At 67.7% G+C, this 57,671-nt stretch carries 46 protein-coding genes and 1 riboswitch (1 of these 47 cut by a window edge); of the genes, 17 read left to right on the forward strand and 29 right to left on the reverse strand.

From position 1 onward, the window contains the following. Positions 1-1,037: 1,037 nt before the first annotated feature. From ACFVWG_RS08670 to ACFVWG_RS08690, 5 genes are all read right to left on the reverse strand, one after another. Positions 1,038-2,408, reverse strand: a complete 1,371-nt coding sequence (locus tag ACFVWG_RS08670; protein ID WP_391542557.1) for an NAD(P)(+) transhydrogenase (Re/Si-specific) subunit beta — start codon at positions 2,406-2,408, stop codon at positions 1,038-1,040. Then, complete coding sequence (locus tag ACFVWG_RS08675; RefSeq protein ID WP_391542558.1) at positions 2,405-2,710, reverse strand: NAD(P) transhydrogenase subunit alpha; 306 nt, start codon at positions 2,708-2,710, stop codon at positions 2,405-2,407. Before ACFVWG_RS08675 ends, ACFVWG_RS08670 begins: the two co-directional genes overlap by 4 nt. Further along, complete coding sequence (locus ACFVWG_RS08680; protein ID WP_391542559.1) at positions 2,707-3,831, reverse strand: NAD(P) transhydrogenase subunit alpha; 1,125 nt, start codon at positions 3,829-3,831, stop codon at positions 2,707-2,709. Before ACFVWG_RS08680 ends, ACFVWG_RS08675 begins: the two co-directional genes overlap by 4 nt. A gap of 80 nt (positions 3,832-3,911) precedes the next feature. Continuing rightward, complete coding sequence (locus ACFVWG_RS08685) at positions 3,912-5,246, reverse strand: dipeptidase (protein ID WP_391542560.1); 1,335 nt, start codon at positions 5,244-5,246, stop codon at positions 3,912-3,914. Between the two features lie 5 nt (positions 5,247-5,251). Continuing rightward, positions 5,252-7,114 carry a hypothetical protein gene (locus tag ACFVWG_RS08690; RefSeq protein WP_391542561.1) on the reverse strand — a complete coding sequence of 621 codons (1,863 nt, stop codon included), beginning with the start codon at positions 7,112-7,114 and terminating at the stop codon, positions 5,252-5,254. 96 nt (positions 7,115-7,210) lie between these two features. On the opposite strand from ACFVWG_RS08690, the gene ACFVWG_RS08695 reads away from it, so the two are divergent. Next, complete coding sequence (locus ACFVWG_RS08695) at positions 7,211-8,158, forward strand: hypothetical protein (protein ID WP_391542562.1); 948 nt, start codon at positions 7,211-7,213, stop codon at positions 8,156-8,158. Here the strand turns inward: ACFVWG_RS08695 and ACFVWG_RS08700 are convergent. Continuing rightward, positions 8,155-9,582, reverse strand: a complete 1,428-nt coding sequence (locus ACFVWG_RS08700) for a serine/threonine-protein kinase (RefSeq protein ID WP_391542563.1) — start codon at positions 9,580-9,582, stop codon at positions 8,155-8,157. The genes ACFVWG_RS08695 and ACFVWG_RS08700 overlap by 4 nt on opposite strands. An 87-nt stretch (positions 9,583-9,669) precedes the next feature. Here ACFVWG_RS08700 and ACFVWG_RS08705 point away from each other — a divergent pair, with 87 nt between their 5' ends. The 9 genes from ACFVWG_RS08705 to ACFVWG_RS08745 all read left to right on the forward strand — a co-directional run bounded on the left by ACFVWG_RS08705 (position 9,670) and on the right by ACFVWG_RS08745 (position 18,687). Next, the gene (locus ACFVWG_RS08705) at positions 9,670-10,767 is read left to right on the forward strand and encodes a hypothetical protein (protein WP_391542564.1); all 1,098 of its coding nucleotides are present in this window, start codon (positions 9,670-9,672) and stop codon (positions 10,765-10,767) included. Positions 10,768-10,778: 11 nt separating this feature from the next. After that, on the forward strand, positions 10,779-11,933 hold the full coding sequence (locus ACFVWG_RS08710; protein WP_391542565.1) for a hypothetical protein: 1,155 nt from the start codon (positions 10,779-10,781) through the stop codon (positions 11,931-11,933). Between the two features lie 16 nt (positions 11,934-11,949). After that, on the forward strand, positions 11,950-12,687 hold the full coding sequence (locus ACFVWG_RS08715; protein WP_391542566.1) for a metallophosphoesterase family protein: 738 nt from the start codon (positions 11,950-11,952) through the stop codon (positions 12,685-12,687). A gap of 17 nt (positions 12,688-12,704) precedes the next feature. Beyond that, positions 12,705-13,835: a histidine kinase gene (locus ACFVWG_RS08720; protein ID WP_391542567.1), complete on the forward strand. Its 1,131-nt coding sequence runs from the start codon at positions 12,705-12,707 to the stop codon at positions 13,833-13,835. 9 nt (positions 13,836-13,844) lie between these two features. Then, positions 13,845-14,591, forward strand: a complete 747-nt coding sequence (locus ACFVWG_RS08725; RefSeq protein ID WP_391542568.1) for a LytR/AlgR family response regulator transcription factor — start codon at positions 13,845-13,847, stop codon at positions 14,589-14,591. Then, the gene (locus tag ACFVWG_RS08730; protein WP_391542569.1) at positions 14,588-14,974 is read left to right on the forward strand and encodes a hypothetical protein; all 387 of its coding nucleotides are present in this window, start codon (positions 14,588-14,590) and stop codon (positions 14,972-14,974) included. The genes ACFVWG_RS08725 and ACFVWG_RS08730 overlap by 4 nt, the downstream gene beginning before the upstream one ends. A gap of 12 nt (positions 14,975-14,986) precedes the next feature. Further along, positions 14,987-16,525, forward strand: a complete 1,539-nt coding sequence (locus ACFVWG_RS08735; protein WP_391542570.1) for a cation acetate symporter — start codon at positions 14,987-14,989, stop codon at positions 16,523-16,525. A 180-nt stretch (positions 16,526-16,705) separates the two neighbouring features. Next, positions 16,706-17,044, forward strand: coding sequence for a DUF485 domain-containing protein (locus ACFVWG_RS08740; RefSeq protein ID WP_391542571.1), 339 nt, complete (start codon positions 16,706-16,708; stop codon positions 17,042-17,044). 20 nt (positions 17,045-17,064) lie between these two features. Beyond that, entirely contained in the window at positions 17,065-18,687 is a 1,623-nt protein-coding gene (locus ACFVWG_RS08745) for a cation acetate symporter (protein ID WP_391542688.1), read from the forward strand. A gap of 147 nt (positions 18,688-18,834) precedes the next feature. On the opposite strand, the gene ACFVWG_RS08750 is transcribed toward ACFVWG_RS08745, so the two are convergent. From ACFVWG_RS08750 to ACFVWG_RS08760, 3 genes are read right to left on the reverse strand one after another with little or no spacing between them, the layout of a single operon-like run. Then, positions 18,835-20,319 (reverse strand): CHAD domain-containing protein, encoded by a 1,485-nt coding sequence (locus ACFVWG_RS08750; protein WP_391542572.1) that lies wholly within the window; start codon positions 20,317-20,319, stop codon positions 18,835-18,837. Between the two features lie 20 nt (positions 20,320-20,339). Continuing rightward, the gene (locus ACFVWG_RS08755; RefSeq protein WP_391542573.1) at positions 20,340-20,483 is read right to left on the reverse strand and encodes a hypothetical protein; all 144 of its coding nucleotides are present in this window, start codon (positions 20,481-20,483) and stop codon (positions 20,340-20,342) included. Then, positions 20,480-21,277, reverse strand: coding sequence for a methyltransferase (locus ACFVWG_RS08760; RefSeq protein ID WP_391542574.1), 798 nt, complete (start codon positions 21,275-21,277; stop codon positions 20,480-20,482). The genes ACFVWG_RS08755 and ACFVWG_RS08760 overlap by 4 nt, the downstream gene beginning before the upstream one ends. 28 nt (positions 21,278-21,305) lie before the next feature. Here ACFVWG_RS08760 and ACFVWG_RS08765 point away from each other — a divergent pair, with 28 nt between their 5' ends. Continuing rightward, complete coding sequence (locus ACFVWG_RS08765; RefSeq protein WP_391542575.1) at positions 21,306-22,760, forward strand: PLP-dependent aminotransferase family protein; 1,455 nt, start codon at positions 21,306-21,308, stop codon at positions 22,758-22,760. On the opposite strand, the gene ACFVWG_RS08770 is transcribed toward ACFVWG_RS08765, so the two are convergent. From ACFVWG_RS08770 to ACFVWG_RS08800, 7 genes are all read right to left on the reverse strand, one after another. Further along, positions 22,757-23,065, reverse strand: coding sequence for a hypothetical protein (locus ACFVWG_RS08770; protein ID WP_391542576.1), 309 nt, complete (start codon positions 23,063-23,065; stop codon positions 22,757-22,759). The genes ACFVWG_RS08765 and ACFVWG_RS08770 overlap by 4 nt on opposite strands. A gap of 1,301 nt (positions 23,066-24,366) precedes the next feature. Further along, the gene (locus tag ACFVWG_RS08775) at positions 24,367-25,218 is read right to left on the reverse strand and encodes an ABC transporter ATP-binding protein (protein WP_391542577.1); all 852 of its coding nucleotides are present in this window, start codon (positions 25,216-25,218) and stop codon (positions 24,367-24,369) included. A gap of 1 nt (position 25,219) precedes the next feature. After that, positions 25,220-26,242, reverse strand: coding sequence for a FecCD family ABC transporter permease (locus ACFVWG_RS08780; protein ID WP_391542578.1), 1,023 nt, complete (start codon positions 26,240-26,242; stop codon positions 25,220-25,222). Beyond that, the gene (locus tag ACFVWG_RS08785) at positions 26,239-27,231 is read right to left on the reverse strand and encodes a FecCD family ABC transporter permease (RefSeq protein ID WP_391542579.1); all 993 of its coding nucleotides are present in this window, start codon (positions 27,229-27,231) and stop codon (positions 26,239-26,241) included. The genes ACFVWG_RS08780 and ACFVWG_RS08785 overlap by 4 nt, the downstream gene beginning before the upstream one ends. Further along, complete coding sequence (locus ACFVWG_RS08790) at positions 27,228-28,250, reverse strand: ABC transporter substrate-binding protein (RefSeq protein ID WP_391542580.1); 1,023 nt, start codon at positions 28,248-28,250, stop codon at positions 27,228-27,230. Before ACFVWG_RS08790 ends, ACFVWG_RS08785 begins: the two co-directional genes overlap by 4 nt. 24 nt (positions 28,251-28,274) lie before the next feature. Then, a riboswitch (cobalamin riboswitch) is annotated at positions 28,275-28,470 on the reverse strand. Further along, positions 28,461-29,435 carry a hypothetical protein gene (locus tag ACFVWG_RS08795; RefSeq protein WP_391542581.1) on the reverse strand — a complete coding sequence of 325 codons (975 nt, stop codon included), beginning with the start codon at positions 29,433-29,435 and terminating at the stop codon, positions 28,461-28,463. Its footprint overlaps the riboswitch before it by 10 nt. A 13-nt stretch (positions 29,436-29,448) precedes the next feature. Then, entirely contained in the window at positions 29,449-30,750 is a 1,302-nt protein-coding gene (locus ACFVWG_RS08800) for an MFS transporter (protein WP_391542582.1), read from the reverse strand. Positions 30,751-30,871: 121 nt separating this feature from the next. On the opposite strand from ACFVWG_RS08800, the gene ACFVWG_RS08805 reads away from it, so the two are divergent. Next, positions 30,872-31,675: a hypothetical protein gene (locus ACFVWG_RS08805; RefSeq protein WP_391542583.1), complete on the forward strand. Its 804-nt coding sequence runs from the start codon at positions 30,872-30,874 to the stop codon at positions 31,673-31,675. Positions 31,676-31,805: 130 nt separating this feature from the next. Here the strand turns inward: ACFVWG_RS08805 and ACFVWG_RS08810 are convergent, their stop codons facing one another. Continuing rightward, positions 31,806-32,147, reverse strand: coding sequence for a sterol carrier family protein (locus ACFVWG_RS08810; RefSeq protein ID WP_391542584.1), 342 nt, complete (start codon positions 32,145-32,147; stop codon positions 31,806-31,808). Between the two features lie 83 nt (positions 32,148-32,230). On the opposite strand from ACFVWG_RS08810, the gene ACFVWG_RS08815 reads away from it, so the two are divergent. Continuing rightward, on the forward strand, positions 32,231-32,851 hold the full coding sequence (locus tag ACFVWG_RS08815) for a hypothetical protein (protein ID WP_391542585.1): 621 nt from the start codon (positions 32,231-32,233) through the stop codon (positions 32,849-32,851). Here the strand turns inward: ACFVWG_RS08815 and ACFVWG_RS08820 are convergent. The 7 genes from ACFVWG_RS08820 to ACFVWG_RS08850 form a co-directional block, all read right to left on the reverse strand. Further along, the gene (locus tag ACFVWG_RS08820; protein ID WP_391542586.1) at positions 32,848-34,326 is read right to left on the reverse strand and encodes an alpha/beta hydrolase; all 1,479 of its coding nucleotides are present in this window, start codon (positions 34,324-34,326) and stop codon (positions 32,848-32,850) included. The genes ACFVWG_RS08815 and ACFVWG_RS08820 overlap by 4 nt on opposite strands. A 223-nt stretch (positions 34,327-34,549) precedes the next feature. Further along, on the reverse strand, positions 34,550-35,533 hold the full coding sequence (locus ACFVWG_RS08825; protein WP_391542689.1) for a stage 0 sporulation family protein: 984 nt from the start codon (positions 35,531-35,533) through the stop codon (positions 34,550-34,552). 38 nt (positions 35,534-35,571) lie between these two features. Continuing rightward, positions 35,572-36,678 carry a DUF4190 domain-containing protein gene (locus tag ACFVWG_RS08830; RefSeq protein ID WP_391542587.1) on the reverse strand — a complete coding sequence of 369 codons (1,107 nt, stop codon included), beginning with the start codon at positions 36,676-36,678 and terminating at the stop codon, positions 35,572-35,574. A 33-nt stretch (positions 36,679-36,711) separates the two neighbouring features. Further along, positions 36,712-37,380 (reverse strand): DUF4190 domain-containing protein, encoded by a 669-nt coding sequence (locus tag ACFVWG_RS08835; protein WP_391542588.1) that lies wholly within the window; start codon positions 37,378-37,380, stop codon positions 36,712-36,714. A gap of 115 nt (positions 37,381-37,495) precedes the next feature. Further along, on the reverse strand, positions 37,496-38,665 hold the full coding sequence (locus tag ACFVWG_RS08840) for a DNA polymerase III subunit delta' (protein WP_391542589.1): 1,170 nt from the start codon (positions 38,663-38,665) through the stop codon (positions 37,496-37,498). Continuing rightward, entirely contained in the window at positions 38,662-40,650 is a 1,989-nt protein-coding gene (tmk, locus tag ACFVWG_RS08845) for a dTMP kinase (RefSeq protein ID WP_391542590.1), read from the reverse strand. The genes ACFVWG_RS08840 and tmk overlap by 4 nt, the downstream gene beginning before the upstream one ends. Positions 40,651-40,660: 10 nt before the next feature. After that, positions 40,661-41,773 carry a pyridoxal phosphate-dependent aminotransferase gene (locus ACFVWG_RS08850; RefSeq protein ID WP_391542591.1) on the reverse strand — a complete coding sequence of 371 codons (1,113 nt, stop codon included), beginning with the start codon at positions 41,771-41,773 and terminating at the stop codon, positions 40,661-40,663. Positions 41,774-41,837: 64 nt separating this feature from the next. On the opposite strand from ACFVWG_RS08850, the gene ACFVWG_RS08855 reads away from it, so the two are divergent. Then, the gene (locus ACFVWG_RS08855) at positions 41,838-43,256 is read left to right on the forward strand and encodes a PLP-dependent aminotransferase family protein (RefSeq protein WP_391542592.1); all 1,419 of its coding nucleotides are present in this window, start codon (positions 41,838-41,840) and stop codon (positions 43,254-43,256) included. Between the two features lie 27 nt (positions 43,257-43,283). Further along, a complete protein-coding gene (locus ACFVWG_RS08860) occupies positions 43,284-43,445 on the forward strand; it encodes a hypothetical protein (protein ID WP_391542593.1) in 162 nt (53 codons plus the stop codon). A 446-nt stretch (positions 43,446-43,891) separates the two neighbouring features. Here the strand turns inward: ACFVWG_RS08860 and ACFVWG_RS08865 are convergent, their stop codons facing one another. From ACFVWG_RS08865 to ACFVWG_RS08885, 5 genes are all read right to left on the reverse strand, one after another. Next, positions 43,892-46,666 carry a glycoside hydrolase family 2 TIM barrel-domain containing protein gene (locus ACFVWG_RS08865; protein WP_391542594.1) on the reverse strand — a complete coding sequence of 925 codons (2,775 nt, stop codon included), beginning with the start codon at positions 46,664-46,666 and terminating at the stop codon, positions 43,892-43,894. 67 nt (positions 46,667-46,733) lie between these two features. Continuing rightward, positions 46,734-47,165 carry a Fur family transcriptional regulator gene (locus ACFVWG_RS08870; RefSeq protein ID WP_391542595.1) on the reverse strand — a complete coding sequence of 144 codons (432 nt, stop codon included), beginning with the start codon at positions 47,163-47,165 and terminating at the stop codon, positions 46,734-46,736. Positions 47,166-47,294: 129 nt separating this feature from the next. Beyond that, complete coding sequence (topA, locus tag ACFVWG_RS08875) at positions 47,295-50,060, reverse strand: type I DNA topoisomerase (RefSeq protein ID WP_391542596.1); 2,766 nt, start codon at positions 50,058-50,060, stop codon at positions 47,295-47,297. Positions 50,061-50,193: 133 nt separating this feature from the next. Beyond that, on the reverse strand, positions 50,194-51,234 hold the full coding sequence (locus ACFVWG_RS08880) for a hypothetical protein (protein ID WP_391542597.1): 1,041 nt from the start codon (positions 51,232-51,234) through the stop codon (positions 50,194-50,196). Between the two features lie 78 nt (positions 51,235-51,312). Further along, the gene (locus ACFVWG_RS08885) at positions 51,313-52,692 is read right to left on the reverse strand and encodes an alpha/beta hydrolase family protein (RefSeq protein ID WP_391542691.1); all 1,380 of its coding nucleotides are present in this window, start codon (positions 52,690-52,692) and stop codon (positions 51,313-51,315) included. A gap of 148 nt (positions 52,693-52,840) precedes the next feature. Between ACFVWG_RS08885 and ACFVWG_RS08890 the strand changes: the two genes are divergently transcribed. After that, positions 52,841-56,503, forward strand: a complete 3,663-nt coding sequence (locus ACFVWG_RS08890) for an NPCBM/NEW2 domain-containing protein (RefSeq protein WP_391542598.1) — start codon at positions 52,841-52,843, stop codon at positions 56,501-56,503. 126 nt (positions 56,504-56,629) lie between these two features. Then, positions 56,630-57,671 carry the 5' portion of a methyltransferase gene (locus ACFVWG_RS08895; RefSeq protein WP_391542599.1) on the forward strand. The gene runs 386 nt beyond the window's last position, so only the first 1,042 of its 1,428 coding nucleotides appear in the window; it begins with the start codon at positions 56,630-56,632; its stop codon lies beyond the right edge, outside the window.

A 57,671-nucleotide genomic window follows, 5' to 3' on the forward strand; every position in this document is an offset into this window, starting at 1 on the left:
GTGCCGGTGCACACGCTCGAGGACCGCGCAACGCGATGGGGGCTGCTGGTCGGTGTCGGCTTGGTGGGGGCGGGAAGCTGGGATGGATCCGCCGGTTGCGTACACACCGACTGTTAGTACGCTCACCGGCCGCCCGTCCCAGAACCACTGTCACGCTGCAACACGACCATCACGGCTGCGTACTGACAGTCCGTCTGTACACCCGCGACCAAGACCCCGCCGGAACCGCCGCCGTACCGGGGTGGGCGGCGGTTGTGGGCAGGACGCATCGCTCCCCAAACCGGTTTGGGAAGGATCCAGGACGGATTCGGGGGGTGGATCCACCCCGAACCCCCCGCCCTCGAGCCAGGCACCTGCAGTTCTTCGTGCCGCGCCCGGCCCGGCCGGGAGGGCGCAATGATGCCAACCGGGTGCCGTGATCTATGCGAAGGCTGGCTTCGGTCACGGACCGCGAAACCAGCAACTCGCACCGTCTGGGCGGACGCACCCGACGGCAGGTCACCACCCTCGGCCGGCAAGGGTGACGCTGCGGGCCGTCGAGTGTGCCGACTGTGTCGCCAGCAATCGGTTTCGGGCGACACAGTTCCCACTGTCGGTGACCACTTGGCAAGTGGCCTCATGACCCGCAGGCCGGATGATCGGGCTGTACAGACTGACCGTTGGTACGCGGACGGACCGGGCGTGCTGCAGCGTGACGGAGGTGCCGAAAAGGGCGGTTGGTAGGCGTATTAACAGTCGGTGTGTACGCAACCGACAGATCCATCTCACCCGCCGGAGCGGCCGCAGCCCGGCAACGCCGGGTCACCCACATCGAGCACGAGAACCCACATTTGGGTGGCTAGCCAGGCAGATTGGGGGTTCGGTACTCATAACCAGGGTGCCGAACCCCGAATTTGGGTGGCTAGCCAGGCAGATCGCGGGTCGGCGCGGTACCGGTGCATAGGGTCGAGCGCGTAGCGCGATGGGGGCTGCTGCTCGCCGGAACGCGGAACGGCTGCCGCGGGGGGCGGCAGCCGTTCGGTCGAGGTGGGTTGGAGCTAGATGTTTTTGAGGGCGGCGAGGAGCTTGGTGAGGGAGTCCTTGGCGTCGCCGAAGAGCAAGGTGGTTCGGGGGTCGTACAACAACTCGTTCTCGATGCCGGCGAAGCCGGGGCGCATGGAGCGTTTGAGGAAGATGACGCGCTGGGCCTCGTCGGCGTTCAGGATGGGCATGCCGTAGATGGGGGCCGAGGGGGTATTGCGGGCGGCCGGGTTGACCACGTCGTTCGCGCCCACGACCAGTACGACGTCCGTGGACTTGAAGTCGCTGTTGATCTCTTCCATCTCGCGGAGCTGGTCGTAGGGGACCTGCGCCTCGGCGAGCAGCACGTTCATGTGACCGGGCATGCGGCCTGCCACCGGGTGGATGGCGTAGTCGACCTTGACCCCGCGGCCCTGCAGCTCTTCGACGAGCTCGCGCAGCGTGTGCTGGGCCTGGGCGACGGCGAGACCGTAGCCCGGGACGATGATGACCTTGTTGGCGTAGCCGAGCAGGATCGCGACATCCTCGGCTCCGCCGGAGATCACCGGCCGCTCGGACGCCGTACCGCCACCAAGAGTCGAACCACCCTTGACCGCACCGAAGAGGATGTTGAAGACCGAGCGGCCCATCGCGTCCGCCATCAGCTTGGTCAGCAACGTACCGGCCGCGCCGACCAGGGTGCCGGCGACCAGCAGCAGCGTGTTGCCGAGGACATACCCACCAGCAGCAACCGTGAGGCCGGTGAAGGCGTTCAGCAACGAGATGACGATCGGTACGTCGGCGCCACCCACAGGCAGCACCAGCATCACGCCGACCGCGAGACCGACAAGACAGAGCAGTACGCCGACCCACACGCGCGGGTCGGAGACCAGGAAGCCGGCCAGCACGAGGCTGCCGAGGATCGAGGCGATGAAGAGGACCGGCAGACCGGGGAAGGTCACTGGCCGGGTCGTCATCAGTTCCTGCAGCTTGGCGAACGTGACGATCGAGCCGGAGAAGCTGATCGCACCAACCAGGATGGTGAAGGCCGTCGCGATCGCGGCGACCGTCGCGCCGTCCGGAACCTCGCCGAGCTCCATCAGCGCGACCAGCGCGGCCGCGCCACCGCCGACACCGTTGAAGAGAGCAACGAGCTGCGGCATGTGGGTCATCTGGACGCGGCGCGAGCCGGCCACGCCGCCGATGGTGCCGATCACCAGCGCGACCAGGATCGCCGCCAGGTGCTGCGGCTTGTAGGCGACGAAGGTGATGATGACGGCCAGTACGGCGCCGGCCGCGCCGAGCAGGTTGCCGGTGCGTGCCGACTTCGGGGACGACAGCGCCTTCAGCGCGACGATGAAGCAGACCGCGGCGATCAGGTACCCGATCTGGGCCCAGGTCGGGATCACTTGCCAAGCTCCTTCTTGCGGGCGGACGGAGGCTTGAACATCTCGAGCATCCGGTCGGTGACGACGAACCCGCCGACCATGTTCACGGTCGCCAGGACGACGGCCAGCAGGCCGACGATCACCACCAGGGTGGACTCGGCCTGGCCGGTGACGATGATGGCGCCGACCAGGATGACGCCGTGGATCGCGTTGGCGCCGGACATCAGCGGGGTGTGCAGGGTCGAGGAGACCTTGCTGATCACCTCGACGCCGACGAAGGCGGCCAGGACGAAGATCGTCAGCAGCGCAATGGATTCGGTCATGCCGAGGGCCCTTCAAGGAGTTCGCGGGTCGGCTCGTGGAGGACGGTGCCGTCGTGGGTGACGCAGCAACCGCGGACGATCTCGTCGTCGAAGTCGGGGTCGAAGGCGGCGTTGCGGGTCATCAGCCGGATCAGGTTGGCGATGTTCTGCCCGTACAGGCGGCTGGCCGGCCCGGCCATCTGGCTGGCCACGTTGGCGCCGCCCCAGACGAGCGCGTTCCCGATGGTCAGCTCGGTCCCGGCGACCGAGCCTTCGACGTTGCCGCCCTGCTCGGAGGCGAGGTCGACGACCACGGAACCCGGCTTCATCTGCTCGACCATGGCGCGCGACACCAGCATGGGAGCGGTTCGACCCGGTACGGCGGCAGTCGTGATCAGCGCATCGGCAGCGGCGACGTACGGCGCCAGCAGCTCGCGTTGGAGTTGTGCCCGTTCGGCGGTCATCTCGCGGGCGTACCCGCCAGGTCCGTCGAGAGTGCCGAGCTCGAGGGTGATCGGCACCGCGCCCATGGAGGCGATCTCCTCGGCGGCCGCGGTGCGGACGTCGTACGCCTTCACGACACCACCGAGGCGCTTCGAGGTCGCGATCGCCTGCAGGCCGGCGACGCCGGCGCCGAGGACGAGGACCTGGGCCGGCGGGACCGTGCCGGCCGCGGTCATGTTCAGCGGGAAGAACCGCGGGAGCCGTTCGGCGGCGACGATCGCGGCCCGGTAGCCGGCCACCAGGGCCTGTGAGGACAGCGCGTCCATCGACTGGGCCCGCGAGATCCGCGGCACCAGCTCCATCGCGAACGCCGTCAGCTTGGCCCGCGTCGCCGACCGGACGACGTCCGGCGGATTCGTCGGCAGGAACGACAGCAACGCCGTACCGGCATGCAGCCGCTGCAGGCGTTCGCGCTCCAGCGGCTGGACCGACGCCACGATGGTGGCCGCGTGGTCGGCACCCCAGGCCACCTCGGCCCCGGCTTCGCGGTACTGGTCGTCGGAGTAGAGCGCCCGCTCACCGGCGGCCGGCTCGACGGCGACCTCGTACCCGAGCTCGATCAGTTTCGCGACTTGTTCCGGCACCAATGCGACCCGGCGCTCGGCCGGCCTGGTCTCCCGTACCACTGCGATCTTCACTCGCCGAAACCTATGCCAAACCGAGCGTTGTCGGAAACCCCGGTCCCGACCTCGTGGTCAGGTTGTGTCCTGTAAGGGCCTTACGCGTTGTCGGCGAGGTTCTGCAGCAGCAGGGCTTCGGCCAGGCAGACCTTGCGGAACTCGGCCAGATGCAGGCCCTCGTCGACCCCGTGCGCCCGGGTGTCCGGGTCCTCGACGCCGGTCACCAGGATGGCCGCCGCCGGGAAGACCCGCTGGAACTCGGCGATGAACGGGATCGATCCGCCCATGCCCATGTCGATCGGCTCGACACCCCAGGCGGTCTGGAACGCGGACCGGGCAGCCTCGTAACCAGCACCCCGTGCGTTGATGCTGCACGGCTGGCCGACCTCGCCCTCGGTGACGGTCACCTGAGCACCCCACGGCGCGTTGCGCTCCAGGTGTTCCTTCAGCGCTGCACTCGCCTTCACCGCGTCATCACCCGGCGCAACCCGCAGGCTGACCTTGGCCCGAGCTACTGGCACCAGCGTGTTGCTGGCCTCAGCCACAGCAGGTGCGTCAATACCCAGTACGGCGATCGCCGGGCGCGTCCAGAGCCGGTCGACCAGCGAGCCCGAGCCGGTGAGCCGGACCGACTCCAGCACACTCGACTCGGCGCGCAGCCGGTCCTCCGGGTACACCACGTCGGCCGCGCGGGATGCGTGCAGCCCGTCGACCGCAACGTCGCCCTTGTCGTCGTGCAGGGTGGCGAGCAGCCTGCACAGTGCCGACAGCGCATCCGGGATCGGCCCACCGAACAAGCCGGAGTGCACAGCATGGTCGAGAGTCCGTACCTCCACGTACGACTCGACCAGTCCGCGCAGCGAAACAGTCAGTGCGGGGTGACCGACGTCCCAGTTGCCGGAGTCGGCGATGACGATCGCGTCCGCGGCCAGGTCAGCGGAGTACTCGTCCAGAAGCTGCAGGAGCGTCGGCGAGCCGATCTCCTCCTCACCCTCGACGAACACCGTCACGCCGACCGGCAGGTCGTTGCCAAAGGCCCGTACGGCGGCCAGGTGTGCTGCGATCCCGGCCTTGTCGTCGGCCGCGCCACGACCGTAGAGCCGGTCACCGCGCTCAGTCGGCTCGAACGGGTCGGACGTCCACTGGTCGACCGCACCGGTCGGCTGCACGTCGTGGTGCGCGTACAGGAGCACCGTCGGCTTGCCGGCGGGTGCTGCCTTCTTCGCGATCACCGCGGGTGCACCGTCACCGGCCCGGACGATCTTGACCGCGAACCCCTCCGCCTCGAACAGCGCGGCGGTGGCCTCGGCGGACCGCTGGACATCGCCCGCACGCGCCGCTTCGTAACTGACCGAAGGGATCCGGATGAGGTCCTCGAGGTCGGCACGGACACTGGGCAGAACGCGGTCGATCGCCGCAGACAGATCAGTCATGCCGCCTACGGTACGGCGTAGCCCATCAGACCCTCACGCTGAGCACCCACGACTCCGTCACACTGCTCGTCGCCGAGGAAATGGTCGTAGTCGGTCGGCTGGTAACAGCGGTAGAGCGGAGCGGTCGCCTCCGCGGTCTTGCTCGAGGAGATCCAGCCCTCGGTCCGGAGCTTCGTCTGACCCTCACAGTTGGCGTCGCTGGAGATGAAGTGGTTGGTGCCCTTGGGAGTCCCATAGGAACAGCCATAGAGCGCAGTGGTCCCCGGCGGCTGCCCTCCTTCGATGGACCAGCCTTCGATGAACCAGCGCTTCACCGTGCCATAGCTCGCTGTCACCGCCCCACTGGTCACCCAGCGCTCAGACGTACTGTCAAAGCGCGAGAACGCGACCTTCGTCGTACTGAGTGCGTAGCCGACCCGGAACTCGTCGACTGCGTTCGGGTTCTCGCAGCCGGCATCGGCAGACAGGTAGTGGTCGTCCAGACCCGCCACGTGACAGCGGTACAGGGCGACCGACGGTGCAGCCGGTGGAGAAGTGTAGATCCAGCCCAACGTCTGCAGGAAGCTGAAGCCACCGCAGTCCGCGCCCGGTGACACGAACTGGTCGCTGGTGCCGTTGCTGCAGCTGAAGATCGGGACAGTCCCCGGCTTCTGCCCGGCTTCCAGCAGCCAGGTGCGCGTCGGGTAGTAGCCGGCCTCCGTCACTAGCGAGGTGGTCACCCGGTGCCGACTGCCGTTGTCGTTGCGGACGAGCGGGACGGTGCCCAGGTCGTTGCCCTGCGTACAGGTGACCAGCCGCCGCATCATGTGCGCGTTGTTCCAGTCCGGCTGCTTGCTCGGCCACTGCAGGTAGTAGACGTAGAACTCGTCACCGACCATCGAGGGGTCCGCACCGGTCCCGACCACTGTCGGGTAGGCGTTGAACTTGTCGGGGTCGTTGAACAGCGGTACGGCGGCCGACCACGACAGCACGCCATCAGCCGAGTCGGCCAGCATGAACTCGGTCGACGAAACGCCTTGGACGACCAGGGAGCCGCCGCGGGTGGTCCGGACGACGTTCGGGTGCCAGCCACCACGCTCTCCCGGCCGGACGTCTGTCGACGCGCCACCGATCGCAGGTGAATCCCAGTTGCCGTTGAGGTACTTGTGCCACGCCACTACCCGACCAGCGGCCGCAGCACTCAGTACGTCGGCCAACGGCGCCCGCGCGACAGAGAGCGCCGTACTGGCGAAGCCGCCGCCGGAGTTCACGTAGTAGTCGGGGAAGTAGATGTAGAGGTAGCCGTCGCGAGCAACGAAGGACGGGTTCCCCATGTCGGCCGTGGCGTGCAGGGACTGGATCTGATCCTTGGTCGCCCACGGGGTGGCCAGCGGGCCCAGGTACGTCGTCCGCTGCGTCGCCGGGTCGTACTTGCCCAGGTGCAGCGTCGAGTAGAACCCGTCTGTCGTGTTCTGCTCCACGTGCAGCATCTGCAGAACCATGCCGGACCGCGGATCGCGGTACACCGGCCCACCGCCGGCATAGTTGGACCCGGCCGGCATCCCGAGCACTGGCTCCATCTTCAGCACCCCGTCGGACACCGGGTTGTCCAGAGTCCCCCGGGTGACCGCGATGCTCTGTCCGCCACGCACCAACGCAGCCACGCCCAGGAAGTCGTACTTGCCGTTTCCAGCAGGCAGTACGCCGTACGCGGTGTCCGCCCAGCCTTCGAGCCCCAGCGCCTTGCGGGTCGCGTCGGACACGACCTCCTGCGCCGGACCGACCTTCACACCGGCACACTGCGACAGCGGCGGCGCAGCAGCCTGCGCCTGGCCCGGTACGGCGAGCAGTCCGGTCAGCAAGGTCGTTGCGAGCAAGCGTTTGAGCACGGGCCGACCCTAGACACGCGACGGGTTCACTGTGGGTGGTTGTCGTCTTAAGGTGGGGCAGCCGTAACTTTCCGCCCCCATGAGAAGAGGACACCCATGTCCCGGCTCCGCCCCCTGATGACTGCCCTACTCCTCAGCTCCGCGGCTCTGACCGCTCTCACGGTCGCACTGCCCGCGCAGGCTGCGATCACCTGCGACACGGATACGACCGGCGGTGCGACGTTCTACGACGGCCCGTCGGCTTCCAAGAAGTTCGACGCCCGCTTCAGCAACAGTGCGAGCATTCCGAACCTCAGCACGCACACCCCGCAGGGTGCGGGCACTTGGTACAACTGGGACGGCAGCGGCAAGAACCTGCTGCTCGTCGGCTCGTACAGCGAAGGCGCCGACTCACAGATCTACGGCATCGACCCGGCCACTGGCGCCACTGTCGGCGTGGTGGCGGTAGCCGAGTCCCACATGGGCGGGATCGCGGTCAGCAAGGGCTGGGCATTCGTGTCGGGTGCTGGGACCAGCATCCGCAAGTACAGCCTGACGGCACTGCGAGACGCCATGAAGGCCGCAGGGACGCCGTACCTGACTCAGGTCGGCACTGCGCGGGACGTGGCCGCGGCGTCGTTCATCGGCACCTACGGTGACTCGCTGTTCGCCGGCTCCTTCAACGAGACCGGGCGCGGCGCCATGTACGAGTACAAGATCGCCGACGACGGCACGCTCACCACGCTGTCCGGCGCCTGGGAGATCCCCACCAAGACGCAGGGGCTGACGGTCACCGCGAACCACTTCATCTACAGCACGTCGTACGGGCGGACCAACCGCAGCAACCTGTACGTCGTGAAGCGCGGTCAGAAGGATCTGGACGCGGCCGCGCTGAGCTGCTTCCGGGCGCCGAGCATGACCGAGGGCATCACGGAGTACAACGGCACGGCGTACCTGGTCTACGAGTCGGGCTCCCACCTGTACGCCGGGGACTCGACCACGCTGAACGTGATCCCGCGGATGCACAAGGCCACGATCTCGTCGCTGACCTCGCTGGTGCCTTAAGGAGCGTGGTAGTTGACCGAGTCCAGGACCGCCTGGCGGCCGGCCGGGTCGTCGTCGCGGACCTGGATTCGGAGCAGCGTGGTGCTGTTCAGCTGCCGATACTGAGCGATGACCGACGGCTGATTGCCGCACGTGTAGCGGAAGGTCGCCAGCTGCTGGTCACCGATCGTGCCGCCGTCCGGCGGAACGGCATTGCAACCGGGCGGCGGATCGGTGGTCGTCGGCAGCTTGGTTCCCTTTTGGAGCTCGAGATAGACGCCCTCAACCTTGGGGTCCGTCTGCCACTTCGCCGTGCTGTCGGAAACGAGCAGTCGTGGACCGTCGTTGTTCTCCGCCTTCTGCGACCACGCACGCGGCACCTCGACCGACAGGCCGCCGTACTCCACCTTCACCGGACGTGAGAGCACGAACTGGTAGCCACCGTACCCGCCGCCGGCTGCCAGCAGGACTGCGAGCACTCCGGCGATCACACGGCCGCGGGTGGAGCGCCTGGGCGGTGCCTGCGTCACCTGGTTCGCACTGGACAGTGCGGTCTCCTGGTCGACCCCACCAGGCACGGCACTCGTCGGAGCCACCTGGGACGCGGGAATCAGACCTGCGGGAATCTTGCCGGTCGCATGCGCCTCACGGAGTGCGTTGAGGAAGCTGTCGAGGTCCTGCCAGCGCAACTCACGGTCCGGCTCGAGAGCACGCCGTACGACGACGTCGATCGCATCCGGGATCTCTTTGCGCAGCGTGGTCATCGATGGCGGTGGCTTGTCGATCTGCATCACCGCACCGAGGCTGTTCACGCCGTGCGGCGCTTGGCCGGTGAAAGCGGCGTACGCGACCGCACCGAGCGAGTAGAGGTCAGCACGGTGGTCCAGGCGCTCACCGAGCACCTGCTCGGGAGCGACGTACGCGGGAGTGCCGCCGGGCATGGTGAGCTGGGAGACGTCCTGGACCGACTTGCCCAGGCCGAGGTCGCCGAGCATGGCGCGGTCGCCGCCGGCGATGCTGCGGAACAGCACGTTGGCCGGCTTCACGTCGCGGTGCAGCACGCCACGGCTGTGCAGGTGCTTGAGGCCCTTGCCGACCTCGGTGATGATCCGAACCGCATCGCCGATCTCCAGCGGTCCGGCCTTGATCTTGTCGGCCAGTGTCCCGAGGTCCGCATAGGTGAGGACGAGGTACGGGCGGCCGTCGTCGGTCTCCCCGACGTCGTGGGCACCGACGACGTACAGCGAGTCAACCCGGCGCAGGAACCGGCCCTCGGCCAAGAAGCGGCGGCGGACGTCCTCGTCGTCGGTCCACAGGTCGGACAGGATCTTGACCGCCACATCGGCGTCCAACTGCTCGTCCTTGGCCAGCCAAACGGTCGCGAAACCCCCGGCACCGACCCGGCGGACCAGGGCGTACCGGCCGATCCGCTGGGGCTGGTCCATGCACGCATTATGCTCGATCGTTCCTGCGACTGGGTTGCCGGTGCGAACAAAACCGCGAGTTGGTGCGTCTCAGCGAGGATGGAGCAGGTGTCGAACAGGAACCGGCCACTGGTGATCGCAGTCGCCGCAGTGGCCGTCATCGCGGTGGCAGGCGGCGGACTGCTGGCTGCCGCGCGCGGTCCGCAGAACCAGTCCGGCGCCGCCGCGGCACCCCTCACCCAGGCTCCGCCGAGCAAGACCCTGCCGCTCACCGTGAAGGTCGACGCGCCCAAGCTGACGACCGGCCAGGGACCGCAGGTCGCCTACGTGCGCGGCCGGACGGTCATGGGCGGCATCGGCAAGCCGGTCCAGGTGCCCGGGACCCGGAACATCGACGGTGTGGTCCGGCTCTGGGACGAGACGTTGACCCTGCAGGTGGATTCCACACCTAAGGGCACCCTGGTGGTGCAGGACTCCCAGGGCAAGGTGCTGCGCGAGGACGCCGGCATTGACTCGCTGGTCGGCAGCGCCGACGGCGACGCCGTCGCGTACGGCGACGGTGACCGCTTCGCGGCCGTCCGCCAGGGCGGGACGGTGTACTACGAGAAGCCGGGCGGGCCTGCGGTGAAGCTGGCGCAGCCGAAGTCCTGGGGTCTCGAGGTGCTCTCCGTCGCGGACAAGACGGTCTTCTTCAGCAGTACCGCGACTCCAGGCGGTACGGCGAGCCTCTACCGCTGGACCGTCGGTCAGCAGACGGCCACCGTGGTTCCGAAGCTCACCTCGCCGCTGGCGGTCAGCTCGGACGGCACCCTCGGCGCGAGCCTGCCGGTCTTCACCGACAGCGGCGTCTGCTCGGCCCTCACCGACCTCGCGACCGGTCTGCAGCGCTGGAAGTCCTGCCAGTACCGCCTCGACCACTTCAGCCCGGGCAACGCGTTCGTGATCGGCCTCCCACCGGACACCGGCGGCTCGGTCGGCGTCGAGGCGCTCTCCGCCGTGAACATCAAGACCGGCAAGCCGATCCGCACCTGGACCGCGTCCGTGATCAGCCGCCAGGTCGCCGAGGACGACGACCACGTCCTGTTCCAGTGGTACGCGGAAGAAGACGTCCGCAGCAACTCGGCGATCGTTCGCTGCACGGTCAGCACCGGCGAGTGTGAGCTGGCCACTCCGCTGGCCAAAGAACCCCTGCTCCTCGGCTCGTAAGGAGTCACCCGATGCCGAACAAGAACGGACGCCTGATCGCCGTGGTGGCCTCCGTCGCGGTAGCCGCCGTCGCCGTCGGCGCGGCCCTCGCCTACCGCCAAGGTCCCAAAGCCGGCGAGGCCCAGGCTGCAGCTCCCCTCACCGGCTCCCCCAGCCCAAGCCCCACCCCAACACCGTCAACCACCCCCAGCACCCCGGCGGCCTCCACGAGTCCCGCGATCACCAAGTTGAACATCAGCAAGCTCCCGCAGGGCCGCGAGCCCCAGGTGCCGTACCTGATCGGCCGCGAGGTCCGCAGCGGTTCGACCTACGTGGACAAGATCCCGGGTAAGGGATCCGTGCTCACCATCGGCCGCGTGCAGACCAGCACGCTGGCGATCGTCATGTACGAGCCTGACGGCGACGGCACCGAGCTGCTGAAGATCGACAGCGGCGGCGCAGTTCGCCGTACGCCGGATGTCTCGTCCCTGGTGACCACGTCGGACCAGAGCGCCTCCGCCTATGCCGCGGCGCGGCTCAGCAGCCTCGGGGTGCCCACCAAGGGCGGCACGGTCTACGCGGAATCGGGGGACTCGCTGCAGTCGCTCAAGCTGCCGACCAGTTGGGAAGTACGAGTCCTCGCCTACACCGGCGGCAAGGTGTACTACCGCGCGAGCGATACGGAGACCGGGGCGTGGAAGCTGTACTCCTGGGTCCCGACCGAGGCGAAGGCTCAGCTGATCAAGGCGGTCGTCTCACCGACCGCCATCTCTGCCAACGGTCGCACCGCCGCCTCCATGCCGGTCCGCAACGACGACGGCTCCTGTTCGAACGTGGTCGAGATCCCTACCGGCACCCAGCTCTTCCGCACCTGTGACTTCCAGGTGCGCGGCTTCACTCCGAACGGCTCCACCGCCTACGGAGACGAGGACAACGCCGAAGGCTTCTGCTCTGGGACCTCCGCAGCCTTCGACGCGAACTCCGGCACGGTCCTGCATGAGTGGAAGGGCTGCTTTCAGGAGATGGGCGTAGAGGACGACCAGCACGTCCTCGTCGTCGCCTACGCCACCCCCGCCGGCCAGGTCGACAAGGTCAAGACCGCCATCATCCGCTGCACCATCACCACCGGCGCGTGCGAGCGCGCCACCCCCATCGGCACCGACACCCCACTCGTCATCGGCAGTTGAGGGGCACACTGGCGGTATGACTCGCCTTGCGGTGCTTGCTGATGTTCATGGGGTTTTGCCGGCGTTGGAGGCGGTGCTGGCGGAGAAGGACGTGCGGGCGGCTCACACGGTGGTGGTCGCGGGGGATGTGGTGAGTGGGCCGCAGCCTCGGGAGGTGTTCGAGCGGCTCAAGTCCATGGGTGACCGGGTGGTGTGGGTTCGGGGTAATGCGGACCGGGAGGCCGTGGCGATGGCGCGGGGGACATTCAAAGGAGTGGCGCCGGATGCGGTGAGTCCTTGGTCCGCTGGTGAGCTCACGGGTGCGCAGGTGGAGTGGTTGGATGCGCTGCCGACGACTGTGACGTTCGGGGACGTGCTGGTGTGTCATGCGACGCCTCGGGATGACGAGGAGGTCGTGTTGGTGGACAGCCCCGTCACCAGGTGGCTTGAGGTGCTGAGCACCGTGCCTGACGACATCAGGACTGTGGTGTGCGGGCACACGCACATGCCGTTCATGCGGCAGGTGGATCGACGTACCGTGGTGAACGCGGGGAGCGTGGGGATGCCGTACGGCGCTCCTGGCCCGAACTGGGCGTTGATCACCCCTGAGGGGGTTCAGCTCCGGCGGTCGGCTCTGGACCGGATCTCGGCGGCGGACCAGATCATGAACAACTCGACGTACCCCGGACGTCAGGAGTGGGTCGATGCCTATCTGCTGACCAACTACTCCGACACGGAGGCGCTGGAGGCGTTCAGGCCGCGCGCTGCGGGCTGAGCGGTTACCGTCAGGGGGTGTTCGCGCGGCGGCGGAAGCATTTCGGCACTCCGGCTGACAAGGCGACGTATGCGACTCTGCATACCGCCTCGCTGGCCAGTCCGCACCTGCGCGAAGGCCTGACCCCCGCTGCGGCCGGCAAAGCGAGCCGCCACCTCAGAGACCTTCTCGGTACGGCGGCCATCGCGATCTGCGACTCCTCCGGCGTACTGGCCTGGGACGGTGTCGGCGGCCCGTACGAGAGCAACCACCGCCGCGACGCCCGCACGATCGCCGCACCCACCCTCCGCACCGGCCGGACCGCAGTGCTCGGCGTCCATGACGTCGCCTGTGGCGACCCGCAATGCCCGATCCGTACGGCGGCTGTCGCGCCAATCGTGATCGACGAGCGCGTGGTCGCCGTACTGGTTGCCTACAGCGAACGCACCTCGGCGGCACTGGTCAGAGCGACCGAAGAGGTCGCACGCTGGGTGTCCGGCCAGGTGGAGCTCGCGGAGCTCAACAAGGAACGCACGCGAGCCATGGAGGCTGAGCTGCGCGCACTGCGTGCTCAGATCAGCCCGCACTTCATCTACAACGCCTTGGCCGCCATAGCGTCGTTCGTCCGCACAGACCCCGAGCGAGCACGTGAGCTGCTCCTGGAGTTCGCGGACTTCTCTCGCTACGCACTGCGCCGTGGCGGCGAGTTCACCACGCTGGCCGACGAACTGCGCAACGTGGAGCGCTACCTGGTCCTCGAGCAGGCCCGGTTCGGTGAGCGGCTGACGGTCTCGCTCCAGATCGCTCCTGAGGTGCTACCGGTCGTCGTACCGTTCCTGGTCGTCCAGCCGCTGGTGGAGAACGCCGTACGGCATGGGCTGGAAGGCACCACCGGCGTCGGCCGGATCACCATCCGCGCCCGGGACCAGATCAACGAAGCGGAGATCAGCGTCGAGGACGACGGAGTCGGCAGCGACCCGGAGGTCATCCGCGCGGTCCTGGCCGGTGAGTCCGCCAGTGACTCGATCGGCCTCGGCAATGTCGATGCCCGTCTGCGCCAGGTCTACGGAGATGCCTACGGACTCGTCGTGGAGACGCAGGTGGACGCCGGGACGAAGGTGACCTTCCGGATCCCCAAATACTCCTCAGGAGTGCACGCGTCACCCTAAGGTGACCTCATGGCGGACACACCACTGCGCGCACTGGTCGCGGACGACGAGGAGCCGGCGCTCAACGAACTGGTGTACCTGCTGCGACGTGACGACCGGATCGGGGAGATCCGGACCGCGAAGAACGGGCCGGAGGCGCTGAAGATCCTGCAGGCGGCCGACCTGGACGTGGTGTTCTGCGATATCAAGATGCCCGGGCTGGACGGCATCGACCTGGCCAAGGTGCTCTCGAAGTTCGCCAGCCGTCCGCAGATCGTCTTCGTCACCGCGTACGACGAACACGCGGTGCAGGCGTTCGAGCTCGAGGCGACCGACTACGTGATGAAGCCGGTCCGCGCCGAGCGCCTGGCCGAGGCGGTCCGCCGCGTGGTCACCGCCGGTACGCCGGTCACACCGCAGCCGGCCGAGGACACAGGTGACGAGGTGATCCCCGTGGAGCTCGCTGGGGTGACGCGGTTCGTGCAGCGCTCGACAGTCCGGTACGTCGAGGCGCAGGGCGACTACGCCCGCTTGCACACCGGTCAGAACTCACACCTGGTCCGCATCCCGCTCAGCACGCTGGAGGAGCGCTGGCGCGACGCGGGCTTCACCCGGATCCACCGCAGCACTCTCGTCGCTCTCGCGCATGTGGACGAGATGCGCGTCGACAGCGGGCGTTGCGCCGTACGGGTTGGCGACGACTGGCTGCCGGTCAGCAGGCGGCACACTCGCGAGCTCCGCGACCTCCTGGTCCGCTCGACCTCCTTACGCCCGTGAGCACCAACTCACCCCCAGGCCCCCGCCGCGTCCGAGTGACGAGCCCACGCACCAGTGCGGCTCGTCGGCCCACCACTCCGACCGGCACGAGGGAGATCGACGAGCAGACGCGGCTCGGCGAGGTCTACATGAGCTCGCTGATCCAGTCCCAGCTCCGCCTCACGCTCGCAGTGATCGGCGGCACCGGTCTGATCCTCGGCAGCATCCCCTTGCTGTTCTGGCTGGTCCCACCGACCCGTACCTTCTCCATCTTCGGACTCCCGCTCCCCTGGGTGATCCTCGGCATCGTCGTCTACCCGGTCGTGTACGTCGCCGCCCGCATCTACGTCCGCAACGCCGAACGCATCGAGGCCGAGTTCACCGAGTTCGTCGGGCGGCAATAGATGTCATCGGCAATGAGTTTGACCGGCATCGGTCTGGTCATCGTGGCCACGATCGGGATCGGCCTGTTCGGCCTGCGGATCTCCCGGACCACCAGTGACTTCTACGTCGCCAGCCGCGCGATCACCCCGCGCTGGAACGCGTCTGCGATCAGCGGCGAGTATCTGAGCGCCGCATCGTTCCTCGGTGTCGCCGGTCTGGTGCTGGTCAACGGCGCCGACATGCTGTGGTTCTCCGTCGGCTACACCGTCGGCTACCTGATGCTGCTCGTGCTGGTTGCGGCTCCGCTCCGACGCTCCGGCGCCTACACACTGCCCGACTTCGCTGAGACCCGCTTCGAGTCGGCTATGGTGCGCCGCGTCTGCTCCGGACTCGTTGTCGGCATCGGGACGCTCTACCTGCTCCCACAACTGCGCGGTGCCGGGCTGACGTTCCAGACCGTCACCGGAGCACCGCCGGACGTGGGTGCACTCGTCGTCGCCGTCATCGTGGTGATCAACGTGGCCGCGGGTGGCATGCGCTCGATCACCTTCGTGCAGGCCTTCCAGTACTGGCTCAAGCTCACCGCACTGGCCGCACCGATCTTCATCATCCTGATCGCCTGGCGGTCCGGAGACCACCCGGTCGGAGTACTGCAGTCACTGCACGGTGCGGCCGCCGAGTGGGCCGAACCGCTCTCCCGGGCCGGCGGTCGCGACCACCCGCTCTATGCGACCTATTCAGTCTTACTGGCCTTGTGTTTCGGCACCATGGGGCTCCCACACGTCCTGGTCCGCTTCTACACGAACCCAGACGGCCGAGCGGCCCGCCGTACGACGGTTGTCGTGCTGGCCCTGCTTAGCCTCTTCTACCTGTTCCCACCCGTCTACGCGATCCTCGGCCGCTCCTTCGCCCCCGACCTGGTCGCAGGCGCCGCAGACACCGTCGTACTGGAGCTGCCCAGCCGTGTCTTCCCCGGTACGGCGGGAGACCTGCTCGGAGCGCTTGTCGCCGCCGGCGCCTTCGCCGCGTTCCTGTCCACCTCCTCCGGCCTGACCGTCGCGATCGCCGGAGTGATCGACCAGGATCTCCTACGCACGCGGCTGAACCGTCTGACCGGCGGCGATTACCTTGCTGTTAACAGCTTCCGCATCGCTGCGCTACTGGCGATGTCCGTCCCGTACGTCGCTTTCCGCGTCACCGGCGCTCTGAGCATCGCCGACACGGTAGGACTCGCATTCGCGGTCGCCGCGTCGACCTTCTGCCCCATGCTCGTGCTCGGCATCTGGTGGCGGCGCATGTCGACCACGGGCGCCGCAGCCGGGCTGGTCGTCGGCGGTGTCGCAGCCAGCGCCGCCGCACTCATCAACGTGATCGGCGCACCGACCGGCGGTTGGCCGCGCGCACTGGTCGTGCAGCCCGCTGCTTGGACCATGCCGCTCGCCTTCCTCACCGTGATCGTCGTGTCGAAGCTGACCCCCAACGCGATCCCAGCCGGTACCGCCCGCAGCATGGTCCGCCTGCACACCCCCGAGGCCGTGGACGTCGACCGGGCCCCGACCGCCCACCCCTAACCGCTCGTCGCCACGGACCGACCGTTCGCCGCAGCGGCGTCCCCCGCCGGTCGCCCCGGGTGCGCCGCTGAGCGCTCGATGCGCGCGTGTGCTGTCCGCAAACCAGTGACGCGGACCACAGTACGGACCAGCACACCACGCCGGTCCGCCCGGCCATTTCCCTGTCTGGAGGTCCCGCGCATGAGTGATATCCGCTCGGGCGAGCCGGAGCTGACGACGTACCGAGATGTCCAGATGTCACCGGACTTCTCCGAACTGCGCCGCCGGTTCCGCCGCTTCGTGTTCCCGATGACCGGCCTGTTCCTGGTCTGGTACTTCGTCTACGTCCTGCTCGCCGACTACGCGCACGGCTTCATGTCGACCAAGGTCTTCGGCAACATCACCGTCGCGCTGCTGTTCGGCCTCGGCCAGTTCGTCACGACGTTCGCGATCACGATGATCTACGTCCGCTGGGCCGACCGCAGCGTCGACCCGGACGCCGCCCGCCTCCGTGACCAGATCGAAGGAGGCGTCGAGTGAGCGCCCCCCTGCTGTTGCCGATGGCAACCGATATCGGCAACCCGACGGTCAACATCCTGATCTTCGCGGCCTTCGTGGTGGCCACGCTGGCGATCGTGCTCCGCGCGTCGCGCAACAACAAGACCGCGGCCGACTTCTACACCGGCGGCCGCTCGTTCACCGGCCCGCAGAACGGCATCGCGATCGCCGGTGACTACCTGTCCGCCGCGTCGTTCCTCGGCATCGCCGGTGCGATCGCGCTGAACGGGTACGACGGCTTCCTGTACTCGATCGGCTTCCTGGTGGCCTGGCTGGTCGCGCTGCTGCTCGTCGCCGAGTTGCTCCGCAACACCGGCCGCTTCACGATGGCCGACGTGCTGTCGTTCCGCCTCAAGCAACGCCCGGTCCGGATGGCCGCGGCCATCTCGACGCTGGTCGTCTGCTTCTTCTACCTGCTGGCCCAGATGGCCGGTGCCGGCGGCCTGGTCGCGCTGCTGCTCGGCGTCGACGGCAAGACCGGTCAGAACATCGTGATCGCGGTCGTCGGCATCATCATGATCACCTACGTCCTGGTCGGTGGCATGAAGGGCACCACCTGGGTGCAGATCATCAAGGCCGCCCTGCTGGTCATCGGCGCCGGTCTGATGACGATCTGGGTGCTCGCGAAGTACACCTTCAATCTGTCCAGCTTGCTCGGTGCGGCCGTGGACAAGAGCCCGGCAGCCGGCGAGAAGCTGCTGGGCCCGGGTCTTCAGTACGGCGTGACGGGGATCAGCAAGCTGGACTTCATCTCCCTGGCGCTCGCCCTGGTGCTCGGTACGGCGGGTCTGCCGCACGTGCTGATGCGCTTCTACACGGTGCCGAACTCCAAGGAGGCCCGGCGCAGTGTCACCTGGGCGATCTGGATCATCGGCATCTTCTACCTGTTCACCCTCGTGCTCGGGTACGGCGCCGCCGCGATCGTCGGTCCGGACCGGATCAAGGCCGCCCCCGGCAAGGCCAACTCGGCCGCACCACTGCTGGCCTTCGAGCTCGGTGGTGAGCTGCTGCTCGGCATCATCTCGGCGGTCGCCTTCGCCACCATCCTGGCGGTCGTGGCCGGTCTGACCATCACCGCGAGTACGTCGTTCGCCCACGACATCTACGGCCAGGTGATCAAGAAGGGCGCGATCAGCGGCGACGGCGAGGTCAAGGTCGCCCGGATCACCGCACTCGTGATCGGTGCGGTCGCGATCATCGGCGGCATCTTCGCCAACGGCCAGAACGTGGCCTTCCTGGTGGCCCTGGCGTTCGCGGTCGCGGCCAGCGCGAACCTGCCGACGATCCTCTACTCGCTGTTCTGGCGCCGGTTCAACACCCGCGGCGCACTGTGGAGTATCTACGGCGGTCTGGGTACCGCGATCATCCTGATCGCGTTCAGCCCGGTCGTCTCCGGCAAGGTGGACAAGAAGACCGGCGCGAGCCTGTCGATGATCACCGACGCCGGTATCGACTTCCACTGGTTCCCGCTGGACAACCCCGGCATCGTCTCGATCCCGCTGGCGTTCCTGCTCGGCTTCCTCGGCACGATCACCAGCAAGGAGCCGGTCGACGTCGACAAGTTCGCCGAGATGGAGGTCCGCTCCCTCACCGGTGCGGGCGCCGAGAAGGCGGTCGAGCACTAACCCCTGAACCTGTCAGGTAGGTCCTGCGAACGTCGGCGGACCTGCCTGGCAGCCCCAAAGTTCCGCCTCCAGAAGGTCCCGGTGCTCCCCCTGAGCCGGGACCTTCTGCTGTGCAGATACCTTCCCCGCCCCACCGCCCCGGTCTTCCTAGAACTTCAGCGACGGCCAGAGCTCGAAGAACGCAGCGGCAGAAGCCTTTCCGCGGGCTTCGGCGAGCGCATGCAGGCGACCGAAGGTGAACGCGTTCCCACCGTCGAGATGCGTCTGTACGGCGAGCTCCCGGAGCAGCTCACGCGACACGACCGAGTCCTGGAAGTCGCCGAGCACCTCCTGCACCTCTTCCGCCCGCGCGGCCAGCGTCTCGGCCTCGTCACCCAACACCGGTACGGCGGCCTCTCCGGCGTACCGGAGTCGTTTCGCGCCCTTGCGCACCTCGTGGAGCTCGTGATCCTGCTCCTCGGTCGACTCGGCGGCCTGAGCGCGACGAACGGCCTTGCGCATCCGGCGCCAGTCGTGGTCGAGCAGCTCGGGCAGCTGCTTGGCGGCCTTCCGGTTCACACCCGTCAGTGGCGGGTCGGCGACCAGCTCCTCGAGCGTGTCCAGCAAGCGGAAGTAGCGCTCGCTCTCCAGCGCAGCAAGCGCCCCGGCGCGGCCCTCCTTGTAGACCCCGCGCAGGTGGTCGTCGATGCGCCCGGCGACCCGACCCATCACCAGCTCGGCCGGCTGTTCGGCCACCTCGGCGGCGAAGTGTTCGCGCTGCACCTCGGCGTCCCGGGCGACCCCGAGCTCACCGGCAAGCCACTTCAGCTCGGCCCGGATCTCGTCCCCGACCTCACGGTCGATGACCGGCCGGTACGTCGCCAGCGCTGACCGCAGTCGCCGAGTGGCGACGCGGAACTTGTGAATCGCCTCCGGGACATCACGCCGTACCTCAGGATCGCGCTGACGAATCGCCTGCACCTGCGCGGCGGCGTACGCCCGGAACACGTCGGCCGTCCGCGGCTTGGCGGGCAGCTCCCAGCCGTCTCCGGCGGGGACCCTGTCGCCGAGCGCGCGAGCCAGCTTGCTCGGCCCGGCGGCCGGCTTCGCACCAGCAGATCGCAGTACGCCGTCCGCTGCCTCGAGCAGATCGCGGTCACCGCCGACGAGCTCAACCTCCCACTCGCGCCAGCTGCCCGGCTCCCCGTCCCCGGTCGTCGCCGTGACGTGGTCGTCGGCCAGCTCAGCCAGTACGTCGCCGTTCGCATCGAGCAGGCGGTGCACGACTCGGCGCGTCTGCAGCGTGACGACCGGCACCAGCGTGTTGTCACGGACATGCACCCGAACCGTGCGCACCACGGCGATCGGCACGCTGCGCACCGACCGGCCGAGGGGGTGCTGCACCTCCAGCCGCGCACCGGACGACTTCGGGAACTTCACGTGCCAGCCGTCGTCCTCGCCGCCGGTACGGCGCCGCAGCGTCACCTTGTTCGCCGCCAGATCGAGCTCGGGGGTGTCGTAGTAGACGGCCTCCAGGCCCAGCTCGACCGGCTGCGCGACACTCGCCACCCCGGGTAACTCGTGCAGGGCCGGCAGATGGGTCGACTCGTCGACGTCGTACTTGGTCTCGATCTCCAGCTGCTCGGTCGGCATGCCTCTTGTTTACCAGCAGTTCATGAACTGGATCTCAGATCGGCGACAAGTCTTTCCAGATCGCGATCTGGCTTACCGTTGCCCGAGACGGTACGGAGCTGTCGACGCCGGTTGCGCTGCAGGCCCCAGACAGTCAGTACGACGATCGCGAGGAAGCCGATCATGTCCGGCCTACCGCTCGGAAGAACGTGTAGTGGAAAGTTCCGCCGGGCTCGGCCGTCCGTTCCAGGTCACGGATTCCTTCGGCCCACTGCGTTGGTGTGAGGAGGCCGGTGGCGAGAGCTTTCTCACGCACCGACTCGACCATCGCGATGAACGTCTTCCGGGTGAACCCGTCGACCAGGTGCGGCAGGGTCTCGTCGGCGTACACGGTCCTGGGCTCGGTGCGGATGTCGTCGTACCCGGCCGCTTGGAGGAGCGGTTGGACGCGACGGCCGATGAGCGAGTCGCCGCCGGCTTCGGCCTGCAGGTCGCCGAGACACTCGATCACGGCCTGGGCAGCCGCACTCCTCGGGTGGAAGAACGCGGACTGGTGGTCGCCCTCGATGACAGTGATCGTCCCGCCGGGTCGCAGCAGTCGTCGCAGGCTGGTCAACGCGGCGACTGGATCGGCGAGATGTTCAAGGACGAAGCAGACGAAGACATGATCGAACTGCTCACCTTCGAGCTCCCGCAGATCAGCACACCGCCACTCCACTCCGCCCCTCGTCTCGGCTTCGACCCGCGCCTTCGCCTGGGCCAGAGATTCCTCGGAGATGTCGATCGCGACCAGCTCGATGCCGGGGTGCCTGGTGAGCAGCTGGACTGTTTGGGCGCCGACTCCGCAGCCGGCTTCGAGCACCCGCGCTCCCGGCGGGTACTCGAGGCCGCCGTGCAGGAGCTCGGCCAGGGTCTGCGCCTGATCCGTCAGCCGGCGAGTCTCGGCCGCGGTGTAGCCGTGCACGTAATCGGTTCTCATACCTCCAAGGTGCCGTCACAATGGACCGATGGACAGGTCCAATGATGGCGATTTCGGCAGGACCATTGGAGCTGACTTCCTCCAGCTGAACGCCGCGGAAGCACCGGCTGGCGGCCTGGCCGACTGGCTGACCGACCAGCTCCGGAGCGCGATCTCCGACGGTCGGCTCCCGATCGGCAGCCGCCTCCCCGCCAGCCGGTTGCTGGCCGCCGAACTCCAGGTCTCCCGCGGAGTCGTCACCGAGGCGTACCAGCGACTGACCGAAGACGGCCAGGTCAGCGGCCGCGGTCGCGCCGGCACGATCGTGGTCGCGGCACCAGTCGTCGCCCCAGCGCCCCGCGCCCGGGCTCACGTCGTACCGCCGCAGATGAGGGCACCCGATCTCGACATCTTCGTCGCGCTCCGGGCCGCGCCTGCCCGGATCGACCTGACCCCCGGCGTACCGGACCTGGCGTCCTTTCCCCGCGCCGCCTGGCTGCGCTCCGAACGCGCCGTCCTCAACGACCTCGAGCCCGCCGCCTTCGGCTACGGCGACCCATCCGGTACGCCGACCTTGCGGCGAGCCGTATCGACCTGGCTGGCGCGCTACCGCGGAATCGCCGCACACCCGGAGGAGGTGATCATCGTTGCCGGAGTCTCCCAGGCCCTCGGGATGCTCGCCCAGCTTCTCCAGGCCCGCGGCATCCATGAGGTGGCCGTCGAGGATCCGAGTTCGCTGGGATCACGGCAGCATCTGAACGAATGGGAACTCCGGACCCCGCCGATCCCGGTCGACAGCGGTGGACTGCAGGTCGACGTACTGCGGGAGTCCGGTGCGCGGGTGGTGATGGTGACTCCGGCACACCAGTTCCCGACAGGCGTCGTACTGGAGGGTGAGCGGCGGCGTGAGCTCCTGCAGTGGGCGGCTGACGGCGGGCTGATCTTTGAGGACGACTACGACGCCGAGCACCGCTATGACCGGCCACCGGTCCCTGCGCTGCGCTCGATGCAGGCTGAGCAGGTGATCTACACAGGCAGCGTCTCGAAGCTGCTCGCACCGGCGCTGCGGATCGGGTGGATCGTGCCGCCGGCGCAGTACCGGGATGAACTGATCAGCCTGAAGCGGCGCGCGGATCTGGGCAACGCCTCGCTCCCACAGCTCACGCTCGCGCACCTGATGGAGTCTGGCGAACTAGAACGCCAACTCCGCTACGTCCACCGCCGTCACCGCACCCGCCGCGACGCCATGGCCACCGCCATCACCAACTACTTGCCCACCGCAACAGTCCACGGCGCCGCCGCCGGTCTGCACCTCACGATCACGTTCCCACCGGACATCGACGACGTAGCCCTGGCGACCGCCGCCCTGGAGCACGGCATCAAAACCCACCCGCTCTCCTGGCACTGCCAACTCCCCCACGCCCCCGGCCTGGTCCTCGGCTACGCCGCCCGCACCCCCACGGAACTAACCGAAGCCATTCGCACCCTCGCGACTCTCGTCTAGATCGTCCAGCCGAGCGGGTAGGTGGTGATCTTCGTGAACGTCACACCGATCGCCTCCATCTCCCCCCTCGCAATAACCGCCATCTCGTTCAGCTGCCCGAGCTGTGCCGAGTGCTCCTCGGAGTCCCACACGCTCACCTGCAGGATCGCGCCGTCCGGCGATACCCCGGCGTAGAAGTGGATGAGGCCCGGCAGTTGCTTGATAGCCGGGATCAAGTACTGCGAAGTCTTCGCGTTCAGCGCGTCGACCTCGGCGTACCGACTCGGGTCAAACGTCCCCCGCGAAGCCCGAAAAACAGCTGCCACCCTTGCCTCCTACCGTCGACATGTCCCCCTCAAGCTACTGCTGGTCCTCAGGTCTACGGCCCGGCTTGTCCTCATGCGGCCGGACCGGTACGGCGGGATGGTTGCTCGCCGATCCGACTGCGGCCGGGGGCGTGGGTTTGTGGTTACTCGCCGCTGCGGCCGATTTACAGTGACGGGTGGCTGGCGCCCGGCGCGTGGCCGAGGGGGATGGATCCGTCGGCGACCGCCTTCCCGTTGCCTGAGCTTCCGGGCTTCGGTTGCGGCCAGTAACAACGAGTCCTCCAAAGTGACCCACCGTGGCGAACGCTCCCACCCAGGCCCTCGCCCCCTCCGCATCTGATGGGTTCACCCACCAGCTTGTGGGTTCTGCACCCGCATGCGAGTCCAAAACCCACCACCTGATGGGTTAACCCATCAGATGGCCGGGCCCGAGGTTGCCTGAGGTGCTCCCGCCGGCTAACCCTCGCGACCCCTCGCTAATTGGTGGATTTTCGTCACCGGGTCCCTAAAACTCACCAATTAGCGCGACTCAACCCGCACTCCGACCCGCCCGGCCCACTAATTGGTGGATTTTCGTCACCGAGTCCCCAAAACTCACCACTTAGCGCGACCAACCCCGCGCTGGGGGTCCACCTGCCCGTTATCCGTGACTTTTTCGGCGCATGGACCCGAAAAGTTCACCGATAACGCGGAACATGCCCGCTGCCGGTCGTCGCGTTCGCTGGGTGGAACGTTGTGTCCAAATGGCGACCAGGACCGTCTCCTCGGCGCCGATCTTGGACCCCAGCCACAACCCGGAAGCCCAAGCAACGGCCACTGTGGTCGCCGACCGAACCATCCCCCTCAGCCCCGCGCCGGGCCCCAGCCACCCGCCACTGTAAATCGGCCGCAGCGGCGAGCAACCCAAGGCACACGTCCCCGGCCGCAGACGGATCGGCGAGCAACCACCCCCGCCGTACCGGCTCGGCCGCAGACGGATCGGCGAGCAACCACTCCCGCCGTACCGGCCAGAGGCACCCGGCCCCCACGACCCCTAACCGCATTTGAACGGATATCCCCTGAAATGCACCCTTCTCCCCGCAGATGGCCCCTTCTCTGCTCAAATTTTGAGGGGAGAACCAGCGACTTGAACGGGTATCCGTTGAAATTGCGAGGGGGTGGGACGAGGGGAGCTCGGCTCGTTCATCAGATGGCGGAGGGCAGGACAGCTGGTGGCGGAGGGGAGGACAAGTTGGTGGGTTCACCCATCAGGTTGTGGGTTCTGCACCCGCATGCGAGTCCAAAACCCACCACCTCATGGGTTAACCCATCAGATGGCGGGGGCTGGGGTGGGGTGGCGGGGGACGGGGATTACTAAGGGGGTCTTGGTGAGGGGGTCGGGGGACGGGGATTACTAAGGGGGTGTTGGTGAGGGGGTCGGGGATTACTTGGGCGGTGAGGTTGAAGACGTTGGCGACCACGGCGGGAGTGATGACCTCGGCAGGGGTACCGGTGGCGGCTACTCGGCCGTCCTTCAAGGCGATTAGGTGGTCGGCGTAGCGGGCGGCGAGGTTGAGGTCGTGGAGGACCAGTACGACGGTTTTGCCGTGCTCTCGGTTGAGGTCTTGGACCAGGTCAAGGATCTCCAACTGATGAGCCAGGTCCAGGAAGGTCGTGGGTTCGTCGAGGAGCATGGTGTCGGCGTCTTGGGCGAGGGCCAGCGCGATCCAGACGCGTTGACGTTGACCGCCGGAGAGTTCGTCCAATGACCGATCCGCGAGGTCGGCGACGCCGGTTGCGGCCAGCGCGGATTTGACCACGCGTTCGTCCTCGGATGACCACTGGCGAAACCAGCGCTGGTGCGGATGCCGGCCGCGACCGACCAGGTCGGCGACGGTGATGCCGTCGGGGGCGACTGGTTGTTGCGGGAGCATGCCGAGTTGGGTTGCCAGGCGACCGGCGCTGACCTTGGCCAGGTCGACGTCATCCAAATACACCGCCCCACCACGGGGAGCGAGCAGTCGGGCGAGACCGCGCAGCAGGGTGGACTTCCCGCTGGCGTTGGCGCCGACGATGACCGTGATCTGCTGGCGCGGAATCACGACCGACAACGAATGCACCACGGCGCGGCCGTCGTACGCGAGGGTTAGTTCATCAGCACGGAGTTCGGTCATGTCAGCCTCCTCGGCCGATGCGGTTGGCGCGAGCCATCAGGATGAGCAGGTACGGCGCTCCGAGGAACGCGGTCACGACGCCGACCGGCAACTGGGTCGGCGCGAAGATCTCCCGGGCGATCAGGTCGGAAACCACTACCAGCAACGCACCAAGAGCGCCGGCGGCGAGCAGACCGGCGACGCGTTCAGCCACCAACCGCCGAGCGAGCTGCGGAGCAACCAACGCCACAAACGCAATTGGCCCCGCGGCCGCAGTCGCCAACGCAGCAAGGGCAACCCCCACGAAGATCAGCAACCCGCGCGAGAGCTCAACCCGACCGGCAAGCGTCCGCGCCAGATCATCCCCGAGCTCCAACAACCGCAACTGCCGCGCCCCAACCAAAGCAGCTGGCAACAGAACCACCAATGCAGCACCGATCAGTACGACGTGCACCCAGCCGCGACCGGCGAGACTCCCGGCCAACCATTGCGATGCACTCTTCGCGGTGTAGATATCAGCCAGCGTCAACAGGTACGCGGTCATCGACCCGATGATCGCGGTCACCCCGATCCCGACCAGCACCAACCGATACCCGGAGATCCCATCCCGATAAGCCAGCAGATACACAACAATTGCCGACAGCAACGACCCCAGCAGCGCACCCGCCGGTATCCACCCACTGCCGAGCACAGTGATCATCAGTACGGCGGCCAGCGCGGCCCCGGCGTTGACCCCGATCAGGTCCGGACTCACCAGCGGATTACGCGCCAGCCGTTGGAAGATCGCCCCCGACACGGCGAACGCCGTACCGACGCCGATCCCGACCAGGACTCGCGGCAGCCGCCCGTTCACGACGATGTCGTTGAGGATCAACGTGCCATGACCGCTCAACGTCTCAAGCACCAAGGACAACGGAATCCGGTAATCGCCCACCGTCAGCGACAACGCCCCCACCGCAAGCGTCAGCACCCAAGCAACAACCGACCAGACCACGCTGGAAACCTCAACACGCGTCGAGAACGGCCCGACCCGGAGCGTTCTCACAACGCCGCCGTACGACGTCGCCGGACCAGCGCGATGAACAACGGCGCACCGATCAGCGCGGTGATGATCCCAACCTGCAGCTCATCTGGCCGAACCACCAACCGCCCAATCACATCGGCGAGCAGCAGTACGGCGGGCGCCAGCACCATCGACCACGGCAGGATCCACCGATAGTCCGCACCAACCAACGTCCGCGCAACATGCGGTACGGCAAGCCCGAGGAACCCGATCGGCCCAGCGATCGCAGTCGCCGTACCGGCCAGCACGACAACCGCTAACCCAGACAACACGCGCACCAACATCACCCGCGTACCCAGCGACCGCGCCAGGTCATCACCCAGCGCCAGCTGATTGAGCGACCGCCCCAACACCAACGCCACAACGCTGCCCATGACAATGAACGGAACGGCCTGCCCGACCACCGAACCAGTTGCCAGCGTCAACGACCCGACCACCCAGAACCTGAACGAATTCAACGTCGACAGATCCATCAGGGTGATCGCCGACGTCACCGACCCGAGCAGCGCGCTGATCGCCGCTCCGGCTAACGCAAGCTTCACCGGCGTCGCCCCACCTCGCCCGATCGCACCGACCAGGTAGACGACCACCGTCGCCACCAACGCACCACCCATCGCGAACCACACGTAACCCGTCAGGCTGTGCACACCCAGCAGGCCGATAGCCCCGACCACAGCCAGCGCCGCCCCGGCGTTCACCCCGAGAATCCCCGGGTCCGCCAATGGATTGCGCGTCACGCCCTGCATCAACGCACCCGCCAGCCCAAGCGCCGCCCCGGCTAACAACCCAGCGGCAGTCCGCGGCACCCGCAGATACCGGATCACGCGATCGTTGTCGCTCCCGCTGAAGTTCGCCAGCGCCAGATAGACGTCATGCGCACCGAAATGCTGGTTCCCGATACTCAACGACAACAACACCGAACCCGCGAGGACGGCGACGCACAACAGCAGTCCGGCCGCACGCCACCTCATCGGAAGAGGTCAGGATGAATCGTCTTGGCGATGTCCTCGGTCGTGTATGCACCCCGAACCCCGGCCGAGTGGTTCGCGAACAGCCACGGTACGACGTGTTTGTCGCGGACCGCCTTGAGGTTCTGGAAGGCCGGGTTCGCGAGCATCTTGTCCACATCCGGCTTGGTCGACGCCGGAGTGAGCGAGGCATCGCAACACCCACTGATCAGGATGTAGTCCGGATTGCGCTTGATCAGCTCCTCGACGCCGATCTTCACGTTCCGCTTCGACGTCAGATCCGCGAACGCGTTCACGCCACCGGCCTGCTTGATCAGCACAGTCCCGAAGTCCGGACCGCCGGAGACGGTCAGCCCGCCGCCTTCCAGCCCGGGCCGCAGGATCGCGACGGTCGGCTTCGGCGCGTTCTTCACCTTGGCCTCAACTGCAGCGATCCGGTCGGACTGGTCGGCGATCACCGCCTCGGCGCGATCCTCGACCCCGAACAGCTTCCCGAGGCCGCGCAGATCGGCGTACACGTTGTCCATCGAGACGCTCGACGGATCGATCGCCTCGTCGCCCAGGCCGTCGGCGGTCGGGCAGAGCGGGCTGAAGATCCAGGTCTGGATCCCGAGTTCGGCCAGGCTCTTGCGACTGCCGAAGCTCTGATCACTGCCACCACCGGCGCTGAACACGTCGTTGAACCCGGACAGCACGAAGTCCGGGTTCGCCGCGAGCAACTCCTCGCGGCTGGGCAGGTTCTTGTAGTACTTCGCCTTGGCCTGAGCGGTCGCGTACTCCGGGAGCACCTCCGCGTCCAGGTACGCCGTACCGACCAGGCGATCGGAGATCCCCAGCGCATGCGCCATCTCGATGGCCGGTTGGTACGCCGCGAACACGCGCTTCGGTGGACCGCTCACGGTGACGTCGAGACCGCAGTTCTGCACGGTGATCGTCGAGCCGGGCGGGTTGACCGCAGTGGCCGTGCCGCAACCAGCGAGCAGGCCTAGCAGCAGGACAGGGACAACAGACTTACGCAGCACGGAACCGCTCCTCCAGCACCTCGTGGACGGATCACATGCCGTGGCCGGTCTCCTGGCTGACGGGATTCCGCCCACCGACCTGGTCTTCCCAGTGCAGGACCAGTGACCTCCCCCTCAGCAGGGAACGGCCGGTGAACTCCCGATCACAGTGGCGAGGGCCGCGCCGGCATCACACCGGCTTCCCGAACACCACGGCGCCGCCACAGTACCTCACCGGTACTGCGACACCATCGCAAGTGCGAACTGGGTCATGGTGTCCGGGTTGATCGCCCGCGCCGGCAGCGGGACGAAGTCGACCAGCTTGTCCTCGCCGATCCGGATCGTGGTCCGCCCGGTCGCGGTGTCGACGTACCCCTCGTCACCCAGCGGGAGCGCCTGGGCGGTCGGCGTCTTCCGGATCGCCGTCATCAACGCGACAGCCTTCGCCGTACGACGTACTGACGTCGAGAGCGCGCCGTTCGCGGCCACCCAACCGCAGACCAGGTCGCCGAGATCGGTCTGCCCGTCCCGGCGGTTCAGCACCGGCGCGCCGAGCACCTTCGCCGCGGCAGAGGAACCGCGATCACAGTCCGGCCGCGTGATCGACTCCTCCGGCGCAGGCAGTCCAGGCACCTGCCGAACCACCTCCTCCGCAAGCACGACGTACTTCGCCAGGGTCGCCTTCGGCCCGGAGACCTTGTACAGCCGACCGTCCAGCAGGAACACCACAAACGCGCTGGTCCCGAAGCCGGGGGCCTTCCCAAAGCTGCCCGCGCCGACCGTCACGGGCTTGGCCGGTTCGCCCTTGTTCGCCTTCTGCGCCGCCGCCAGCGTTGCCGCCGTCGCCGGCTGGACCGACACCCCGACGCGCAGGACCGGGCCGTTCGCTTCAGTGCTCAGGCCCAGCTGGCACACGTCGTACGTGGCCGGTACGCCGAAGTCGGCGGGCAGCGTCCTGGGCTCGATGTGCACGACCGGTACGCCGAGCGTCGCCTGCACGAGCGTCTGACTCATCCGCACACAGAGCGTCTCAGCAACCTTCGACGATGACGGAGTGCTCGACGGCGTCGCCGACGGAGTCTCGGTCGGCATCGTCGGAACCGACACCAGCGGCGGCACGCTAGGAGCCGTCTCCTGTCCGGGGCCGCTACAACCGCTGACGAGCACTGCGAGCGCGACGAGCGGCACAACCGGACGGATACGCATGGTGTGCCAAAGCCTACGCTTCGTCGGCCTCGGCCGCGGTCCGGAGATCGCGTTCGCGAATCGCGTGCTCGTCGGTACGAGCGTCGTACCGCCAGAAGTCGCGCAGGGCCGCGCCGGTGGCGGCAACCCCGGCCACGCACAGGATTCCGCCGCTGACGATCGAGGTCCGAACGCTGGTCAGGTCGGCGACCAGACCGGACCGGGCCTGCCCACCGAGCGGGCCGAGCATGTAGGAGAGCATCTCGATCCCGGCCAGCCGGCCGCGCATCTCATCCGGGATCGTCTGGTTCCAGATCACCGACCGGAACAGGCCGGAGACCATGTCCGCGGCGCCGGCGAACGCGAGGAAGACGACCGCGAACCACATGTTCGGCGCGAGCCCCGCAATCCCGATCGCGGCACCCCAGCAGGCGGCCGCCATCACGACGGCACGGCCGTGGTGATGCACCCGCCGGGTCCAGCCGCTGGTCAGCGTCGCGATCATCGCCCCGACCGCCTCCGCGCTGTAAAGGACACCGAGCAGTTTCGGTTCCTTCAGTACGTCGGTCGCGAACGCGGGGAACAGCACGATCGGCATCGCCATGAACATCCCGACCATGTCGACGACGTACGTCCCGAGCAGGTCCTTGCGGCGCGCGGCGTACACGATCCCTTCGCCGATGACCCGCAGGCTCGGTGGTTGGGAGTGCTCGCCGACCCGGTACGGCTTGAGTCCCAGGTACATGAGAGTCGCGATCGCGAGCCCGGCCAACTCGATCCCGAACGCCCAGCTGATCCCGGCCGTCCCGACCAGCACACCACCCAGCGCGGGACCGACGAGCTGACCGGCCTGCATGGTGAGTGCGTTCAGCGCCACCGCGGCCGGCAGCTCCGAGTGCTTCACCACGCGCGGGAACAGCGCGTCCCGGCTCGGCCGTTGCAGCGACGCCGCGATCGCGTTCAGTGCGCCACAGACGTAGATGATCCACACCTGCGGGTTCGACAGCAGGGCGTTGCTCAGCAGTACGGCGCAGACCGCGACCTGCGCGATGCCGGTGAAGATGAGCATCTTTCGGCGGTCGACGTGATCGGCCAGCGCACCGCCGTACAGGCCGAAGACGACCAGCGGCAGGATGTTGACCAGGCCCATCGCGCCGACCGCGAAGTTCGAGTGGGTCAGCGAATACAGCTGGTACGGCAGGGCGACGTATCCGAACATGCTGCCCAGGAAGAAGACCGAGCCGGAGACCATCAGGATCCGGAAGTCACGGGAACCACGCCACGGAGTCAGGTCGACACGCAGCCGGGCCAGCCGCGATCGGAAACTTGCTGCCACCGCTACATCCTGTCAGCAGATCCCGCCGGGTGAAGAACCCTTTTCTCCCTACCGTGGAACCGATTGGTTGCCCTGGGCGTCAATCTTCCCGGATATTCACCGAGCGTATGGAGACAACCGGATGATCTCGACCAAGTCGGTACGCACCAAGGTGTTCGCCACCCTCGTCGCGGGGGCGGTCGCTGGTGCCACCCTGCTTGCGCCCGTGGCCGCGCAGGCCACGACCACCACCGTCACCGCGGCTGCCGCGACGACCCAGGCCACCGCGGTCTCCGACCTGCTCAAGCCGGGTCAGAAGCTGAAGGCCGGCAACTACATCCGTTCGAAGAACGGCAAGTACACGTTCGTCATGCAGACCGACGGCAACGCGGTGCTCTACAGCGGCAAGACCGCGCTGTGGTCGACCGTCACCAACCGCAAGGCGTCGGTGCTGGTGATGCAGAAGAACGGCAACCTCGAGGTCGTCTCCGGCAAGACGGTCGTCTGGCAGAGCAACACCGGCACCAGCCCGGGCGCGATCCTGGCCGTCCAGAACGACAACAACCTGGTGATCTACAACACCCGCGGCAAGCCGAACTGGAGCCGCTACATGGTGGTCGGCACGCTCGGTTTCAACCGGCTGCTGAAGTACCCGGAGTACCTGACCTCGGTGAACCGGACCTACAAGGTCTACATGCAGTCCGACGGCAACCTGGTCCTCTACAAGGGCAAGACCGCGCTGTGGAGCACCAAGACGCAGAGCAAGGGCGCGTTCGCCGCCATGCAGAGTGACGGCAACCTGGTCGTCTACAGCGCCGCCAAGAAGGCGCTGTGGTCCAGCAAGACGACCCGCAAGGGCTCCGTCCTGGTCGCGCAGAACAACGGCGACGTCCAGATCGTGAACGGCCGCACGGTCGTCTGGCACACCGGTACCGCCGGTCGGTGATCCCGGTCACTATTCGATTTCCTTCGAATAGTGAACTTTCTCGGCGCTCAACGCGTCTATACCAGTAGCCGCGGCACCCGGGGCGGGGTGTCGCGGCCCCTTAATGCCCAGATTCAGCAGCAATCAGTCATCAATTGGTTACCAAGGGCAACAATTCGCTGAGATCGGTGCGTTCACCGCTCGCTCGGAGCTTCCCGGTACTACGGGCCTCCGGCCAGGTGGTGCGCCCGAGACCGAGCTCGATCCACAGTTCGGGGGGCATCTCGACCACCGCGCCCGGCGTTCCCCGGGTGTGCCGCGGTCCCTCGATGCACTGGACTGCGCCGTACGGCGGGACGCGGACCTCGACCGCGTGGCCGGGGGCCTTCGCGACCAGGAGTTTCAGCAACTCCTTGGTCAGCAGCTTCAGGTCGGGTCGCTCGGCCGTGCCCGCGTCGTACCGCTCCAGGGCCTGTTCGAAAGGCGTGCTCACGACGGGCCAGCGTACGCGCGAATTTCGGCGACGCCCCCTTCGTGGTCGATAATCAGACGGGAGATACGGAAGGCGAGGTCGGGATGCTCACGCCCAGGCACCAGGCGCTGCTGATGACACTGGCGGGGATGACCGTCGGTGTTGCAGTCTTCGGCACCGTGCTGGCCATCAACGGCAACGGTGACGACGACCATCGCGCCACCGATGTCGTGACCAGTCAAACCCCATCGACCTCGACTCCCCGCGGCGACGGTCTGCAGGCCGAAAGCCTGCAGTACACGGCGCAGACCTTCGGCACCGATCGCGCGCCGGTCACCGCCGAGGTTCCCGCGACCTGGAGGGCCGGCCAGGACGGCGAGCGGCCGCGATTCCTGGACCCGACCGGCGTCTGGCAGATCCGGTTCGACACCCGGGGCAGCAGCAAGTCCCCGGAGCGCCAGGTGAGCGACCGTGAGCGCAGCATCAAGGAGCAGGATCTCAAGGTGCTGAGCCGCGACAACGGCACGCTCGTCTATACGTACGTCGACAGGGTCCGCGGGCCGCGGATGGGCCTGTCCCGCTGGATCTCCACCGACAACGGCGACAGCTCCGCCATCGAGATCACCGTCGGCGGCCGCCCGCAGGACGAGGCCGCCCTGAGCGCCGTCCTGGAGCGCGCCACCAAGTCGCTCCAGCTACCGGATTCGAGCAGCCGACCTAATTAACACTTGATGTCGGCGGTCGGTGCCAGGCCCTGCAGCAGGTAGGTCTCCACCGCGCCGTCGACGCAGGGGTTGCCCGCCTTGTAGCCGGTGTGGCCGTCACCGTCCCGCGTGATCAGTACGCCGCTCTCCAGCTCCCCCGCGAGCCCGACTGCCCAGTCGTACGGCGTGGCCGGGTCCCGCGTCGTACCGACCACGACGATCGGCTTCGCGCCGGCCGCCTTGATCGCGTGCGGCTTGTCCTCCGGCTTGACCGGCCAGTTCGCGCAGGCGAGCGAGCCCCAGAGCAGGAACGAGCCGAACCGCGGTGAGGCCGCCTTGTACTTCGCCTCTTGGCTCTTGGCCTGCGCGACCGAGGTGATATCCGGGCGATCCACGCAGTTCACCGCGTAGATGACCTCGTTCTGGTTGTTCTCGTAGCCGGAGCTCGTGCGCTCGGTGTACTGATCGGCGAGCGCCAGCAGGCGGGCGCCCTTGCCGTCGAGACCGTCGACCACCGCGTCCTCGAGCCGCGGCCACAGCTCCTGCGAGTAGAGCGGGTAGATGACGCCCAGTACGACGATCGCCTGCGTGACCTTGCGGTCCCCGTCGCCCGGCAGCGGGGTCGCGTCGCTGTCATTGATCAGCTTGTCGACCTTGGCCAGGACCTCGTCCTTGCTGCTGCCCAGCCGGCACTGCCGCTGCGCACAGTCCTCGGCGAACGCGTCCAGCGCGGTGTCGAAGCCCTTCGCCTGCGCGATGTTGTTCTCCTCCGACGACTTCGCCGGGTCCACCGCGCCGTCGAGCACGACGCGGCCGACGTTCTTCGGGAACAGCTCGGCGTACGTCGCACCGAGGAAGGTGCCGTACGACATGCCCAGGTAGTTCAGCTGGGCGTCGCCGACGATGCCCCGCAGTACGTCGATGTCGCGGGCAGCGTCCTTGGTCCCGACGTGCGGCAGCAGCTCACCGGAACGCTGCTCACACCCGTCGGCCAGGGTCTTGGCCTCATCGTTCAGCTCGGTGATCTCGGCTTCGTTGTCCGGGCTGCCGTCGGCCGCGATGAACTTGTCCAGCTGCTCGGTGTCCAGACACTTCACCGGCGTCGACTGGCCGACACCGCGCGGGTCCCAACCGATCACGTCGAACTTGCGCAGCAACGAGGACCCGAGCACGAACCCGGCCGACGCGGCGAACTCGACACCCGACCCACCCGGTCCACCCGGGTTGATGAACAGCGTGCCGATCCGGCCGACGCGGTCGCGGGCCAGCACCTTGCGGGCGCGCAGCTCGATCGTCTTGCCGGCCGGCTTGCTGTAGTCCAGCGGCACCTTGATCGTCGCGCACTGCTGGTTGCTGCCACAGCGCTCCCAGGTCGGCTGCTGGTTGTAGAACTGCTCCAGCCCCGCCGGAATCGGCCCAGCCGGCCCCTTCGGCGTACTGCCACCGGTGCTCGACCCACTGGGCCCGCCGTCGGCATCCTGGGCCCGACTTGCCACGCCACATCCACTGAGCAGTACCGCGAGAGCGGCCACGATCGCCAGCGCGCTGTGTCGGTTCTGGTTCGAGCGATTGCGGCGTCCAGGTGCGTGCATCGCAAGGGAGAGGGGAGGCCTCGATGCGGTGTTCATCGTGGCCTTCACTCTCCCGCCGCGAGGTGCGTGCCTGGGCGTCGCAAGCGCCGAAGCAGAGCCGACACAGCGCGCTTGGTCTTGCGGGGTTTCACTGCTCGGGGTCTCCCTCTTCGTGGTTCAGGCGGCGCCGGCGTCTGGGCTTGCGTGCTCGCCGTTCCTCGGGTGTCTCCGCGACCGGCTCTGGCTCAGCTTCCGGTTCCCGGACAGCGGGTGTCGGAAGCTCGACCGGTACGGCGTCCGGAGTCGTCGTACTGGAGGCTTCGTACTGCTGGCGCGGTGAGCACACATCCGCGCGGCTGCAGGCACAGCGCCGGCCGGAAGCCGCCAGCCGGACCACGACGGTGTCGCTCGGCACGTTGTGCCCTACCACCACTCCATCACCCGCGGGGGTCTCCACGGAGGTCCCGACGGCCGGGGCCTTGGCGTTGTACTCCTGGTAGAGCGGGTGCTCGTACTTGAGGCAGCACATCAGCCGCCCACAGGCACCGGAGATCTTCAGCGGGTTCAGCGGCAGGTCCTGGTCCTTCGCCATCCGCACGCTGACCGGCTCGAAGTCCTTCAGGAACGTCGCGCAGCACAGGTCCCGACCGCACGGCCCTATCCCGCCCTGCAGCCGGGCCTCGTCCCGCGCACCGACCTGGCGGAGCTCGATCCGCGCCCGCAACCCGCGGGCCAGATCCCGTACGAGCTCGCGGAAATCCACGCGATGCGGTGCGGAGAAGTACACGATCACCAACTGGTCGACATCGGCGCGACGATCGACGAAATCGATCCCGACCACCTTCATCGGCAGGTCGTGCTGGCGGATCAGTTTCTTGGCGATCACCCGCGCGTCGGCCCGGCGCTGCCGGTTCTGCTCATCGCGATCCAGGTCCGCCGTACCGGCGATGCCGTCACACAGCGGCAGCCCGCCGATCTCCTCAGTGACGAACTGCGGCGCCCACACGCACTCCGCGACCTCGGGCCCGTCGTCGGTCGGGACCAGCACCTTGTCCCCGACCCGCGGTCGATGCGGGCCGGGATCCAGGTAATACAGCCGCCCGTAGCGCTCGAACGACACCGCCATCACCATGCCCACGCCGTCAGAGTACTTGCCGCGGCGTCAGACCATCAGCGTTTGGTGCCTTTCACCGAGCCGATCAACCGCTCGTCGTCGGGCGCGTAGGCGGCGCAGACGACCAGGCGGTCGTCGTCCTCCCACAGCTCCTGGTCCGGCGTCCACCAGCCGAAGCCCAGCTCGGAGGCGTCGGCGGACTTGCCGACGTACTTGCCGAACTCCGCGGCGCAGCGGTCCTTGCCGGTCCGGTCGATCGCCCGATCACCCGGCCAGGGACCATCGGGAAGGGTGACGTTGGAGACGATCTCGCCGTCGTGCGCGTCCGCGCAGTCGACCCGATCCACCTCGTCGTCGCTCTCGTCGCCGTTGAAACACTCACCGACCGCCAGGTCATCGACGTACGTCCCGTAGTACGAGGACGTCGGAGTCGCGGACGGGTACGGCGAACCGTAGTCGCTGTTGTTGTCGGCCCACACGCCGAGTGCGATGAACGCGATGATCAGCACCACGTAGCCGATGGTGATCAGGGCACCGGAGATGATCCCGGTGATCGCCAGCCCCTTGCCCTCCTCGTGCGGGCGTCGCTTGAGCTGCACCAGCGCCGCGATCCCGAGCCCGACCCCGAACGGCGCCGAGAACCCGGTCGCGAGTCCACCGAGGCCACAGGCCAGCGACGCGATCGCCAACGAGTTCGTCTTGGTACCGCCCTGCCCCGGATACCCGTACCCGTAGGCGGCCGGATACCCCGGCTGCCCATAAGGCGGCGCGCCCGGCCCGTACGGCGGCTGTCCGCCGCCCGGCCCGTACACCGGCTGCCCCGGTTGCTGCCCGTACGGCGGCTGCGCGGGCTGCTGCCCGTAGGTCGGCTGGACCGGCGGCTGGCCGTAGGCCGGCTGCGCCGGAGTCTGCCCGTACGGCGTTTGGCCGCTCGGCTGGCCGTATGGCGACTGCCCAGGCGTGGACCCCGGCGCCACCCATCCCGACTGAGCGGGAAGCGGCTGGGTGGGGACCGGCTGGGTGGGGATGTGCTGGGTCGGCTCCGACGCGGGGAGGGGCTGAGTGGCGTCCTCGGGCGCGTCATCCGGGCGTGCGTAGGTCGGGAAGGACCTTGGCGTGTCCTGTGGCCGGCCCTGGTCCGGACCGTTCGGTGGTTGACTCACGACTTCCCCCAGATGATTCCCCCGCGCATCGAGCTACCGCTGCGCTCCGCGCATGCTACCGCTCAACCGGGTCCCGGGCATCCCGACCAGGCACAACACGTTGCCGTCAGCAACAGCACGATCTTCCAGGACGACGTAGTACATGTCCAGGTCCGACTGCTCGTACGGCTTCCCGATGAACGCCCCGAACGCGGTCGTGCACTCCCGGGTCGCGATCGTCTGGGTCTCCTCGGTGGACCGGCCGGTCAGCTCGGCGCGCACCTTCGCGTAGGCCTCACCGCTGTGTTCGGTCCGGCAGTTCGCGATCCGCGCCATCCGCAGCGTGTCCGCCTCCAGGTCCGCGTCGAAACAGCGCCCGACCTCGACCTGCGCGATCGGCACCGTCCGGCCGATCCCGTCCCGCAGTTGCCCGTACAGCCCGAGCGCGACCGCCACCCCCGTGACGATCCCCCAACACAGGCAGACGGCCAGAGCGCCGTACGCGAATCGCTTCCCGCGCCCGCCGGTGCGCTTGATCCGCCGCAGCGCGATCCCCGCCAGCACCACGGCCACCGGAACCAGACCGGGCAGACTCGTCACCAGCGCCGCTACGGCATACCGATCCTGCCGCTGCTGCGCCGGTGTCGGGACACCGGTCAGCCACGACTCAGCCGACGGCAGCGACGGCCGCGCAGGCTGCATCGGGGTGGGCGGCTGGGTCATGGGGGTCAGGGTCCGTTCGGGCGATTCGGCCGAGCATCTGCTTAGCTCGGACACCCGGACATCGCGCCGACCGGCACCGGTGTTACACCGGCTGTCCAGTCATCGGACCGCCGTCTTAGCCCTCGAACAAGCCGATCGTCATCGCCTCGAGCGCGAGCAGCGGCGCCACGTTCGTCTCGATCGCCTCCCGGCAAGCGGTGATCGCGCCCAGTCGCCGTACCGTCGACTCCGGCGTCGTCCGCGCGCCCAGCGCCTCGATCTGCCGGGTCAGCTCGGCGTTGATCAGCTCGGTGCCGGCCTTGGTCTGGAGCACCAGCACATCGCGGTAGAGCGCCATCAGATCAACCAGTGACCGGTCGAGTACGTCGCGTTCCCAGCGCTTGGCGCGCGCCTTCTGCTGGTCCTCGAGCTCCTTCAGCGCGGCGTTGGCCTCGCGCGGCTTGGCACCCTTGGTGCCGACGCCGAGCGCCTGCTCCAGCGCGGCGCGCTCCTTCTCGTCGACCTTCTCCGCGCTCGCCTTGGCCTCTTCCTTGGCCGCCTCGACCAGCTGCTGCGCAGCCTTCAGGCACGCCCCGAGATCGCGCAGCGCGAACGGCACCTCAAGCACCTTCGACCGCCGCGCCCGAACCTCTTCGTCCCGCGCCAGCGCCCGGGCTCGCCCGATGTGCCCTTGCGCGGCCCGCGCCGCGAACCCGGCCAGGTCCGCGTCGATCCCAAGCTTGGCCATCAACATCTGCGCCACCGCGTTCACTGGCGGAGTCCGCAGTACCAGCAACCGGCACCGCGACCGAATCGTCGGTACGACGTCCTCGACCGTCGGCGCGCACAACACCCACACCGTGCGCGGCGCAGGCTCCTCGATGCTCTTCAGCAACGCGTCGGCCGCCTGCTCGGTCAGCCGGTCGGCGTCCTCGATCACCATGACCTGCCAGCGGCCCTGCGTCGGGCTCATCGCAGCCCGGCGAACCAGCTCACGGATCTCACTCACCCGGATCGACAGCAGCTCGGTACGAATCAGCGACACATCCGGATGCGCTCCGGTGAGCACCGTCTGGCAGTCCTTGCACTCACCACAGCCGTCCTGGTGACACTGCAACGCCGCCGCAAACGCGCGTCCCGCATTCGACCGCCCCGACCCAGGCGGCCCAGTGATCAGCCACGCATGCGTCATCCCGACCACCGCAGCCCCGGACTCACCCCGCACCGCCGCCGAAGCCCCGCTCACAGCCTTCTGCAGTACGGCGACCGCCGGCTCCTGACCCACCAGATCATCCCAAACCCTCATACTGTGGTCACCTTCGGGAGCAGGGGTTGGAGGCGACCGCGGATCTGCTTCGCGATCTCCTCGCGGTCCTGGGTGGCGTCGATGACCAGGTAGTGCTGGGGTTCGGCGGCGGCCAGCTCCAGGAACGCGTTCCGCACGCGCTCGTGGAAGTCGGCCGACTGAGCCTCGATCCGGTCCCGCTCGGTGAACCGGCCGAGGCCGTTCTTCGGCGGCAGGTCGAGGATCACGGTCAGGTTCGGCCGGAGGTCATCGGTGGCCCAGCGGTTCACCCGCTCGACGTCCGACACCTCGAGATCGCGCCCCGAGCCCTGGTAGGCGAGTGCGGAATCGACGTACCGGTCGGTGATCACGACCGCGCCCGACTTGAGCGCCGGCTTGATCACCGAGTCCACGTGCTCGGCCTTGTCGGCCGCGTAGATCAACGCTTCGGCGCGATGCGAGATGTCGCCGGTCGCGGGATCGAGGATGATCCTCCGCAGCTCTTGCCCGAGGTCGGTCGCGCCCGGCTCGCGGGTCAGCAGCACCTGCTGGCCCTGCTCCTGCAGCCACTCGACGAGCAACGCGGACTGCGTCGACTTCCCCGCACCCTCACCGCCCTCCAGCGCGATGAACAGCCCGGTCGTCGGGTAGATCCCCGGCGTCTTGCCGAAGCTGCGCCGCAGGTCGCGCCAGAACGGTACGCCGGGTCGGTCGTCCATCTGCCGCCACGCCAGCAAGCCGATCACGCCGGCGACGACCGCCGCGATCAGCATCGTCATCGAGGCACCGTTGTAGGTCACCGAATGCCCGGAGATCGCGTAGGTGTGCCGCCCGATCGCACCCGCCACGAACGGCGCGATCGCCAACGTGACCGCGAGCACCGTGCGCACAGCGGACTGCACGAACGCGAACGTCCGGCCGCGCACCGCGTCCGGCACCTCGAGCCCGAGCAGCGTGTACCCGGAAACCCAGGACGCGCCGGCGTTGAAGCCGAGCAGGATCGCGATCATCGTGGCGATCTCGATCTGCTGGATCAGCGCGAGCCCGGCCAGGCAGATCCCCGATCCGACCAGCCCGGCCGCGAACAACCGCCGCCGGGACAGGCCGGAGAAGATCCGCGGCGCGAACCCCATCCCGAGCGCGAGACCACCGAAGACCGCGCCGAACAGAACGCCGTACCCGGGGTCTCCGGCGTGCAGGTCCTCGACATACGTGCGGCCGAGGCCGATCACCACCGCGCCGGCCGCGAAGGCGCCGGAGATCCCGACCACGAGACCGCGGATGACCGGCGTACCGGTGACGTAGGACCAGCCCTCGACCATGGTCCGCCACAGCGTGGGGTGTTCCTCGTGGTCGTGGACCGCGCGACCGATCTCGCGGATGGAGATGATCGCGAAACCGGAGACCGCGAAGGTCGCGGCGTTCACGTAGACCGCGAGGTCGATCGCGAAGTCTCCCGCCCAGCGGCTGACCAGCGTGATCGCGGTGAAGATCGCCGCGGCCGGCAGGGCCGTCCCGTACGTCGTGATCAGGCTGAGCTGGTTGGCCGCCTCGAGGCGGTGCCGGGGTACCAGGTTCGGGACGCTGGCGTCCTTGGCCGGACCCCAGATCAGGCTGACGATCTCGATCAGCACCGTGGCCACCAGCACCCAGGTCAGGGTGCCGACGATCGGGATGCTGACGAAGAACGCCGCCCGGATGAAGTCACCGAGGATCATCGTCGCGCGCCGGTCGAGCCGGTCCGCGACCCAGCCGGCCACCGGTCCCATCACGAGCGCGGGCAGCACCCGGAGGAACAGCACGCCACCGATGGCGAAGTTCGCCGCCTGGTAGTCGTCGCCGGCGAACGATTTCGCCATCGCGGTCAGCGCCAGCAGCCCGATCCAGTCGCCGAGGCTGGACAGCCCGAACGCGATCCACAGCCGCCGGAACGCCCGGATCCGCAGCACCGCGCGCACATCGTGCGCCGGTGCAGGGTCGGTCAGCGGGTCATATACCTCCGGCACGCCGCCAAGACTAGTCGGACGGATGGACAGCTTTGTGCAGAGCGGTGGTCAGGGCGTCGAGACCCGCCTTCAGCTCGACCGGCGGCGGGAACCCGAAACCGAGCCGGAACACCCGCGGCTCGTCCGTGAACCACTCGCCGTCGGCGACCCGGACGCTCAGTTCCGCGGCCGCCGCCTGGAAACGCTCCTTGGACAGCTGCGGGCGAAGCCGAACGCAGCAGAGCGCTCCGGCGTCAGGGCGGACCCACTCGACCAGCTCGGCATTGGCCCGCACCCATTCCTCGGCTGTCGCGACCGCGTCCGCCAGCCAAGGACGTCGTACGGCGAGGATCTCGTCCTGCAGCTCGAAGACCCGGACGGCCAGCGCCTCGGTCAGCGGCGAACCGCTCACGACCGTGTTGAACTTGGCGGCGATCAGTCGCTCGATCAGCTCTGGATCAGTACTGATCGCCCAGCCAGTGCGTAGTCCGGCCGCACCATGACACTTCGACAGCGATGCCACCGTCACCACCTTGTCCCCGAGCGTCAGAGCCGACTCTGCGATCGGGTCGTCGCCGTACGACGCGGTGCGGTAGGTGTCGTCGATCATCAGGTACCCATCCGGGCAAATGGCAGCCATGGCTTGGTAGATCTCGCGGAAGACAGCCAGCGGCACGGCGACACCGGACGGGTTCTGGGGACTCGCCAGACTGACCAGCTTGGTCTCAGACGTCAGCTGGGCAATGACATCCGCCGCAGCGACCTGGTAGCCGGTATCGAAGGTCAGCGGGACCACTCTGACGTCCGCACCGACCGCATGGCAGACGTTGCGCGCTGCTGGGAAGAGTGGAGCCGTCGTAACCACCTGACCGCCGTTGTCGGCGAGCAGGAACGCCAGCAGGAAGATCGCATGCTGGCCACCGATCGTGACGACCACCTGGTCGGCCTCGACGCCATGTGCGGCAGCAATCGCGGCTCGCAGCTTGGGATCGCCGTACGAGGTGCCATAGCCGAGCTCCAGCTCCGCGAGCTCCGGCGTCAGCAGGTCGGCGAGGCGCAGCTCCGGGCCGTAGCTCTCACCGAGGTCGTACTGCGGGTGGGTGTCGGACAGGGTCTGGATGGGGTTGCGCACGAAGTTCGCCATGTCTTTCATCGTCTGGGCTGCGGGCTGGCCGTCCCAGAGCCAATCCGGCACAATTGGTTCGCCGATGAGACCAATCGAACTGTGCGACCGTCTCGGCCGGTGGTCCTCCGGCCGAGGGCCCCTGTATGTGCTGCTCGCGTCCCGGATGCGTCAGCTCATCGACGACGGCGAACTACCCGCCGGAGCACTCCTCCCGCCCGACCGCACCCTGGCCGAGGCACTGGCAGTCGGCCGCACCACAGTGGTCGCCGCCTACGACCTGCTGCGTTCGGAGGGCCGCATCACCCGCCGCCAGGGCAGTGGAACGCGGGTCGCCGGTACGCCGGTCGCATCTGACGACCTACCGGCTGACCCGATCTTCCTAGGCTCACTCGAGACCCGCGACGACGGCGTACTGCTCGCTATCTGCGCAGCACCTGGTGAACCACCACCCGAGCTGGCTGAGGCGTACGCGCGGATCATCCCCGAGCTCACCGCGATCAGTGGTGACATCGGCTACTACCCCTACGGACACCTGTCCCTCCGTACGGCGATCGCCGCGCGCTACACCCAGTACGGCGTACCGACCGTGGCTGACCAGGTGATCGTCACCAACGGCGGTCAGCAGGCACTGTCGTTGCTCGCGCATGCGCTGGTGTCACCCGGCGATCAGGTGCTGTCAGAGGCACCGACGTTCCCGGGGGCGCTGGAGGTGTTCCGGGAGCAGGGCGCAGTGCTGCGCGGACTGCCGGTGGGGTTGGACGGCTTCGAGGCGGCGGTCCGGGAGCGGCGTCCTGCGTTGGCGTACGTGATTCCGACGTACCACAACCCGACTGGCTCAGTGCTGCCCCGACTCGACCGTCAACGCCTCGCACGCGCCGCCGCTGCGGCCGACGTACCGCTGATCGAGGACGAGGTCCCGGCGGACCTAGGCTTCCCCGGCCAGGACCGGCCGACCCCGATGGCGGCGTACGGGCCGTCAGTCATCTCCATCGGCTCACTCAGCAAGAGCATCTGGGGCGGCCTCCGCATCGGCTGGATCCGCGCCGCGGCCCCCTTCATCACCCGCCTGGCCCGCCTCCGCGCCGTCCACGACCTAGGCGGCAACGTCCCCGCCCAACTAGCCGCCACCCACCTAGTGCCGTTACTCGACACCCTGAACGTAGGCGCCACCCTGGCTGCCCGCCACACCCACCTGACCGGCCTGCTGGCTCAGCACCTCCCCACCTGGCACTACCCCAAGGTGGACGGCGGCCAAGTCCTCTGGATCCGCCTCCCCACCGGCGACGGCAACTCCTTCGCCCAAACCGCCCTCCGCCACGGCATAGCCGTCCTCCCCGGCGCCGGCCTGGACCTCACCGGCAACAGCAACCACCACATCCGCCTCCACTTCCACACCCCCGAACCAACCCTCACCGAGTCAGTAACCCGCCTAACCACCGCCTGGCACGCCTACCGCCCACCAGCCACCCACACCCCCACCCGCCCAGCAATAGCCATCTGAAACCGACCACCGCCTTAGCCTGAAGGCATGAACGACGCCGACGCCCAAGCCCGCATCCGGGCAGACCTGATCCGCCGCGGCCGTCTCATCCCGGCAACCGACTCGGCACCCCTGGATCTCCCTCCAGGCGACCCATCAGCCGACGACTCGACCGAACACATCTCCGCCCTCCGCGAGGAACGCCTCTAACCCAACCCATCTCATGGGTTACCCCATGAGCTTGTGGGTTCTGGACCCGCATGAGGGTCCAGAACACACAATCCGATGGGTGGACCCACCAGCTGGGGGTTGCAGGCGGGCGCGCGGCTGGCGGCGTAGCGACGGACGGGTAGTGGTCGGCCGGCGCGAGACACCGCAAGCGCGAGCGGGGTGGGAGCGAACCCCTCCACACCTACCACCACCCGCTCGTCGGTACACACTGCGCAGCCGCCGCCGGGCGAACCCTCCAACTCGGGGGGATATCCCCTGAGCTGGAGGGTTGCCCATTGAAAATCTCAGGGGGCAACCCTCCAACTCGGTGGGCATCCCCTCAACTGGAGGGTTGCCACCTCGGTCGGAGGGTTGCGGGCGTGACTTGGGGGTTGCCCGTTGAGGTGGAGGGCTGCGGGCGCCGTGGGGAGGGCGCCCGGTGGGGGTTACTGGGTGAAGCGGAGGGTGAGGGTGGCTGGGGCGGTGTGGAGTTTGTCTCGGTCGGGGAGGGCTGGGCCGCAGGCGGCGGTGCCTACGCCGGTTTGGGCGATGTCCAGCGTGACGTACGTCGTGTCGCGGGGTTTGAGGTCGGCGTTGTGGGTGGCCGACTCGAGGTCGTGGGTGGTCCAGTCGCGGACGGTGAGACCGAAGAGGTTGCCGACGGCATCGATTCGGAGACCGTCGAGCGTTGCCCAGCGGGTGTCGATGCGGTGACCGTTCTCTTGCGGACGCACGTACGGCGTCTGCAGGCCGGCGACCGTGGACGTGTACCGACCAACCGCGGCAGCCGCTCGGGTGTCGACGTACGCCTCGTTCGGGCCGGTGCCGAACCACTCGACGCGCTCGACCTTCGGTACCTCGAAGGTGATCGCCAACCGCGGGAGCACCTTCGGGAACTGCCCCTCCGGTACGACGTTCAGCTCGAGCTGCACACCGCCGTCGACAGCGAAAAACCGCCAGGTGCTCCGCAAACCCCATTGCAGCGCAGGCGGCGCCGTACGGGTGACGACCTCCCAAGCGCCTTCGTGCTCACCAGCAGACACGACCCGGTGCTGTACCCGGTGCAGCCCCTCCTCGCGCCAAGCGTCAACCACACCAGGCTGTACGTCGTTGTCGATCGGCGCGCGCCACACCTCGAGCCGCGCATCCTTCACCAGGCCGAAGGCGATCCCACCGACACCAGCCACCACCCCAGCCGCAGCCGTGGACACGGCTCCATCGGTTGCTTGGCTGCCGGCCCCGGCAACCGGGTCGTCAAGTCGGACCTGGCCCCAGGCGACGCGGTGACCGGCATCCGCCCAGGAGGTAGACGCCCCCAGCTCGGCCGAGATCGTCACCCAGGTTTCGGACTGGGAGGCATCAAAGGAAGGGAGGTCGAGCGTCAGCGTCTCGCCGGGAGCGATCGGCGGGACTGCAATCACCTCCGACGACACCTGCTCACCTTCGACCTCGACCACCACGCGGAAGGTCAGGTGCGAGGTGTCGAGCACCTCGTAGTGGTTGGTGACCGTCACCCCACCCTTGCCGTCGGCAACGATTCGCAGCGGCTCGATCACCTTCGCGAACTCGAGCATGCCCGGCGACGGCGTCCGGTCCGGGAACAACAGTCCGTCGCAGACGAAGTTGCCGTCATGGATCGTCTCGCCGAAGTCACCGCCGTACGCGTAGACCTCGCGCCCGTCGATCGTCGTCCGCAGCCCGTGGTCGATGAACTCCCAGATGAATCCACCCTGGCACCGCGGGTACTTCTCGAACACCTCGCGGTAGTCGAGCAGCCCACCCGGCCCGTTGCCCATCGCGTGCCCGTACTCACACAGGATGAACGGCAACCCCCGATACGAAGAGGTATCCGCGCCGATCTCCGCACACCCCGCCGGATCCGTGTACATCCGCGAGTAGATGTCGACGAACTCCGCCTCGGTGTCGCGCTCGTAGTGCACCGGCCGCGACGGGTCGAGCTCCTTCGCCGCGTCGTACATCGCCTTGAGGTTCTCGCCCATCCCGCACTCGTTGCCGAGCGACCAGATCACGATCGACGGGTGGTTCTTGTCGCGGGCGATCATCCGCTGCATCCGGGTGACCAGGTCGTCGCGCCAGCGCGGGTCCATCACCGGGTTCGGCAGGTTCGGCGGCTGCGGCTCGTACCCGAACCCGTGCGTCTCGAGGTCGCACTCGTCCACCACGTACAGCCCGTACTCGTCGCACAGCGACAGGAAGTGCGGGTGCGGCGGGTAGTGGCTCGTGCGGACCGAGTTCATCCCCGCCCGCTTCATGATCAGTACGTCGTCCAGCATGTCCTGCTCGGTCAGCGTCCGACCGCGGTCCGGGTGGAACTCGTGCCGGTTGGCCCCGTTGAACAGCACCCGATTCCCGTTCACCGTGAACACACCGTCCACGATCGCGATCGTCCGGAACCCGATCCGCAGCCGAACCTCACCACCGTCGGTCCGCAGCACCCCGTCGTACAGGCGCGGGCTCTCCGCACTCCACGGCTCCACCGGAGCAGTCACTGAGGTCCCAGTCGCGACAGAAAGACCCAACTCCGGTACGACGACAGTCCCGGCCACGTCGGCGTCCACACGCAGCGTCCCGACCCCGTCGGCGTACGACGAGTGCACGAAGACGTCAGAAGCAGCGCCCGGTCGCAGCGCCAGCAGGTTGACCTCCCGGAAGATCCCGGACAGCCACCACATGTCCTGATCCTCGAGGTACGAACCCGCCGACCACTGATGCACCCGTACGGCGATCTGTGCCTCGGATCCCGGTGTCACCAGCGAGGTCAGGTCGAACTCACTCGGCAGCCGCGACCCGGACGACCAGCCGACGAACGAGCCGTTCGCCCACACCGCGAACCGCGAGTCCACGCCCTCGAACCGCAGCACGATCCGCGAACCGGCGAAGTCCGAGGGGACAGCCACAGTCCGCACGTAGTCGCCGGTCGGGTTGTCCGTCGGCACGTACGGCGGCTCGAGCGGGAACGGGTAGACGATGTTCGTGTACGCCGGAGCGCCGTACCCGTTCAGCTGCCAGTGACCGGGTACCGCGAGGGTGTCCCAGCCGGACGTGTCCGGGTCCTTCAGGTCGTCGGGCGCCTCCGCCACACTCGGCGACAGCCGGAAGCTCCAGTCGCCGCTGAGCGGGACACGCACGGTGTCGTCATCCAGCCAGGCGCGTGCCGGCAACACATTCTGACCGGGGGCAAAGTCCTCGACATAGGTCACAGGTCATGAGCCTAAGCCCACACCTGCGCACAAATCCACACTCGTCAACAAATATGGACAGCCCGCGTCAGGGCCGGCACTCCTTGCACACGCCAACGAGGGCAACCTGCTCGGGCGCCAGGTGGAAGCCGAGCTCGCGCAGTACCTTCTTCCGGGCCGACTCCAGGATGTCGCCCGGAGCGTCGTACACGGTCCCGCACTCGGAGCAGCGCAGGTGCAGGTGCCGCGGGGCGAGGTCACCAGCCAGGTGGTACGTCGTACCGGCCCGGCCGAGGTGGACGTGCGTGACGAGCCCGAACTCACCGAGCGCGTCGAGCGCCCGGTAGACCGTGGCCCGGTGGATCCCGGGCCGCAGCGACTCGGCCCGCTCACCGATCTGCTCGGCGCTCAGGTGCTCCTCCGTCCCGGCGAGCACCTCGACCACCGCGAGCCGGGCCGGGGTCACCCGCTCACCCCGATCCCGCAACCGCTGCGCGGAAACCTCGACTGCACTGGTCATGGGGCCTCCTGACCTGGACTGAGGAGCGGAGGGAGCGCAGCGACTGGAGTGACGAGGGAAGGGCTGGAGTTACAGCCCCATGACCCGCCGCGCCGGAGGCGTGGCATCGATACAGTCATGAGCGCCCCCTCAGGACTTCTTCGCTGCCGTCTTCTTGGCCGTCGTCTTCTTGGCGGCGGTCTTCTTGGCAGCAGTGGTCTTCTTCGCCGCTGTCTTCTTGGTAGCAGTCTTCTTGGCGGCCGTCTTCTTCGCCGGCGCCTTCTTGGCCGTCTTCTTCACCGGTCCACGGGCCCGCTTGTCGGCCAGCAGTTCGGCGGCGCGCAGCAGCGAGATCGTCTCGACGTCGTCGTCCTTGCGGAGCGTCGCGTTGGTCTCCCCGTCGGTGACGTACGGACCGAAGCGGCCCTCCTTCACCACAACCGGCTGACCCGACGCCGGGTCCTCGCCGAGCTCCTTCAGCGGCGGTGCGGCTGCTCGCCGGCCACGCTGCTTCGGCTCGGAGTAGATCTTCAGCGCCTCTTCGAGGGTGATCTCGAACATCTGGTCCTCGGAGGTGAGCGACCGCGAGTCCGTCCCCTTCTTCAGGTACGGCCCGTAGCGCCCGTTCTGCGCGGTGATCTCGTCACCGCTCTCCGGGTCCTTGCCGACCACCCGCGGCAGCGACAGCAGCTTCATCGCGTCGTCGAGCCCGATGCTGTCCAGCTGCATCGACTTCAGCAACGACCCGGTCCGCGGCTTCGCGCTCTTGGGCGCGTCCTCCGGCAGCACCTCGGTCACGTACGGACCGAAGCGGCCCGCCTTCGCGACCACCTTCAGGCCGGTGTCCGGTGCTTCGCCGAGCTCGATCTCGACCCCGGACGGCTGCTCCAGCAGCTCCTGGGCCTTCTCGACGGTCAGCTCGTCCGGCGGCAGGTCCTCCGGCACGTTGGCACGCCGCTCGTCCTTGTCCTCGACGTACGGCCCGTAGCGACCGACGCGCACCACGATGCCGCTGTCGTCACCACCGACCTGGAACGTCGACATCTCGCGCGCGTCGATGTCCCCGAGATCGGTCACCATCGACTGCAGACCCTCGGTCTCGTCGTCGCCGAAGTAGAACCGGCCGAGCACACCCTCGCGCTGAAGGTTGCCCGAGGCAACCTCATCGAGGATGTCCTCCATCGATGCGGTGAAGGCATAGTCGACGAGCCGCGTGAAGTGCTGCTCGAGCAGCCGCACGACGGCGAACGCCAGCCAGGCCGGCACCAGCGCCGTGCCCTTCTTGTACACGTACCCACGGGCCTGGATGGTGCCCAGGATCGACGCGTACGTCGACGGTCGGCCGATCTCGCGGTCTTCCAGCTGGGCGATCAGCGTCGCCTCGGTGAAACGCGCCGGCGGCTTCGTCTCGTGCCCGGAGGCCAGCACCTCGGTCGCCGGGAGCACGTCGCCCTCGGAGACATCGGGGATCTGCGTCTCGCGGTCGTCGGTCTCGGCGGACGGGTCGTCCGCACCCTCGACGTACGCCTTCAGGAACCCGTGGAAGGTGATCACCCGGCCGGACGAGGTGAACTCGCAGTTCTCCCCGGTCGAAGCCTTGGCATCGATCTTGATCGAGACGCTGTTCCCGGCCGCGTCCTTCATCTGGGACGCGATCGTGCGCATCCAGATCAGCTCGTACAGCCGGTACTCCGGGCCGCTCAGCCCAGTCTGCGCCGGCGTCTGGAAGTGCTCACCGGCCGGCCGGATCGCCTCGTGGGCCTCCTGCGCGTTCTTCACCTTGGAGGTGTAGGTCCGCGGCTTGTCCGGCAGGTACGACGCGCCGTACAGCTCCCGGACCTGGGCCCGGGCCGCGGTGATCGCGGTGTCCGACAGCGTGACGCTGTCGGTACGCATATAGGTGATGTTTCCGTTCTCGTAGAGACGCTGGGCGATCTGCATCGTCTGCGAGGCGGACATGTTGAGCTTGCGCCCGGCCTCCTGCTGCAGCGTCGTGGTCCGGAACGGTGCGTACGGCTTGCGGGTGTACGGCTTGGAATCGATCGAGCGGACCGTGAACGTGGAGTCCTGCAGCGCCGCGGCGAGCGCGGTGGCGGTCGACTCGTCCAGGTGGACCGTGTTGCCGCTCTTCAGCTCACCCGTGGAGGCGAAGTCCCGGCCCTGCGCGACCCGCTTGCTGTCCACCGAGACCAGCCGGGACGGGAAGATCCGCGGCGTCTTGCCCTCGCCGGCGTCGAGCTTGGCGTCCAGGTCCCAGTACGACGCGGAGCGGAACGCGATCCGCTCCCGCTCGCGGTCGACCACCATCCGGATCGCGACCGACTGCACCCGGCCGGCCGACAGCTTCGGCATGACCTTCTTCCACAGCACCGGCGAGACCTCGTAGCCGTACAGCCGGTCCAGGATGCGGCGGGCTTCCTGGGCGTCGACCAGCGACTCGTTGATGTCCCGGGCCGCGCCGACCGCGTCCTGGATCGCCTTCGGGGTGATCTCGTGGAAGACCATCCGCTTGACCGGGACCTTCGGCTTCAGCTCGTCGAGCAGGTGCCACGCGATGGCCTCGCCCTCGCGGTCCTCATCGGTGGCGAGGAAGAGTTCGTCGGCGTCCTTGAGCAGATCCTTGAGCTTGCGGATCTGGGCCTTCTTGTCGGCCGGTACGACGTACAGCGGGTCGAAGTGGTCCTCGATGTTCACGCCGAGCCGGGCCCAGGGCAGTCCCTTGTACTTCGCCGGGATCTCGTCCGCACCCTTCGGCAGGTCCCGGATGTGGCCGAAACTCGACTCCACCACGTATCCGGCGCCCAGGAAGCCCGCGATCATCCGCGCCTTCTTCGGCGACTCGACGATCACCAGACGTCGACTACCCGCCGACGACGACCCCGCCGCCGCGGCTTTCGTCCCTGTTGCCCCTGCCACCGTGCTCCTCTCGCACCCGTCTTGTTCCCCCGTGCCGAACCGGTCCGTCCGAGGACAGAGTACGGCCGACTACAACGTATTTCTTCCAGCGTTTGTCCACGCACCGTAACCGGTCCGCCGCCGGGCACCCCTCTCAGGGTTTCAGAAAGTATCCGAAAACCCCGCTTACCGCGCGTCGCACTCGAGCCACCGCAACCGCCGGCTCCACCGTCCCGAGCCCCGGCGTCAAGAGCTCCGAGGGTACGCCGTTCCGCCGGGCGAGGGCCGGGAGTGTGAACTGATAGTCACCCAGCGACCCGTGGCCACCATCGGTCAGCAGCTCTTCACGCTTCCAGGAACGCTGGGCCGCCCAGAAGGCTTCCCAGCTCGGATCGGTCGCCCGGGAATGGTCACCCGCTCCGAACAAGAGGAACGGTCGATCGAGTCCCTTGCGAGCAACTTCACTCGGTTGATCACCGTCGTACATGCCACCGTCGAGGTTGACGCCGACCCGGATCCTCCGGTCCACCAGCATCGCCGACGCGGCGGCCGCACCACCCATCGAGTACCCGAACATTCCGGCCCGAGTCACCCGCAACCGATCCAGCACGAATCGGACATCGGCGACCCGCGTGTCTGTCGCCGTCCGTACGGCGACCGGGTCCTCCCAGGGTATACACGGCATCACCACCCGCCCGCCGGGGAACTCGACCGGCGCCTCCCCGGTGTGGTCGACCGTGACGACCAGATAGCCACGGCTGGCCAGCTCCTCGGCCTGGTTCGTCCCGATGATGCGTGACGCGCCAGACCCCGGTGAATAGAGCAGTGTCGGCCCGGTGCGTGCAGCTGGTGCGTTCCGGCGCGCATGCGTCGAACTGCCGGCGAGATCGACGGTGTCGCCGCTCAACCGCAGGTAGCCGGCCATCTCGGTCGCCAACGCCGGCGCGACGGCACTACCGGCGTACGGCGCTCTGGTCCCGGGCAGCGGGAGCGTCGGGAACCAGAGGCTCACCATCAGCTCACGCGGACCGGACCGCCACGGGTCCGGGCGACTGTGGTCGACCAGATGCAACTCTCGGGTACCGATGGCGTGCGGTCCGGTCGGTGCGGGCAGTTCCACCCGGTACGGCGGAGTCTTCTGGTGGGGGATTGTTATTGCGCCTACAGCACCTATAAACAAGCGTCGACTGATCATGTGCACCAGCCAACCCGCGATGCGGCGTCAGCGGATCAGACTGCGGCCCGAACCGCGTTCACTCCACGGTCGTACGTTTCACCACCGGATGTGCACTTCCGGGAACTCCGGCGAGTCCTGGCTCAGCAGCTGGTTCGGACGCCGCCGCAGCGTGGTGTCGAAGTAGGCCGCGATGTATTCGCGCTGCGCCCGCACGCTCTTCGCCGGGTCGACCTTGCCGACCAGCGCCGTCATCACCGACGTGATGATCGGATCGTCGCCGTAGATGTCACGGAAGACCTGGTCGAAGATGAACTGGTAGTCGGTGAACGCCTTCTGCTTGGCACCGAGCAGGTTCAGGTTGAGCTTGCCGCCCTTCTGCACCGCCCAGAACGTCGCCCACGACAGGTCGAAGTAGTCCTTCTTCGGGTCGGTGAACTGGGTCTCGTCCGAGCCGAACAGCAGCAGCGGCCGGTCGACCCCCTTCAGCGCAACCTCAGCCGGCGGACCGTTGCGACGGTCGTCCTGGAGCGTGCCGTCCAGGTTGAGGCCGGTTGAGATCCGCTTGTCCGCGCGCAGCGCGTCGGCGGTCGCGTACCCACCGAGCCCGACCCCGAACATGCCGACCCGGCGCAGGTCCAGACCGATGGACAGACCGGACGGCAATTCGTTGCCTTCGGCACCTGGATTGCGCCCGGCCGCGAGCTGCGTGAGCTGGTCCAGGACGAACCGCGTGTCGGCGACGCGAGTGTCGACGTACTGGCGGGTGAAGAGCGGATCGGGGAGCTGCGTGGCCGGTACGCCGGGGAGGAACCGGCCGCCGGGGAATTCGGTCGGGGTCTCGTGGGTGTGGTCCATCGCGACCACCACGTATCCACGGCTGGCGAGGTCCTCGGCGAGCGCGGTGTTCACGAACCGGCTGTACTGGTAGCCGGGTGAGAACAGCAGGACCGGATGCTTCAATCTCTGCATCGGCGCGTTCTGGCGGCTGTTGGTCACGGTGTTCGCGAAGTCGAAGGTCCCGGTCGGCAGCGCGAGGCCGTACTCGCCGGTCCAGTTGTCGTCGACCTCCTTCGCGGTCCGCTTCGGCATGTACATCGCCAGCGGTGCGTCGTCCATCAGCGTCGACGGGTACCAGAGGGTGATCATCAGCTCGCGCTTGCCGCTGGGCATGGTCGGGTCCGGCCGCTTGTCGTCGATCAGGTGGATCGAGGTCGTGCCGAGCGACTTACGGCCGGTCGGCTCCGGGAGGCGGAACTTCACCGGATGGAAGTCGGGATCCCCCTTCGCCCGCACGCCGGTGCCGACCCGGCCCACGCCTGGGTCGAGCGGGCGCACGTCCGGGTCGAGTGGGCGCGCGTACGCGGTCGCCGGGACCGCGAGGCCCAAGCCCGCCGCGAGCCCGCCCGCGAGCAGACCACGCCGTCCGACGCTGTGACGGATGTGACTGCTGTGACCGGAGTTCACCATGCGACTCATCGTCACCGCCTGTTTTCACCTTGTGATGGAGACCTCGTCTCAACTTCGTGACGGCCGACCTCGTGACAAGACGGACACGGTGAGCTTCAATGAGCGCATCTTGTTCATAGGTGCGTGAAGTGAGGCTTAAGTGAGCATCTTTGTTCGCATGAAACGTTCAGTAGTCGCCGTTGCGCTCCTGGCGGGTGCGCTTGTGAGCACCAGCGCTCCGGCACACGCCGCCGGGACCACCCTCGGTGACGTCACCGGGTTCACTCCTGGGACTTCGGGCGACAGAGCGACGTACATGCTCAGTGCCGGCCAGGCGAAGGTGCGGGTCGTGTTCCTGAAGGACGACGTGTTCCGGCTCTGGCTGGCGCCGGACGGTACCTTCACCGACCCCGCCAGTACGCCGCCGGAGAAGCCCGGCGACCCGTCGTCGACGATCGTCACCAAGACCGACTACGGCAGCCCGAAGACGTCCTGGCGGGACCACGGCGGGTACTACTCGCTGACGACCGGCAAGGTCGAGGTCCGGGCCCAGAAGAAGCCGCTGAAGTTCAGCGTCTACCGCGACGACCGCCTGGTCTGGGCCGAGGCCGCACCGCTGTCGTGGACCGACACGTCCACCACGCAGTCGCTGGCCAGGGGTGCGAACGAGCAGTTCTTCGGCGGCGGCATGCAGAACGGCCGCTTCTCGCACCGCGACGAGACCATCAAGATCTCCAAGGACTTCAACTGGGAGGACGGCGGCAACCCGAACGCGTCGCCGTACTACATGAGCACCGCCGGGTACGGCGTCCTCCGCAACACGTTCGACCCGGGCAGCTACAGCTTCGCCAGCCCGGTCACCACCACGCACGATGAGAAGCGTTTCGACGCCTATTACTTCATCGGCGACCTCAAGACCTCGCTGGACCGCTACACCGAGCTGACCGGCCGGCCGTTCATGCCGCCGGTCTACGGACTCGAGTACGGCGACTCCGACTGCTACAACCGCGGTCACTACGCGAAGGACCCGGACCCGAGCAACGACTGGAAGGTGAACCCGGACAAGGTCACCACTCTGGACGCGGTGAAGGTCGCGCAGAAGTTCCGCGACGAGGACATGCCCGGCGGCTGGATGCTCGTCAACGACGACTACGGCTGCGGTTACTCCGACAACACCGATTTCGAGCAGGTCGACGGCACCTACTGGGGCAAGCGGGACATCCCTGCTTTGAAGCAGACCGGTGATGAGCTGCGCAAGCGGAACATCCAGATGGGTCTGTGGACGCAGTCCTCCCTCGACCGCCAGCCCGCCGAGGTGGGTGACGCCGGGGTGCGCGTGCGCAAGCTGGACGTCGCTTGGGTCGGTCCGGGCTACCGGTACGCGCTGAGCGCCTGCGACACCGCGCATGACGGTATTGAGCAGTACAGCAACGCACGTGGGTTCGCCTGGATGGTTGAGGGCTGGGCCGGTGCGCAGCGTTGTGCAGTGCAGTGGACCGGTGACCACAGTGGTTCGCTGGACGCGATCAAGTGGCAGATCCCCGCGATCACCGGCTCTGGTAACTCGGGTATCGCCTACAGCGCTGGCGATGTCGACGGCATCTTCGGTGGCTCGGCGACGTCGTACGTGCGGGACCTGCAGTGGAAAGTGTTCAACCCGGCCTTCATGACGATGTCGGGCTGGTCGACGCCGGCCAACAAGCAGCCGTGGGCGTACGGAGCGCCGTACACCGATATCAACCGCAAGTACTTGAAGCTGCGCGAGCGTCTGCTGCCGTACTTCTACACGTACGCCGCTGAGGCGCACCGGACCGGTGCACCGCTGAACCGGTCGCTGGTGCTGGAGTACCCGAACGACCCGAAGACGTGGGACGACACCACGAAGTACGAGTTCCTTGCTGGTAAGGAGTTCCTGGTCGCACCGATGTGGGGTGCGGACGAGGTCAAGAACGGCATCTACCTGCCTGCTGGGCGTTGGGTCGACTACTGGACCGGTCGCGTCTACCAGGGTCCGACCACGGTGAACGGGTACCACGCTGGGCTCGACACGCTGCCGCTGTTCGTGAAGGCGGGCGCCGTCGTACCGATGTGGAAGCCGGGGATCAACGCGGCGGCTGAGCAGGCTTTTGGGGACCGCCTCACTGTGGACATCTACCCGCAGGGCAAGTCGTCCTTCAACCTGTACGAGGACGACCGGCTGTCTCGTGCGCAGAAGTCCGCCCAGCAGACGTTGGCTGTGGACGCTCCGAAGGACGGCCGTGGCGACATCACGGTCCGGATCGGCGCGCTCAACGGCTCGTACGCCGGTAAGCCGAGCTCTCGTCCGTACGAGCTGACGGTGCACACGGGCTCTGCTCCGCACGCTGTGTTGATCGACGGCCGGCCGGTCAAGTCGACGTACAAGGACGGTGTGGTCACTGTGCAGACCGCCTCTGTCCCGACGTCGCGCACCGCCACGGTCCGCCTGCTCGGTACGTCGTCGGTCGGTGGACCGGACGTCGCCAACACCTTCGGCACTCCTTCGCTGGAGAGCCCCGCGCTGTGGAACGCCCCTGGTCAGGCGACTGAGGTGACCGCGAGCTTCCGCAACGACACCGGATCGACTGTGCGCAATGTTGATCTCGACCTGGCGCTCCCTGCCGGGTGGACCTCTGCTGGGTTGAAGACCTTCGCCTCGGTGCGTGCCGGTCAGACGGTGACCACGAAGCTGCAGGTCACGCCGGGTGCCGACGTACAGCCGGCGAGCTTCACGCTTTCCTTGGCGGCCAACTATGTTGCTGGCGGCAAGCGATATTCTCAGACCGCCGTCGCCACCGCACAGCTTCCCTATGGCTCGCTCTCGCAGGCCGCCAACACTGTTGGCATCACGGACGCCGCGACCTTTGCCAAGGGCAACTTCGATGGGTCCGGCAACAGCTTCAACGGTGAGGCGCTGGCTGCGGCCGGTTACAAGCCCGGGGCAACCGTCACGGTCCAGGATGCTCAGTTCACCTGGCCGTCCGGAGCACCCGGTACGCCGAACCTGGTGAAGAACCAGTCGGCCCCGATCCTGGTCTCCGGCACTGGTTCCCACCTTGCCCTGTTGGGCGCAGGGGCCAGCCTGAATGCTCGTGGCGCGGTGACGATCCTCTACACCGACGGCACGCAGTCACAGGGAACCTTCCAGCTCCCCAACTGGTGCTGCCAGGACGCAACCACCGGCGGCGCCAAACTCGCCGTCTCGGTGAAGGGTCGGTATACCCCCACCGGCTTGGCCAACACCACCACGGACTACCGGGTCTTCTACACCGCCGTACCGCTGGATCCCGGCAAGACCGTCCAAGCCATCAAGCTGCCCGGCGGCGGCCTCGGCTTCTTCGCCGCCACCATCGCCAACAAGCCGTTGCCCCCAGCCCCACATGGCGACCAGTGGGTCAGCGACCTCGAGTTCCTCGACTCCACCAACGGCTGGGGCCCGGTCGAACGCGACCACAGCAACGGCGAAGACGCCGCGGGTGACGGCGCCACGCTCACCCTCGACGGGACGACGTACGCCAAGGGCCTAGGCACCCACGCCCCCTCCGCGGTCAGCGTCCGCCTAGGCGCCAACTGCAAAACCTTCACGGCGCAGGTCGGCGTCGACGACGAAATGGAAGACCGCGGCAAAGTCTCCTTCAAGGTGTTGACCGATGGAGTCGCCAAATACACCTCCGACCTCCTCACCGGCACCTCCCCCACCGCATCGGTCTCCGTAGACGTGACAGGTGCCCAAACCCTCACCCTCCAAGTCACCGACGCCGGCGACGGCAACACCAGCGACCACGCCGACTGGGCCAACGCCCAGGTGAGCTGCACCCCCTAACCCGCCCCATTTCCCTGGCTAAGCACTCAAATTGGGGGTTCTGCACCGTTAACCACGGTGCGGAACCCCCAATCTCGCTGGTTAGCCAGGGAAAGGGGGAGGTGGAGGGGGTGCGAGGATGTGGGGGTGGAACTGACGGGGAATGTGGTGGAGGGGCTGCGGGCGGCGTTTGCGGCGGCGGACTACACGGTTGAGGGTGTGGCCGCGCGGCTGGGGACGCAGGCTAACGCGGCGCTGGCGCGGAATGAAACGACACTGGCGGTACGGCGTACTGACGGCGGCGACGCGTTGGACACGATGATCCGGTTGTTCCTGCTGCAACGCGTCGTACCGAAAGACCTTGTGGACAAGGCATTCCCGGGGATCGACTTAACCGCACTCGGCATCACCGCTGACGACCGGGCGGTCCTCGACATTCGGCCGTTCGCGGAGGATGAGCAGCAGTGGTGGGTGGTCGCCGACCTGACGCCGGGGCTCGACGGCCGACGGGAGGCGATGCGGTCCGATTACGTGCTGGGGATCGCGCCGGCCAGCCTGAGCCTCGTCCACCTGACTGTGCCGATCAAGGCTGAGCGGGCGCTCGACATCGGCACTGGCTGTGGCATTCAGTCGCTGCACCTGGCCAACCGCGTCAGCCAGACCGTCGCCACCGACGTCAACCCGCGCGCATTGGAACTCGCCCAAGCAACCGCAGCGCTCAACCGCATCGAGCTCGACGTCCGCACCGGCAGCCTCTTCGAACCAGTCGCCGGCGAACGCTTCGACCTCATCATCAGCAATCCGCCGTACGTGATCTCACCACCCGACTCACAGCTCACCTACCGCGAGACGAGCTTCGCCGGCGACAGTCTGGTTCAGCAGCTCGTCCAGCAGGCCCCACAGCACCTGACGGACGGCGGCTGGTGTCAGCTGCTCGCCAACTGGACCTGTGTACGCGGACAGGACTGGCGCGACCGCCTCGCCAACTGGACCGGCGACCGCTCCGCCTGGGTCGTCCAGCGCGAGCAGCTCGACCCCTCCGAGTACGTCGAGCTGTGGCTCCGCGACGCGGGTCTGCACGGCGCACCGTCGTACCAGAGCAAGTACGACGAGTGGCTGCGCTGGCTGGATGACCAGCAGGTCGAGGCGATCGGCATGGGCTGGATCACCCTGCACAACGTGCCCGGCT

Origin of the sequence: Kribbella sp. NPDC058245 (assembly GCF_042882005.1) — a bacterium.
Classification (GTDB): domain Bacteria; phylum Actinomycetota; class Actinomycetes; order Propionibacteriales; family Kribbellaceae; genus Kribbella.

What these genes read in the sequence shown, in the direction of transcription:
- ACFVWG_RS08675 (WP_391542558.1), bottom strand. Translation starts at nt 2,710, where the DNA reads ATGACCGAATCCATTGCGCTGCTGACGATCTTCGTCCTGGCCGCCTTC.
- ACFVWG_RS08685 (WP_391542560.1), bottom strand. Translation starts at nt 5,246, where the DNA reads ATGACTGATCTGTCTGCGGCGATCGACCGCGTTCTGCCCAGTGTCCGT.
- ACFVWG_RS08695 (WP_391542562.1), top strand. Translation starts at nt 7,211, where the DNA reads ATGTCCCGGCTCCGCCCCCTGATGACTGCCCTACTCCTCAGCTCCGCG.
- ACFVWG_RS08700 (WP_391542563.1), bottom strand. Translation starts at nt 9,582, where the DNA reads ATGGACCAGCCCCAGCGGATCGGCCGGTACGCCCTGGTCCGCCGGGTC.
- ACFVWG_RS08710 (WP_391542565.1), top strand. Translation starts at nt 10,779, where the DNA reads ATGCCGAACAAGAACGGACGCCTGATCGCCGTGGTGGCCTCCGTCGCG.
- ACFVWG_RS08715 (WP_391542566.1), top strand. Translation starts at nt 11,950, where the DNA reads ATGACTCGCCTTGCGGTGCTTGCTGATGTTCATGGGGTTTTGCCGGCG.
- ACFVWG_RS08725 (WP_391542568.1), top strand. Translation starts at nt 13,845, where the DNA reads ATGGCGGACACACCACTGCGCGCACTGGTCGCGGACGACGAGGAGCCG.
- ACFVWG_RS08735 (WP_391542570.1), top strand. Translation starts at nt 14,987, where the DNA reads ATGAGTTTGACCGGCATCGGTCTGGTCATCGTGGCCACGATCGGGATC.
- ACFVWG_RS08740 (WP_391542571.1), top strand. Translation starts at nt 16,706, where the DNA reads ATGAGTGATATCCGCTCGGGCGAGCCGGAGCTGACGACGTACCGAGAT.
- ACFVWG_RS08745 (WP_391542688.1), top strand. Translation starts at nt 17,065, where the DNA reads ATGGCAACCGATATCGGCAACCCGACGGTCAACATCCTGATCTTCGCG.
- ACFVWG_RS08750 (WP_391542572.1), bottom strand. Translation starts at nt 20,319, where the DNA reads ATGCCGACCGAGCAGCTGGAGATCGAGACCAAGTACGACGTCGACGAG.
- ACFVWG_RS08755 (WP_391542573.1), bottom strand. Translation starts at nt 20,483, where the DNA reads ATGATCGGCTTCCTCGCGATCGTCGTACTGACTGTCTGGGGCCTGCAG.
- ACFVWG_RS08760 (WP_391542574.1), bottom strand. Translation starts at nt 21,277, where the DNA reads ATGAGAACCGATTACGTGCACGGCTACACCGCGGCCGAGACTCGCCGG.
- ACFVWG_RS08765 (WP_391542575.1), top strand. Translation starts at nt 21,306, where the DNA reads ATGGACAGGTCCAATGATGGCGATTTCGGCAGGACCATTGGAGCTGAC.
- ACFVWG_RS08775 (WP_391542577.1), bottom strand. Translation starts at nt 25,218, where the DNA reads ATGACCGAACTCCGTGCTGATGAACTAACCCTCGCGTACGACGGCCGC.
- ACFVWG_RS08785 (WP_391542579.1), bottom strand. Translation starts at nt 27,231, where the DNA reads ATGAGGTGGCGTGCGGCCGGACTGCTGTTGTGCGTCGCCGTCCTCGCG.
- ACFVWG_RS08795 (WP_391542581.1), bottom strand. Translation starts at nt 29,435, where the DNA reads ATGCGTATCCGTCCGGTTGTGCCGCTCGTCGCGCTCGCAGTGCTCGTC.
- ACFVWG_RS08805 (WP_391542583.1), top strand. Translation starts at nt 30,872, where the DNA reads ATGATCTCGACCAAGTCGGTACGCACCAAGGTGTTCGCCACCCTCGTC.
- ACFVWG_RS08815 (WP_391542585.1), top strand. Translation starts at nt 32,231, where the DNA reads ATGCTCACGCCCAGGCACCAGGCGCTGCTGATGACACTGGCGGGGATG.
- ACFVWG_RS08825 (WP_391542689.1), bottom strand. Translation starts at nt 35,533, where the DNA reads ATGGTGATGGCGGTGTCGTTCGAGCGCTACGGGCGGCTGTATTACCTG.
- ACFVWG_RS08835 (WP_391542588.1), bottom strand. Translation starts at nt 37,380, where the DNA reads ATGACCCAGCCGCCCACCCCGATGCAGCCTGCGCGGCCGTCGCTGCCG.
- ACFVWG_RS08840 (WP_391542589.1), bottom strand. Translation starts at nt 38,665, where the DNA reads ATGAGGGTTTGGGATGATCTGGTGGGTCAGGAGCCGGCGGTCGCCGTA.
- ACFVWG_RS08850 (WP_391542591.1), bottom strand. Translation starts at nt 41,773, where the DNA reads ATGGCGAACTTCGTGCGCAACCCCATCCAGACCCTGTCCGACACCCAC.
- ACFVWG_RS08855 (WP_391542592.1), top strand. Translation starts at nt 41,838, where the DNA reads ATGAGACCAATCGAACTGTGCGACCGTCTCGGCCGGTGGTCCTCCGGC.
- ACFVWG_RS08860 (WP_391542593.1), top strand. Translation starts at nt 43,284, where the DNA reads ATGAACGACGCCGACGCCCAAGCCCGCATCCGGGCAGACCTGATCCGC.
- ACFVWG_RS08870 (WP_391542595.1), bottom strand. Translation starts at nt 47,165, where the DNA reads ATGACCAGTGCAGTCGAGGTTTCCGCGCAGCGGTTGCGGGATCGGGGT.
- ACFVWG_RS08880 (WP_391542597.1), bottom strand. Translation starts at nt 51,234, where the DNA reads ATGATCAGTCGACGCTTGTTTATAGGTGCTGTAGGCGCAATAACAATC.
- ACFVWG_RS08885 (WP_391542691.1), bottom strand. Translation starts at nt 52,692, where the DNA reads ATGAGTCGCATGGTGAACTCCGGTCACAGCAGTCACATCCGTCACAGC.
- ACFVWG_RS08890 (WP_391542598.1), top strand. Translation starts at nt 52,841, where the DNA reads ATGAAACGTTCAGTAGTCGCCGTTGCGCTCCTGGCGGGTGCGCTTGTG.